This window comes from Microcoleus sp. N9_A1 (assembly GCF_036701795.1).
GTDB lineage: Bacteria > Cyanobacteriota > Cyanobacteriia > Cyanobacteriales > Microcoleaceae > Microcoleus.
Window position 1 is genome coordinate 21,103 of the sequence record NZ_JAUBRI010000021.1, and the last position, 57,671, is coordinate 78,773.

Annotated in this window: 51 protein-coding genes and 1 pseudogene (1 of these 52 running past the window's edge); 15 read left to right on the forward strand and 37 right to left on the reverse strand. The window is 45.0% G+C overall.

What is annotated here, in order from left to right; genetic code table 11:
* Positions 1–3,356: DUF4347 domain-containing protein (locus tag QUA58_RS12405; protein ID WP_333394281.1), on the reverse strand; the 3,356-nt coding region annotated here is incomplete at its 3' end.
* A gap of 331 nt (positions 3,357–3,687) precedes the next feature.
* The gene (locus QUA58_RS12410) at positions 3,688–4,737 is read right to left on the reverse strand and encodes a lysylphosphatidylglycerol synthase domain-containing protein (protein ID WP_333394282.1); all 1,050 of its coding nucleotides are present in this window, start codon (positions 4,735–4,737) and stop codon (positions 3,688–3,690) included.
* Positions 4,738–5,120: 383 nt separating this feature from the next.
* Between QUA58_RS12410 and QUA58_RS12415 the strand changes: the two genes are divergently transcribed.
* On the forward strand, positions 5,121–7,166 hold the full coding sequence (locus tag QUA58_RS12415) for a S8 family serine peptidase (RefSeq protein ID WP_333394284.1): 2,046 nt from the start codon (positions 5,121–5,123) through the stop codon (positions 7,164–7,166).
* A 263-nt stretch (positions 7,167–7,429) separates the two neighbouring features.
* Here QUA58_RS12415 and QUA58_RS12420 read toward each other — a convergent pair whose 3' ends face one another.
* From QUA58_RS12420 to QUA58_RS12435, 4 genes are all read right to left on the reverse strand, one after another.
* A complete protein-coding gene (locus QUA58_RS12420; protein WP_333394285.1) occupies positions 7,430–7,909 on the reverse strand; it encodes a hypothetical protein in 480 nt (159 codons plus the stop codon).
* Positions 7,910–8,085: 176 nt separating this feature from the next.
* Positions 8,086–9,750 (reverse strand): glycosyltransferase family 39 protein, encoded by a 1,665-nt coding sequence (locus QUA58_RS12425; protein WP_333394287.1) that lies wholly within the window; start codon positions 9,748–9,750, stop codon positions 8,086–8,088.
* Positions 9,751–9,882: 132 nt separating this feature from the next.
* A complete protein-coding gene (pruA, locus tag QUA58_RS12430; RefSeq protein WP_333394288.1) occupies positions 9,883–12,858 on the reverse strand; it encodes an L-glutamate gamma-semialdehyde dehydrogenase in 2,976 nt (991 codons plus the stop codon).
* Between the two features lie 74 nt (positions 12,859–12,932).
* A complete protein-coding gene (locus tag QUA58_RS12435; RefSeq protein WP_333394290.1) occupies positions 12,933–13,856 on the reverse strand; it encodes a hypothetical protein in 924 nt (307 codons plus the stop codon).
* Between QUA58_RS12435 and QUA58_RS12440 the strand changes: the two genes are divergently transcribed.
* Positions 13,855–14,061, forward strand: a complete 207-nt coding sequence (locus tag QUA58_RS12440) for a hypothetical protein (protein WP_333394291.1) — start codon at positions 13,855–13,857, stop codon at positions 14,059–14,061. The two genes, QUA58_RS12435 and QUA58_RS12440, sit on opposite strands and share 2 nt — an antisense overlap.
* On the opposite strand, the gene QUA58_RS12445 is transcribed toward QUA58_RS12440, so the two are convergent.
* From QUA58_RS12445 to QUA58_RS12470, 6 genes are all read right to left on the reverse strand, one after another.
* Complete coding sequence (locus tag QUA58_RS12445) at positions 14,051–16,750, reverse strand: protein-arginine deiminase family protein (protein ID WP_333394292.1); 2,700 nt, start codon at positions 16,748–16,750, stop codon at positions 14,051–14,053. The genes QUA58_RS12440 and QUA58_RS12445 overlap by 11 nt on opposite strands.
* A 123-nt stretch (positions 16,751–16,873) precedes the next feature.
* Positions 16,874–17,215 carry a DUF5615 family PIN-like protein gene (locus QUA58_RS12450; RefSeq protein ID WP_333394294.1) on the reverse strand — a complete coding sequence of 114 codons (342 nt, stop codon included), beginning with the start codon at positions 17,213–17,215 and terminating at the stop codon, positions 16,874–16,876.
* 3 nt (positions 17,216–17,218) lie between these two features.
* Positions 17,219–17,545 carry a DUF433 domain-containing protein gene (locus QUA58_RS12455; protein WP_333394297.1) on the reverse strand — a complete coding sequence of 109 codons (327 nt, stop codon included), beginning with the start codon at positions 17,543–17,545 and terminating at the stop codon, positions 17,219–17,221.
* Positions 17,542–17,877 (reverse strand): DUF433 domain-containing protein, encoded by a 336-nt coding sequence (locus tag QUA58_RS12460; RefSeq protein ID WP_333394298.1) that lies wholly within the window; start codon positions 17,875–17,877, stop codon positions 17,542–17,544. The genes QUA58_RS12455 and QUA58_RS12460 overlap by 4 nt, the downstream gene beginning before the upstream one ends.
* Before the next feature lie 88 nt (positions 17,878–17,965).
* A complete protein-coding gene (locus tag QUA58_RS12465) occupies positions 17,966–18,307 on the reverse strand; it encodes a DUF5615 family PIN-like protein (protein ID WP_333394300.1) in 342 nt (113 codons plus the stop codon).
* Positions 18,308–18,310: 3 nt separating this feature from the next.
* Positions 18,311–18,637, reverse strand: a complete 327-nt coding sequence (locus tag QUA58_RS12470) for a DUF433 domain-containing protein (protein ID WP_096829719.1) — start codon at positions 18,635–18,637, stop codon at positions 18,311–18,313.
* A 425-nt stretch (positions 18,638–19,062) separates the two neighbouring features.
* On the opposite strand from QUA58_RS12470, the gene QUA58_RS12475 reads away from it, so the two are divergent.
* Positions 19,063–20,310 (forward strand): GUN4 domain-containing protein, encoded by a 1,248-nt coding sequence (locus QUA58_RS12475; protein ID WP_333394303.1) that lies wholly within the window; start codon positions 19,063–19,065, stop codon positions 20,308–20,310.
* Between the two features lie 285 nt (positions 20,311–20,595).
* Here the strand turns inward: QUA58_RS12475 and QUA58_RS12480 are convergent, their stop codons facing one another.
* The gene (locus QUA58_RS12480; RefSeq protein ID WP_333394305.1) at positions 20,596–21,210 is read right to left on the reverse strand and encodes a COP23 domain-containing protein; all 615 of its coding nucleotides are present in this window, start codon (positions 21,208–21,210) and stop codon (positions 20,596–20,598) included.
* Between the two features lie 126 nt (positions 21,211–21,336).
* On the opposite strand from QUA58_RS12480, the gene QUA58_RS12485 reads away from it, so the two are divergent.
* Both QUA58_RS12485 and QUA58_RS12490 read left to right on the forward strand, forming a co-directional pair.
* Positions 21,337–21,537 carry a type II toxin-antitoxin system HicB family antitoxin gene (locus QUA58_RS12485; RefSeq protein WP_333394306.1) on the forward strand — a complete coding sequence of 67 codons (201 nt, stop codon included), beginning with the start codon at positions 21,337–21,339 and terminating at the stop codon, positions 21,535–21,537.
* A gap of 317 nt (positions 21,538–21,854) precedes the next feature.
* Complete coding sequence (locus tag QUA58_RS12490; protein ID WP_333394307.1) at positions 21,855–22,169, forward strand: hypothetical protein; 315 nt, start codon at positions 21,855–21,857, stop codon at positions 22,167–22,169.
* A 20-nt stretch (positions 22,170–22,189) separates the two neighbouring features.
* On the opposite strand, the gene QUA58_RS12495 is transcribed toward QUA58_RS12490, so the two are convergent.
* The gene (locus QUA58_RS12495) at positions 22,190–22,885 is read right to left on the reverse strand and encodes a hypothetical protein (protein ID WP_333394309.1); all 696 of its coding nucleotides are present in this window, start codon (positions 22,883–22,885) and stop codon (positions 22,190–22,192) included.
* 261 nt (positions 22,886–23,146) lie between these two features.
* Here QUA58_RS12495 and QUA58_RS31505 point away from each other — a divergent pair, with 261 nt between their 5' ends.
* A complete protein-coding gene (locus QUA58_RS31505; protein WP_445301874.1) occupies positions 23,147–23,440 on the forward strand; it encodes a type II toxin-antitoxin system HicB family antitoxin in 294 nt (97 codons plus the stop codon).
* On the opposite strand, the gene QUA58_RS12505 is transcribed toward QUA58_RS31505, so the two are convergent.
* The gene (locus tag QUA58_RS12505) at positions 23,437–23,916 is read right to left on the reverse strand and encodes a helix-turn-helix domain-containing protein (protein WP_333394311.1); all 480 of its coding nucleotides are present in this window, start codon (positions 23,914–23,916) and stop codon (positions 23,437–23,439) included. The two genes, QUA58_RS31505 and QUA58_RS12505, sit on opposite strands and share 4 nt — an antisense overlap.
* A gap of 62 nt (positions 23,917–23,978) precedes the next feature.
* On the opposite strand from QUA58_RS12505, the gene QUA58_RS12510 reads away from it, so the two are divergent.
* Positions 23,979–24,341: a tetratricopeptide repeat protein gene (locus QUA58_RS12510; RefSeq protein WP_333394312.1), complete on the forward strand. Its 363-nt coding sequence runs from the start codon at positions 23,979–23,981 to the stop codon at positions 24,339–24,341.
* Positions 24,342–24,551: 210 nt separating this feature from the next.
* Here QUA58_RS12510 and QUA58_RS12515 read toward each other — a convergent pair whose 3' ends face one another.
* The 3 genes from QUA58_RS12515 to QUA58_RS12525 form a co-directional block, all read right to left on the reverse strand.
* A complete protein-coding gene (locus tag QUA58_RS12515) occupies positions 24,552–25,961 on the reverse strand; it encodes an NAD(P)(+) transhydrogenase (Re/Si-specific) subunit beta (protein ID WP_333394314.1) in 1,410 nt (469 codons plus the stop codon).
* Complete coding sequence (locus QUA58_RS12520; RefSeq protein ID WP_106150865.1) at positions 25,958–26,251, reverse strand: NAD(P) transhydrogenase subunit alpha; 294 nt, start codon at positions 26,249–26,251, stop codon at positions 25,958–25,960. Before QUA58_RS12520 ends, QUA58_RS12515 begins: the two co-directional genes overlap by 4 nt.
* A 246-nt stretch (positions 26,252–26,497) precedes the next feature.
* Positions 26,498–27,646, reverse strand: a complete 1,149-nt coding sequence (locus tag QUA58_RS12525) for a Re/Si-specific NAD(P)(+) transhydrogenase subunit alpha (RefSeq protein WP_333253932.1) — start codon at positions 27,644–27,646, stop codon at positions 26,498–26,500.
* 528 nt (positions 27,647–28,174) lie between these two features.
* Between QUA58_RS12525 and QUA58_RS12530 the strand changes: the two genes are divergently transcribed.
* The 3 genes and pseudogenes from QUA58_RS12530 to QUA58_RS12540 all read left to right on the forward strand — a co-directional run bounded on the left by QUA58_RS12530 (position 28,175) and on the right by QUA58_RS12540 (position 32,097).
* Positions 28,175–28,687, forward strand: a complete 513-nt coding sequence (locus QUA58_RS12530) for a DUF2808 domain-containing protein (RefSeq protein ID WP_333394316.1) — start codon at positions 28,175–28,177, stop codon at positions 28,685–28,687.
* Positions 28,688–29,137: 450 nt separating this feature from the next.
* Positions 29,138–30,406, forward strand: a complete 1,269-nt coding sequence (locus QUA58_RS12535) for an MFS transporter (RefSeq protein WP_333253928.1) — start codon at positions 29,138–29,140, stop codon at positions 30,404–30,406.
* A gap of 201 nt (positions 30,407–30,607) precedes the next feature.
* Positions 30,608–32,097 (forward strand): annotated as a pseudogene (locus QUA58_RS12540) (DHA2 family efflux MFS transporter permease subunit).
* Positions 32,098–32,129: 32 nt separating this feature from the next.
* Here QUA58_RS12540 and QUA58_RS12545 read toward each other — a convergent pair.
* The 9 genes from QUA58_RS12545 to QUA58_RS12585 form a co-directional block, all read right to left on the reverse strand.
* Positions 32,130–32,897, reverse strand: a complete 768-nt coding sequence (locus tag QUA58_RS12545) for an ATP-binding cassette domain-containing protein (RefSeq protein ID WP_333394318.1) — start codon at positions 32,895–32,897, stop codon at positions 32,130–32,132.
* A gap of 198 nt (positions 32,898–33,095) precedes the next feature.
* Positions 33,096–33,974, reverse strand: coding sequence for a glycine--tRNA ligase subunit alpha (gene glyQ / locus QUA58_RS12550; protein WP_333394319.1), 879 nt, complete (start codon positions 33,972–33,974; stop codon positions 33,096–33,098).
* A gap of 126 nt (positions 33,975–34,100) precedes the next feature.
* Positions 34,101–34,388 (reverse strand): NfeD family protein, encoded by a 288-nt coding sequence (locus QUA58_RS12555; protein WP_333253919.1) that lies wholly within the window; start codon positions 34,386–34,388, stop codon positions 34,101–34,103.
* A 94-nt stretch (positions 34,389–34,482) separates the two neighbouring features.
* Entirely contained in the window at positions 34,483–35,052 is a 570-nt protein-coding gene (locus QUA58_RS12560) for an NfeD family protein (protein ID WP_333394321.1), read from the reverse strand.
* A 625-nt stretch (positions 35,053–35,677) separates the two neighbouring features.
* On the reverse strand, positions 35,678–36,148 hold the full coding sequence (locus tag QUA58_RS12565; RefSeq protein ID WP_333253915.1) for a GNAT family N-acetyltransferase: 471 nt from the start codon (positions 36,146–36,148) through the stop codon (positions 35,678–35,680).
* A complete protein-coding gene (locus QUA58_RS12570) occupies positions 36,145–36,777 on the reverse strand; it encodes a type I restriction endonuclease (RefSeq protein WP_333394324.1) in 633 nt (210 codons plus the stop codon). Before QUA58_RS12570 ends, QUA58_RS12565 begins: the two co-directional genes overlap by 4 nt.
* A 43-nt stretch (positions 36,778–36,820) precedes the next feature.
* Positions 36,821–37,870: a DUF1611 domain-containing protein gene (locus tag QUA58_RS12575; RefSeq protein WP_333253910.1), complete on the reverse strand. Its 1,050-nt coding sequence runs from the start codon at positions 37,868–37,870 to the stop codon at positions 36,821–36,823.
* Positions 37,871–37,950: 80 nt separating this feature from the next.
* Complete coding sequence (locus tag QUA58_RS12580) at positions 37,951–38,736, reverse strand: Uma2 family endonuclease (protein ID WP_333253963.1); 786 nt, start codon at positions 38,734–38,736, stop codon at positions 37,951–37,953.
* 47 nt (positions 38,737–38,783) lie between these two features.
* Positions 38,784–39,866, reverse strand: coding sequence for a dipeptide epimerase (locus QUA58_RS12585; protein WP_333394325.1), 1,083 nt, complete (start codon positions 39,864–39,866; stop codon positions 38,784–38,786).
* A gap of 121 nt (positions 39,867–39,987) precedes the next feature.
* On the opposite strand from QUA58_RS12585, the gene QUA58_RS12590 reads away from it, so the two are divergent.
* Positions 39,988–40,701, forward strand: coding sequence for a hypothetical protein (locus tag QUA58_RS12590; RefSeq protein ID WP_333253905.1), 714 nt, complete (start codon positions 39,988–39,990; stop codon positions 40,699–40,701).
* Positions 40,702–40,749: 48 nt separating this feature from the next.
* Positions 40,750–41,196 (forward strand): NADAR family protein, encoded by a 447-nt coding sequence (locus QUA58_RS12595; RefSeq protein WP_333394327.1) that lies wholly within the window; start codon positions 40,750–40,752, stop codon positions 41,194–41,196.
* Positions 41,197–41,650: 454 nt separating this feature from the next.
* Here QUA58_RS12595 and QUA58_RS12600 read toward each other — a convergent pair whose 3' ends face one another.
* Together QUA58_RS12600 and QUA58_RS12605 are read right to left on the reverse strand one after the other, a co-directional pair.
* Positions 41,651–42,355 (reverse strand): hypothetical protein, encoded by a 705-nt coding sequence (locus QUA58_RS12600; RefSeq protein ID WP_333253900.1) that lies wholly within the window; start codon positions 42,353–42,355, stop codon positions 41,651–41,653.
* Between the two features lie 190 nt (positions 42,356–42,545).
* Positions 42,546–42,815: a hypothetical protein gene (locus QUA58_RS12605; RefSeq protein WP_332984812.1), complete on the reverse strand. Its 270-nt coding sequence runs from the start codon at positions 42,813–42,815 to the stop codon at positions 42,546–42,548.
* 375 nt (positions 42,816–43,190) lie between these two features.
* On the opposite strand from QUA58_RS12605, the gene QUA58_RS12610 reads away from it, so the two are divergent.
* From QUA58_RS12610 to QUA58_RS12620, 3 genes are all read left to right on the forward strand, one after another.
* Complete coding sequence (locus tag QUA58_RS12610; RefSeq protein ID WP_333394329.1) at positions 43,191–46,037, forward strand: tetratricopeptide repeat protein; 2,847 nt, start codon at positions 43,191–43,193, stop codon at positions 46,035–46,037.
* Between the two features lie 166 nt (positions 46,038–46,203).
* Positions 46,204–46,878 carry a Uma2 family endonuclease gene (locus tag QUA58_RS12615; RefSeq protein WP_333394332.1) on the forward strand — a complete coding sequence of 225 codons (675 nt, stop codon included), beginning with the start codon at positions 46,204–46,206 and terminating at the stop codon, positions 46,876–46,878.
* A gap of 116 nt (positions 46,879–46,994) precedes the next feature.
* The gene (locus QUA58_RS12620) at positions 46,995–48,344 is read left to right on the forward strand and encodes a 16S rRNA (cytosine(967)-C(5))-methyltransferase (protein WP_333253893.1); all 1,350 of its coding nucleotides are present in this window, start codon (positions 46,995–46,997) and stop codon (positions 48,342–48,344) included.
* Between the two features lie 23 nt (positions 48,345–48,367).
* On the opposite strand, the gene QUA58_RS12625 is transcribed toward QUA58_RS12620, so the two are convergent.
* The 8 genes from QUA58_RS12625 to QUA58_RS12660 all read right to left on the reverse strand — a co-directional run.
* Positions 48,368–50,935, reverse strand: coding sequence for a PBP1A family penicillin-binding protein (locus tag QUA58_RS12625; RefSeq protein ID WP_333394333.1), 2,568 nt, complete (start codon positions 50,933–50,935; stop codon positions 48,368–48,370).
* A gap of 239 nt (positions 50,936–51,174) precedes the next feature.
* Positions 51,175–52,185, reverse strand: a complete 1,011-nt coding sequence (chlG, locus tag QUA58_RS12630; RefSeq protein ID WP_333394334.1) for a chlorophyll synthase ChlG — start codon at positions 52,183–52,185, stop codon at positions 51,175–51,177.
* A 293-nt stretch (positions 52,186–52,478) separates the two neighbouring features.
* A complete protein-coding gene (locus QUA58_RS12635) occupies positions 52,479–52,961 on the reverse strand; it encodes a DUF29 domain-containing protein (protein ID WP_333253888.1) in 483 nt (160 codons plus the stop codon).
* Positions 52,962–52,987: 26 nt separating this feature from the next.
* Positions 52,988–53,725, reverse strand: coding sequence for a helix-hairpin-helix domain-containing protein (locus QUA58_RS12640; RefSeq protein ID WP_333253885.1), 738 nt, complete (start codon positions 53,723–53,725; stop codon positions 52,988–52,990).
* A 202-nt stretch (positions 53,726–53,927) separates the two neighbouring features.
* Positions 53,928–54,275, reverse strand: a complete 348-nt coding sequence (locus QUA58_RS12645) for an NINE protein (protein WP_333045272.1) — start codon at positions 54,273–54,275, stop codon at positions 53,928–53,930.
* Between the two features lie 94 nt (positions 54,276–54,369).
* Positions 54,370–54,582, reverse strand: coding sequence for a hypothetical protein (locus tag QUA58_RS12650; RefSeq protein ID WP_333067199.1), 213 nt, complete (start codon positions 54,580–54,582; stop codon positions 54,370–54,372).
* A gap of 520 nt (positions 54,583–55,102) precedes the next feature.
* Positions 55,103–56,695 carry a type II CAAX endopeptidase family protein gene (locus QUA58_RS12655; protein WP_333394337.1) on the reverse strand — a complete coding sequence of 531 codons (1,593 nt, stop codon included), beginning with the start codon at positions 56,693–56,695 and terminating at the stop codon, positions 55,103–55,105.
* 125 nt (positions 56,696–56,820) lie between these two features.
* Positions 56,821–57,671, reverse strand: the 3' portion of a protein-coding gene (locus QUA58_RS12660; RefSeq protein ID WP_333394338.1) for a transposase. 391 nt of this gene lie beyond the right edge of the window; 851 of the gene's 1,242 nt are visible here — the last part of the coding sequence; its start codon lies off the right edge, out of view; the stop codon is at positions 56,821–56,823.

Genomic DNA, 57,671 nt, shown 5'->3' on the forward strand with positions numbered 1-57,671 from the left:
GGAGTCGGAGTGGTTGGAGTCGGAGTGGTTGGAGTCGGAGTGGTTGGAGTCGGAGTGGTTGGAGTCGGAGTGGTTGGAGTCGGAGTGGTTGGAGTCGGAGTTGTTGGAGTCGGAGTTGTTGGAGTCGGAGTTGTTGGAGTCGGAGTGGTTGGAGTCGGAGTTGTCGGAGTCGGAGTTGTCGGAGTCGGAGTTGTCGGAGTCGGAGTTGTTGGAGTCGGAGTGGTTGGAGTCGGAGTGGTTGGAGTCGGAGTGGTTGGATTGACGGTAATATCCACACGATCGCTATCGGTTTGAGCACCGCCTAATTCTGGAGCTCCGCGATCGTTTGTCGTCAAAGTCAGCGTATCGGTGCCACTAAAGTTCAGATTCGGCGTATAAGTTAAACCATCTAAAGCAGCATTAATATCAGCCTGTTTTCCCGTATAAATCAGGCTGTTGCTGCCATTCCCCGATCCGGTAACTCCCGTCAGCGACTTGAGTGTAAGAGTGCCGCTGGTAACGCTGAGATTAACTTCCACCGACTCGCTATCTAAATCCGATACAGAGATACTATTGCCGTTGCTAGCAGAAAAGATGCGAGGAGTATTTTGAGTCGTCGTTTCTTTGCCGATATCAGTCGAAATGTTTACACTCCAACTGGCAATATTTCCTGGAGTAGTAGCATTGGAAGCTTTACTATTCTCTTGGTTGGCATCAACTGCATACAATTTCCAAGTGCCGTTGGGGTTAGTTTTATTAAAAACAGAAAGAGTCGAACCGTAAGGCCCTTCTGGTGCCCCTGTCGGTGTTGGCGTTGGCGTATCGTTATACAAAAAGGGATAAACATCAAGAAAACCGCTCAGTGAATAGTTGGTCGGTTTGTAAGTTCCTGAAGCGATAGTTGGTACTGTAACAAAAGGAAAACTAGAAAGAAAAGAGGCTGCATTATCATCCAACTTCAGCGTGACGTTGTTGAGTGGTTCAGATGGAACGTGAGACATTAACACCACATTTTGTCCCTCGGGCCCAACTAGCAAGAGGTTGATGTTCTGCGGTCCACCATTGGCAGAGTTAGAAGTTTGAACATTGTTGAGAGTGATGGTAACGCTGTCTACTTTTCCTGTTACACCTGAAACGTCAATAGCAGACGGATAGGGTGTCGCTAAAACGTTATATACGAAGTCTCCGCTGTTGATGGTAATGTTATTCGGGTTAGTTGTAGTGGTTGTGGTTCTTCCCGGTATTGAATTAATAGGAGATTGATTGCGACGAGAAAATTCCGAGGTATCGCCTGTGGTTTTATTAGTAGCAGTAGCAGCTAGAACCTGTTTGCCTGCTACTGGAGTGTAGGCGAAGTTGATATTACCATTGCCAGCGCTATCTGTAGTAACGTCTTGGAAGCCGAGGAAAGTTTGACCTTGACCTGCGCCTGCGGGGTCATAACTGGTATTTGCAAAAAATTCGACGCGGAAATTGGCATTAGGAGTGCTGTTGAGAATGCCGCTAACTGTGTTGCCGCTAACTGAGGTCAGAACCGGGTAATTTTGCAGGTTGTTGCTGCCTGTATCGGCGTCGCCTAAATCGTTGGAAGTGACACCATTATTACCGATTAAGTCAATTCCTAATCGTTTGTTGTTAAAAATGCTATTGCCTTGAATAGTGTTACTGGTGGCATTTTTACTAGCAACCTCCATACCGCTGCGATTATTGTTAGCAATGATATTACCTTCTCCAGGTGCAGTGCCGCCGATAGTATTATTCGAGTTTTTGCCTAAGATAAAAATGCCATCACCCTTGTTACCTAAAGCTATTGTCCCCGTGGCATCAGTCCCGATGTAATTGCCAGTAATTTTGGTGTTGGTGACTCCCCCTGACCCTGGCCCAGCAATAAATATACCTCCAATACCTTCGTTGCCAGAAATGACGTTGCGCGAGATAATATTGCCTGTTAGGGGGGTGACATTAGGAGGATTGTTTTGAGTGTAACTTTGGATTCTGATCCCAGCTAAAGTGTTGGCTACAGCAGTCGTACCGCTAATATCAGTACCAATGTAGTTGTCTTGGATGGTATTGTTGTTAGTCTGTACTCCAATGCCGTGACCTAAGCCGGAATTTCCGCCCTTTCCAAATCCGTTAATAACCAATCCTTGAATGGTACTGCCACTGGAATCTTCGGCGCCACCAAAAGGGCTTTTGCCTAAATCTAAACCATTAATATAAATATAATTGGCAGATGAGGCTGGTTGTTGTACTAAACTGCCATTTAGTTCAATTATCGGTTTTCCAGCATATCCAGGTTGAGATTTGCCATTGATCATAACTGGGCTGGTGATGACAGGTAAGGCTTGACCGAAAAGGTTAATGGTATAAGGGCCAGTACCGGGAATGTTAAAGTTAATTGTGTCTGATCCGGGATTGGAATTGGCTTTGTTGATGGCATCTCTCAGAGAATCTGTACCGCTATCGGAACTATTGGTAACGGTATAAATAGCCAAAACAGACGCATAATTTTCCATTGCGTCTGACTCGAATGCTAGGGGCGATTTAATGTTGCCGATTTGTGTTTCGAGTTCCCAATTCCCCCCTAATTTTGCACTCCCTGTGAGATGCTTGGATGCGGCGATATTTGCACCAGTGAGGGATGCAATGCGGTGGAGGAATTGGACACCATCTAAGGCTGGTTCATCGAGTCCGCCGGGGGTTTCAACCCCCGTCTCATAGCAAAAGTCCTCTTGAAATAACTGTTTAATGAAATTGTTTTTAGTCGGTTTCAACTCACATCTTACACCATTCTCAATAACAGGCAAGATGCCTGTTCCACAAAGAGTGAATTTTCTTGTGGAACAGGCATCTTGCCTGTTCATAAAAGGCTTATTGAGAATGGTGCAACATCTCGGTTTCAACCGACTTTCGCTTTGAGACAGGGAATTTATTCCCTGGCGGACTTTCTGACAAGCGCGGGATGCTGCTGCTACATTGCAGCCGTAAATCAGGATGTCTGCATCAATTGTTAAAGCGCGCCGCCATTGCTGCAATTGCTGGCTATAAGCTTCTAGGTTATCGATAGATAGTCGGGTTTTACCGAGTTGCAAGCTTCCCGGTTCGCCGTGGGAAACTAGATGAATGCTATCAATATTAGTGCGATTCGCTAAAACTTCGCTAATTTGTTCGACTCCATCTCTGTGGGAGTCGAGAATTATTGCTTCTACTCCCGATTTCACTCCATCTAGGAGATTTTGATAGTCTGTTACTGCTGCATCGATAAATACTATTGTACTGGGGTTATTGGTGCGATCGCTCTTTTCCCCAAAACTCCCATTGCCCGCGTTCATTTGATTCGGAAGTTCGATCGCACCTGCTGATAAAACTGGCATCATGGCTGTGTACCCTATCTCCTAAAGTTAACAATTTTTCATAAATCCAGGACTACCACACCCGAACTCAAAAAACCCGTTTCTTTGAGGTACAAATACCTAAAATTGTAATTTTTATGAGAGCAACTAGGTTTGCTTGCCAGTCTTAAATTTATTGATTCCGACTATATTGTTTGTGGCTTTGTCCTTGATGAACTCAAACAGATTATTTGAAAAAATTCAGTCTAAGCTCAACTATACCAGCATACGTACGTAACCCAAAAATCTTAATAAAAATACATATTTTCGACTCGGCTAATCGCGGCAAGTCCGCTGGCATTATATATTTTCCCACTCACTTACGGTGCCGATCGCGCTGGCGATCGAGCTTTGCCAAAGCAGCACCGGAAACATCCGCCAGAATGCTAATTATCCGATACAAAGCCACCGCACTCAAAATTATACCCGTAGAAAAGCGATCGGACAGCAGGGCGATCGCCGTTGCTTCAAATACTCCCATTCCCCCCGGTGCACCGGGTACGACTAAACCGACAACAAACGCAAAACAAAAAGCACCGAACAAGTTGGGAATATTGCTAAAGTTCACCGGAGTTAAAGCCATTACAGTTAGCAAAAAACCGCAGCCCCGCAATCCGATAAAACACATTTGTCCGATTAACGGCACTAAAGGATAGCGTTTAAGTGGCAAATTAATGTGGCGGCGGGACTTGACAGTCGATGTTTTTTTAGCTAGATTGGAGCTAGACTCTAAACGCAAAATTGGTCGATCGCCCGCAGCCTCCTCAACCTTTGAATTTTCCCCATTGTTCTTTGATAACTTCAACCGCTCTACAAAGAGAACGATCGGATTTAAAATTCGGGGATGAATCGCCGTTAAAATAGCAGCACAACCGACAAGCCGCAACAACCAATTGAATTGGTCAAAACAAATCAACCCAATCAAAACGCCCGCAGAAGCCATCAGCAGTGGTTCCAGCAATACGCTGAGAGTAGCGGCTTTGGGGAAAATGCCTGCCTTTTTGGCTTCCAATATTCGACCCCAAAAATGCCAAATATTCCCCGGTAAATACTTGGCAATATTAGTTTTGAGAAAAACTTGAATCGCCCAGGCGGCAGTTACAGGTTGCCGGAATTCTCGCAAAATCAACATCCACACCCAGCCGACAAAAATTAGAGAAAATAAAGTGACGCCAAGGGCGATCGCCAGCAATGGAAAACTTTCGGCTCGAATTTGGATATTCGCCACTTCTCGCCAGTGAGTTAAAAAAGCTTTGGCAATAAATAAAAACGTCCCACCCAAAATCAAATAGCGCAAATAAGGCTTTAAATGCGACTTCGCAATCTTCAAAAAATTCTGAACTCGATGCAAGTGTTGTTTTCCCATTTCCTGACCCCGATTTTGAATTTGGGATTAAGTTATACTGTTTTAGATTTTATATTTTAGAGGGGCTAAGGCGGAATTGTGATTGATTTACACGGCATGATATGATGGAATAAATCTGTTTAACCTGAGATGTTGCACCCTTGTCAAGAACGGGCAAGATGCCCGTTCCACAATAACTCAACATTTTTGTGGAACAGGCAAGATGCCTGTTCCTAAACAAGTAATTGAGAATGGTGGAACATCTCTGTTTAACCTAACCTATGCAGACCTCTACAGATTGTGCGTAATGCCCGCCTTACAGACTATTTAGGGCGTTTTTAACCACAAACTTAAATTTAAAATCTAAAATTTAGATCGATATACCTCGCTAGGAGTACATTTCTATGCCCGGCCCGAGCCCTGACGGTCTTTCCTATCTTTTAGATGATAGCCCCAATAGTTTCGCCTTGACTCCGGGCTTTTTGACTCCTTATCCTAACGGATTTTTTGCCCTCGGCGGCAACGATTTTATTGTTGGTTCGTCGGATGCCGAAATAATCAGCGGTGATAATGGTAACGATCGCATTCTCGGTGGCAGCAATTCCGATACGCTGTTAGGGGGTGCGGACAACGATTTGCTTAACGGCGGTGTCAACAGCGACATCCTGTTTGGCGATGCCGGCAGCGATACCTTGCAGGGAGGTAAGGGAGAGGACGCCCTCAACGGCGGCGACGGCAGCGACGTTTTAGTGGGTGATGGGGGTAAAGATACGCTGACAGGGGGTTTGGGCCCAGATACCTTTGTCCTCCGCAGCAACTCCGCAGTCTCCGATCCGGCTGCAGCAGACGTGATTACTGACTTTAACAGTTTTGTGGATTCGATCGGCCTGACTGACAATCTTACCGAAGCTGACTTGATTCTCGAAGAAATATCGATCGCCCCCGGTATTTCCAATACATTAATTAAAATTCGCCAATCCAATGCTATTTTAGGCTTGGTAGCCAACGCATCTCCACAAGACCTCGCCAATACATTCATCTCTGCAACTACCGTATTGGGCAACCAACTCGATCAAGCTCGCGATTTAGGCGTTTTGGGCGGCACTCAAACGATCGCAGACTCGGTTAGCAATGCTCGGCCAGACGGCCTTTACCGCTTTACTTTGCCTGCAACTAGCGACTTTAAATTAACTGTCAGCGGTTTGACGGCGGATGTTGATGTGGCATTAATTAAAGATCTTAACGGCGACAATTCTATTGACTTCACCGATATTATTGCTTCTTCTCAAGAACCAGATTTATCGCCGGAGTCGATCGACATCAACGGTTTAGCCGCAGGAACTTACTTTGTCCGAATTTATCAATACCAAGGCAGTACAAATTTCTCCCTCAATCTATCTGCAACCCCGGCAACTGTTTTTACTAACAATGCGAGCAACTTGCAGGGTTTTGACTCTCGTTTTGGGTTCGGTTTGGTGAATGCAGCGGCGGCAGTTGCTAAAGCTCAAGGTACTGCAACTTTTCCTGATGTTCCCGATTTGGGCGGCGATGAGTGGGGCAGAGATTTAATTAAAGCTCCAGAGGTTTGGGCCCAGGGATTGACTGGAGACGGCATTGTGGTGGCAGTTATTGACAGCGGAGTTGACTACAATCACCCGGATTTGACGGGGAATATTTGGAGCAATGTGGGGGAAACTGGTGTTGATGCGATCGGTCGCAATAAAGCTAGCAACGGGGTTGATGATGATGGCAATGGCTTTGTTGACGATTTCCGGGGATGGGATTTTGTCAACAACGATAATGACCCGATGGATGATAACAATCACGGCACTCATATATCGGGTTTAGTTGCTGCGAAAAAAGATGGGGTTGGGATTACGGGAACTGCTCCGACTGCGAAGATTATGCCTTTGAAAATACTCGATGAGGCGGGAGTAGGCAAAGTTAGGGATGAAATTAATGCGATTAATTATGCGGTAGCAAATGGAGCAAAAATAATAAATGTGAGTTTGGGCGGCCTCCAGTTGAATGATCAAGAATTGAATGCGATTCGAGTGGCTGAAGCTCAAGGCGCGATCGTAATTTCGGCGGCAGGAAATGATGCTCGCCCACAAGCTGATTATCCGGCTCGGTTTGCCAATGAGGTAGGAATTGCTGTCGGTGCTGTTACCCGAAATGGCTTGTTTGCGGATTATTCTAACCGGGCGGGTGCGGAGACTATTAATTACTTTGTTGCTGCGGGCGGCGACGGTGGGAGGGCGGATTCTGGTGACGTTTATTCAACTGTGTCGCTTTCGGAACCGGGGATTCCCTATCGATATTTTGCGGGTACTTCAATGGCAGTGCCACAGGTATCCGGCGTGATAGCTTTAATGTTACAAGCTAATCCGAGGCTGACTCCTGCTGATATTAAGAGGATTCTTGCGGAAACTGCCAATCGATCGGTTTGAATTAATTGATAATTGGGAATTGGGAATTGGTGATGGGCTTGACATACTGTTACCAGATTTCGTAGGGGCGGGTTTCACCAACAATATCGAATTGCTACTAACAATCTACATAAACCCGCCCCCACACAACTAACAATCTACATCAACATTGATTTGTATTGAATGCGAAAAATGTACAAGGGGTTTACCGTGGGATAGGGCGGGTTTTATAGATTGTCAATCAACCTAAATATTGTTGGTGAAACCAGCCCCTACAAGCCAAATTAAAAATTGGCGGCGTAAGTTAAGTCAAATTGGCGGCACAGGGTGATGCAGCAGTAGGTTGGTCGATCGAATACTAACTCGTAATTCATCTGGCCATCTATTTTGGTGATCGGCTGCTTTAAAGGGATGCCCTGAATATCGTATTGGCGGCGTTCTAAGGCACTCCAGTCGATAATTTTGAAGTCTATTTGGTTCTGCAACTCAGTTGCGATCAGATATAGGTGCATCTTGTCTTGAACTTTTCCAGTCAGGGGAACTTTTATTAACACTGACTGGGTGACGAGGGGTTTTTGGTCGTTGGGATGCTTCTGGGTGTGGCAGCTTTTGAGTTCTATATCATAAGGTTCTACCTTGAATTTCTCTCCACTGGCGATCGCAGATGAGTGCAAATCTTTCAGGCACTTTTCTAGGTGAGGAATCAGCCCTAAGTCTGGATCACATAGCAGTTTACGAATGTTGGAGGTTTCAGTGACTGTCATTTTAGATTTTTGATGTTATTTTTGGATTCTTAACTTCTAGCTTAACGCGAAAAGCAACCCTATTGAACTATACTTGCGACATACTTCCCAAAATGCCTTTATTGCCAGTATGTCGCAGTGAATAAGACATTTATTTTTGGGCAGCAAACCCGTGTTTTTTGCCTTAATGTTTTAGATTATTTTTTGGTAATTTTCCACAGATTAAGCTCAACATTAGTGTCAGCCGGATCTATTTGATAGTTTTGTTGCTGAATTGCCGATCGCAAAGCCTTTGACGGTTTGTATAAAAACAACTCACTGAAACCGCCGGGAATTTGCGGGGGTTGGGGTTTTTTCTTTGCCAATTCTCGATTTTTGTAGCAAGAAGTGTAACAGCGGGGTTCTATTAGCAGTTTGACTTTTGGTTCTAGGTAATAACTTAAAGGCATAATATATGCGATATTGGCATCGCTGATAAATAGGGGGTTGCTGGCTTGATTGACAACCCCAGCTACTTCCAAAGCACCCAACCAACCGCTTCCTTTATTCCACCAAATATCTGCTTGAGAACTAACTCCACCGGATATAATACCTGCGGAAAAAACTGTAACTATAACAATTTTCCACAGTTTTTTCTGTTGGAAGTTCTCCAAATTGTTACTAATTTTCGCAGACAGCAGGTAAGCCACTGCTAGCTGAATTCCCACATAACAAGGAACTAAATATCGCGGATTTGCCGATCGCCTTCCACCCTTGATTATATCAGGCACTGCTAAAAACAAAGCAGTTGTTGCAATCAATAACAATACAATCAACCACACTCGCTTTGGTGTTTGTCGGCATAAATAATAAATGGCATAGCCGACTAAAGCTAGAATCATAATACCAACTGGAATTAGCAAGGCTAGTTCTGTGGGGTTGGCAGTTCCATCAATGCCAATATCAAAAAATGCTATGCTTACGGAACCAACCCACCTGCTGACTAATCTTAAGTAATTTGTTTGTTCTGCCCATGCTGTTGTGCTTCTAACTTGATTGAAGTTTTCTACAGTATTTACCAGGGAAGGCATGAAGCCGATCAAAGCGATTAAAGATGCTACATAATAGGAAATGAATGTTTTCACATCGCGCCAGTTGGCAATAACTGCGACGTAAATTGCGTGGGCGGCAGCGACGCAGACAAATAACAAGTGGGTGTAGAATCCCAGTGTTGCTGTGCCTGCATAAAGCGCCCAGGAAAGAACGAGGGCGACAGCATTTTGGTCAGAGCGCATTGCTCGCAGCAAGGCTGCACTGGATAAAATAGTAGTTAATGTCCACAAACTGTACTGTCTTGCTTCTTGGGCAAATAGGATGTGGTAGGGAGAAATTGCGAAAAGTGCGATCGCCATCCACGCTACTGCTGAAGATTCAAATAACTCCCAAGCCAGCCAATAAATTGCGGGAAATACTAGCAGGCTAATCACGGCGGCCGAACTTCTCATTGCTGCAACGGAACTGCCGAACCATTGCGCCCAATATCGCGCTAGTACGTAATACAGAGGGGGGTGTTGGGGATCTTCTGTTGCTAAAGAATGTAGCGTGTCAGTTAAATTGTGTTCTGAATTTATCTGCTGATATTTTTGTAAATCCGCAGGCGAGGTTATTTTCTGGTACGAAATTTCTTTGATTATTTCGACTTCGGTGTAGCCAGAAACTCTCAAAGAAGTATATGTTTCGTCGATCCAGTAAAATTTGCGATCGAGATTGGCGAAGCGAAATAAAATACCGATGACTAATACCGCGATAATTAAAAATCGCAGCCACTTGTCAAGTGCAGGGTTGTGAGAATTTAGTCGATCGCGATCTTTGGTAGATTCCATTTTATAACTAGCTAATCTCGCACAAATTTTTTCTGTTACCCCCCCCGTAGGGTGCGCCTAGCACACCCTACTAACTTAACAGCTTAACAGCCAGAGAAAGGACTTCAGTCCTTAGTGCGAACAAAGGAATGATTAATCATCCACTCCTTCAATCGGCGCAAAACCCTGCCGCTGAATATTTTCGGTTATGGTGCGGGGTTCGAGGAATTGCAGCAAATAATCCGGGCCACCCGCTTTAGAACCAACTCCCGAAAGTTTGAATCCTCCGAAGGGTTGCCGCGATACCACAGCCCCGGTAATTCCGCGATTGATGTACAGGTTTCCGACTTCAAAATCGGATGCAGCTCGATCGATATGTGAAGGCGTGCGAGAATACAATCCGCCGGTTAAAGCAAAATTCGTGCCGTTAGCAATAACAATCGCTTCGCTGAAATTTTTTGCCCGAATCACCGACAAAACTGGGCCGAAAATTTCTTCTTGGGCGATAGTTGCTGTCGGCGATACTTCGGTAACAATGACTGGGCCGACAAAATAACCGGTTTCTGGTGCCGGCATTTCTAAAGCTATGTTAGCTTCGGCGCGACCTTTTTCGATGTATTCGCGCATGCGCGAATGGGCATTTGCATCGATCACAGGGCCGACTTGAGTGCCGGGATTTTCTGCTGGGCCGACATTGAGCGATCGCGTCGCTTCTACCAATCTTGCCACAAAATTATCGTACACTGATTCGACTACAATTACTCGCGAACAAGCGGAACATTTTTGGCCACTGTAGCCAAATGCCGAATAAACTACGCCTGCAACTGCTTGGTCTAAATCCGCACTTTCATCGACAATAATTGCATTCTTGCCGCCCATTTCCGCAATTACTCGTTTCAGGTGTTTTTGTCCAGGCTGCAAAATCGCAGCATCGGCATAAATCTGACAGCCCACTTCCTGAGAACCGGTGAAAGTAATCATGTGAACATCAGGATGTTTCACCATGTAAGCGCCGACGGTTGAACCTTTGCAAGGCACGTATTGAAATACCCCTTTGGGGATTCCGGCTTCTAGCAAAATCTCTGTGATTTTTGCTGCAATTACTGAGGAAACTTCCGCTGGTTTGAGCAAAGTACAATTACCAGCTACCAGCGATGCAACTGTCATGCCGACGGGAATTGCCAGGGGGAAATTCCAAGGTGAAATGATTAAAGAAATGCCGCGCGGCTGATAGCTGTAGCGGTTAGTTTCTCCGGGAATGTCGTAATTCTTCCCTTGTTCTAACCGTTCCATTTCGTCGGCGTAGTAGCGGCAAAAATCAATAGCTTCGGAGACTTCTGCATCGCATTCTCTGACAGGTTTGCCGACTTCAAACACCATCCAAGCTGATAGTTCGTGCCGCCGCTGTTCCATCAATTCTGCAGCTTTGCGGAGGACGCCGGCGCGCTGGCGGACGGGGGTTTTTCGCCAACTGGTGGAGGCTGCTTTTGCTGCTTCCAGGGCTTGTTTGGCCTGTTCTTCGGAAAGCAATCCGATGTTGCCAACTACTTCTGTAGGATTGGAAGGGTTGAGGGAATTAACTGTTGCTTCAGTATTTTGGTACTCGCCATTGATTAGGGGTAAATAGGTTTTACCTAAGTTAGCCCGCACTGATTTGATGGCTGTTTCTGCTTGTTGCCGCAATTTGGTATTAGCGTAGTCGGTATCGGCAACGTTGGGAAATACTTTGCTGTAAACTAGCTGGTCATTTCCATTAGCAACGGGCGCGGCTAACAATTGTTCGATCGGCATTTCTTCGGAACTTTGCCGGATGAAAGAACTGTTGGCGGTATTTTCCAGCAAACGGCGGATCAAATAAGCCATTCCCGGCAGCAAATCGCCGTAGGGGCAGTAGACTCGGACGCGATAACCCCGATCGACCAAAAGCTTAGCCAATTTGTCGCCCATGCCATACAGCACTTGCATTTCAAAGCGGCGGCGCGGGATGTTGAGAGTTTCGGCAATGGCGATCGCCCTGGCTTGCGATCGTACATTATGACTGCCAATAGCTGCATACAAATATTCGTGATTTTCGAGCAGCAACTGCGTCATCTGCTCGAAATTGGCATCGGTAGCAACTTTGTCATTGTAGACGGGCTGTGGCCAATCTTTCTGCATCGCTTTGATAGTTTCCTGATCCCAGTAAGCGCCTTTTACCAGCCGCACTGTTACCGGATTTCCGCGTTTTTTTGCCCAGGAAATCAGGTTTCGCAAATCTTGAGCACTGTCGCGCAAATATGCTTGCAATGTAATTCCAATATCCGTGCGACTGCGAAACTCTTCCTCTAACAATAAGTCTTTGAGAATGGTCAGAGTTAAACTTTTGTAAGCATACTGTTCCATATCGAAATGAACGGCCGCTCCCAATTCCTGCGCGCGGCGCAGTAAAATGCGAATTCTCTCGCTGACTTTCTCCTCGCTACCTTTAGCATCCAAAGGGTCAAACTGAGAATAAAAAGCCGTTAGCTTTACCGATACTTGCACTCGCGGCAGAGTTTCGCCGTCTGCTTTGTCAATTGCATCTACCTGCGGCCAATTCTTCGCTGCCTTCGCCAGTTCCTCCATCAATTCCAAATAGCGGTTAAGATAAATTTGCGCCTCAGTTTCAGTGATGACAGCTTCCCCCAAAAGGTCAACTGTAAAACCCATTTTATCTTTGCGAAGTCGCTCTAAAGTTTTAACTACCTGCTTGATATTTTCCCCAGAAATATACTTGTGCGCCAAAGTTTCCACCGCCGGGGCAACCGTCGTCGCCGCCAATTGTCCAGGAATCGAATCGGCGTTAGTAAAATTGAGCAATTTTTTCAATGCTTCGGGCAATTCTACCTCTTCAGTGGTCAGGTATTCTTGCAAGTGGCGGGCAATTTCCGGCTTGCTGCGGAGGGCCGGCAAACAGTCGATGAATCGAAACAATTGCACCCGCAGTCCGGGGCTAGCCATCGCCCAATCCATCAGTTTGTCGTCCCAGCGCATTTGGTCTTGCAGTTGACCAAAAAACGATCGCTTTTTGTCTTGAGTTGCCTTCAGGATTTCTTTAGCTATTTCCTGAGTCTTTGCTTCGTAGATGCTTGGAGATACTTGTGCGACCATTGGTAATTAGTAATTGGTAATTGGCGGGGCGGGTTGATATATTTGGCAACTACCGCCCGATACGATTATACTTACTATTTTACTTCTATTTTAACAACGTAGTTTGCTTGGCGATCGCCTGAAATTTCAATAGTATAATCGCCACTACTGGCTAGTTGAGCTTGCCACTGACCTGTGCCATCAGCAGTACCTAAATTTTCGCCGTTAGGAGCAATAATTGCTGCGCTAACTTGACCTTCTTGAACCTTTATTGTCATGCTTTGGCCGCTATTGCACTCCAGTAAGTAGCGCCTGGATATGTTGGCTCGCAAACTATTGCTCAGAGTAGTTCCCGTAGCACCAGCTTGAAAGTAAACTCGCTCGGTTACAGGGGTTTCAACCGCAGTGGGAGAAGCAGAAGGAGAAGGCAACAGCAACGGCGACGGTGACGGCGAAGCAAGTTGGGGAACGCCAGACAGAGAGGGGATTTGAGTGGGACGGGGCGACGGATAGATTGTGGCGGGCAGTCGAGTTCCAGGTGCTGGGGGAAGTCCGGGCAGGCGGTTGGCGGGCGCTGTTGCGACGGTTGGAGGGCTTTGGGGGAGGGGTACGTCAGCGGGCAGTCTGATTTGAAGGTTCGCTCTTTCCTGATACATTTTCCACCCTAGCAAACTGCCGAGACTAAGGACGGCACCGACTAACATTCCGCTGAGAAAAACTGCTAAGATTTGCCACTTTCGGGCTGGTTTTGGTTCGGGGTTGGCAAGTGGAATTGTTGGAGGCGGATAACTTGTAATTTGAGTTGTTTCCGGCGTACTATCGGCGGCAACTGTAATTGTTTCGGCTGCGTCGATTGGCGCTGAAATCTCTTCGGGCGCGGCAATTTCTGCGGGAGTTTCTGCTGATGCGGAAGTTGAATCGGCCCTGGCAATTTCACTGCGATCGAACTCATCGCTGGTAGGAGAAATTGTTTCCGGTTGCTGAGTCAAAATTTGTTTTTTTTCCTGTTCGTCGCTCATGGGGCTAAATTTATTTTACAAAGACCGCTTTTATACATTTTACGTTACTGGTGCGATCGCCTGCACCGATACGGCAAGGCCCTTGACAAAATGCCGTCCATGTCGATCGAGAAATCTGTTGGCAAGGGCGATCGCAATTTACCCATTTTCGGTAAATATTGAGCACAAATTGCGATCGCAACTTACTACCGGACTCAATTATTAGGCAAAGACTGCCAAAAAGGCCGCTCTTCAGGCTTCCTCACAGTATTCGTCGCCGACTGCACGTTTCCTTTCAATTCTTGATAATACCTGTCATCCAGAAAACTAACGCTGACGCCAGCAGGAAGCAGCAGTTGGCGCAATCTTTCCTGAGTGTAATCTACACCCTCAATCATTGGCCCGCGCGGATTTGAAACTAACAACTTGCCGTTAACTGGCACCGAATTGACCATATTTGGCCACCAAGCATAACCGCTGTAGCCAAACATCACCGGAACTTGAATAATTTGGTCGTCTCCGAGTAAAAACTCTCTTTTCAACTTCTCTATAATCGGATTAAGTTTCTGATTTTGCAAATAGAGATTGTGTTGAATTAAAGCACGGTTTTTCAAGGCGGCGCTGACAGTTGTTTGAGTGCTTAAACCACGATTGATCGCCACATCGCCGTAACCTCTTCCCTCCAATTCTTCCAACAGCTTAACTCCGGCTTCGGGACTGGCGATCGCCATTACATATTTTCCGGGAGTTTGAGTGGGAATAAAATTGATAATTTCATCGACTTGGCGAGTCAAAAGCCAAGAAGTATCAATATCCACTGGCGGCCCTTGAATTCGCTGAGCTTGAATAAAATCAAGTACCTCTGGATTAAAACTAGCATTTCCCGAATTCCCGTAATAAACTCGACCCATTGGGTGTCCGGGAATCGGCGGTGTCACCTGCAAATTGCCGTATCCGTCAGACCACTGACTTACAGGGTCTAAAGAACGAGGATTGCCAATTTTAACTACTTTCAAATCCCGGTTTTGAGTTGATTTAACAGGCGGGTTTTTCTCTGGCTCTGTATTGCTTTTTAGGGCTACATTAAACAGGCGTATATCCGATTTTTCGGGCAATTGAACGTAGCCGTTTTTCTGGGTATCTTGCATCCAAGTGCGATCGCCCTGGAGAATTTTCACTTTGGCGCCCGTGGGTTCTACTGCTTGTTTTAGTTGCGAGATAAATTCGCTGTTTACCGAGCCTCTGTCGCTAACCTGAACTTCGGTTACTGGTGCTGTATTGGGCGGTATCATCCAAGGACTAACGCCCATTTGGATTGTTGTGGAGGCGATTTCTTGACCGTTGTTTTGGGCAGTTGCTTTGAGATTAACAGTGCCGTTCCAATTGCGATCGGCAAATTGTTTGGCTTCCACACCTAAAACAATATTCGTGCTGAAAACTAGAGGTTTAGCACCGGATAGATCTACAGGTTGCCAGCCGTCGCCCGTCTTCTGAAAAACGCTGATGTGAGGGCTAGCAATGCTGTCAGCCGTGATAAATAACTGAGAGGTTTTGAAGCTTTCAGATAGTGTTAAGTTAACTTGAGAAAGCATTGCGGCACGGCGGGGAGCGCTAACTTTGGTTTGTTTCCAAGTCGGTATCTTGCCGCGATCGTTATTGCGATCGTTAAATAAAATTAACGCGCCCTTGGACAAAGACCATTGTTCTTTTCCCGCTTCGTCTTGCTCGTTAATTTGGCCATCTCTGTTGGTATCTCCCGCAAAGAAAAAGTTCGGCGTGGACGCAGCAGGCGTAACTGGGGCGGGAGTTGGTGTTGCAGTTGATTCAGGAGTTGGTTGAGAAGTTGCTTGCTGATTTCTCTCTAACTCTTGTCTTTCAAGTTCTTGTCTGGCTAATTCTTGTCTGGCTAACTCTTGCCTTTCAAGTTCTTGTCTGGCTAACTCTTGCCTTTCAAGTTCTTGTCTTTCAACTTCTTTACGAGCTAATTCTTGCCTTTCAAGTTCTTGTCTTTCAACTTCTTTACGAGCTAATTCTTGCCTTTCAAGTTCTTGTCTGGCTAACTCTTGCCTTTGAAATTCTTGCCTTTCAAGTTCTTTACGGGCTAATTCTTGCTTTTCAAACTCTTGCCTTTCAACTTCTTTACGGGCTAATTCTTGCCTTTCAACTTCTTTACGGGCTAATTCTTGCTTTTCAAACTCTTGCCTTTCAAGTTCTTTTCTAGCCCGATCTTTTTTTTCTTGCTCTTTTCTCTCTATTTCTCGACGAGCAAACTCTTTTTTCTCTTGCTCTTTGCGGGCTCGCTCTCTTATCTCTTCTTCCTCGGCTCTAATTTTCTCAACAGAACGTGCGACTTGCATTTCATAGGTAGCGACACTGAGGTTTCCTTGGTATTCGATGGTTTTGTCGATCGCCCCATCGGCCAAAAAAGAATCGTGAGGAATGAGTCGCAGCGTATTGATAGCAATTTGCCACAGGCGTTGCGACTGTTCCCAAGTAGCAGAAGAAGGATTAGAAGTGCGTCCAATTAAGACTGCTTGGGCGGCAAATTTAGCAGCCTCGTCCCAATTATATTTGGCTCTTTCTTCTATTTGAATCTGACTTTGAACGTTTTCGAGTTGCTGCGTCAGAGTTTGGGATTGCTGGCGGTGGATTGCTGATTTCCAAAGTTCAGCAGGAAACGGGGCGCTGTCGGGATTTTTGGCAAGGTTATCTAATTGTACTTTCAGGCGATCGCGCAATTTGTAGAGTTCGGAAAGGGATTGCGGATTTTCGCCGTCTGGCTGTCGCCCAGAGAGTGCGAGTTGGTAGTTTAGGGAAGGTTGAGCCACTGTTGTGGGGACTGCAACCCAAATAATACCGATGACGACACCGAAACCATTGACGATCGCGATCGCAATATATCGAACCCAGCGCATATAGTTTATCCTCAGACACGCCAATAATTTTACCTAATCTTGGGAGCAATGGGGGATTTAATTATAAGATTTGTAGGATGGGTTTCGGCGATGGCGTCCCGCCCCGCAAGCTACGGCTTTTTTTCACTGCGGCGGACGGATTACTCTAATCAATTTACCTGTGAGATTTTCGACTGTAGAAATAGCTTCATTAATTAGTGTAGCTTGTCTCTCTGTATTCAAATCTTCTTTGCAAATAATGATACCCTTATGGTCAGGTTGCAAACGGTGCAGGTGTCTAAAATCATCCCAATTGCGCGTCAAAACGGCTCGATTGTGGCTAATAGCAAAAGCTAACACATCTTCATCAGGAATCCCCAGTCCACCATTTCCAGCTTCTTGCACTGTCAAAACATCGTGACCAAAATTTCGCAGTAACTCCACGATTACCAGTGGAAAATTTTCATCTGCATAAAGACGCACCATTTGTTAATCTTCCTCATTTCTAGCGATTGCTGCTTCAATTTCCTCTGGGTGTGCCTCAGCATAAGCCCAAGCATTCGCCAAATCCGCTGCACTCAAATGGGGAAAATCTTGCAAAATTCGCACATCATTTGCACCCAGAAGGCGATAATTTACCATCGACCAAATAGGTATGCGAGTCTTGGCAATTCTAGCATCGCCGCCACACACGCCGGGAGTTTTGTCGATTCCTTGCCAAGTATTGCTTAAACTTTGGACTAATAGCTGTATTGCCTGAGTTTTTTCACTGGGAGTTAAGGCAAGGAGTTGTTTTTCTAATTCTTTCAGTGTCATTTTTTGCTATCTCCATCATTTTCTCTAATTGCTTGTTCAATTTCCTCTGGGTAGGCATCGGCATAAGCCCACGCATTTACCAGGTCAGCGGCGGTTAGATCGGGAAATGATTCTAGGATGATACCATCGGAAGCACCTAAAAGTCGATCGCACACCAGCGACCAAACTGGTATGCGAGTATTGCCGATACAAGCATCGCCTCCGCACACACCAGGAGTTTTTTTAATGCCTAGAGAACCGTTGGTTAAAGTTTGAGTTAGGATGCTGATTAGTTTAGCTTTATCAGCGAGATTTAAGGTTAAGACTTGACTTTCTAATTCTTGTATAGTCATAAGTGCGATCGCCGGAATATATTATCTAGATTATAGCACCGTTCCCATCGAACTATTGCTTTGGATTTAACAATGGCGATCGGCTTTTTTATGTCGAAGGACGGTTAACTCGAATCAATTTACCGTTCAAATTATCAAATCCAGAAATAGCCTCATTAATTCTAGTCGCCTGTCTTTCCCAGTTGCTATCTTGAGTACAAATGATAATACCAGCATGGTCGGGTTGTGAGCGATGCAGTCGAATAAAATCACCTCGATTGAGAGTCAAAACTGCTCGCTCATTACTCACTGCCAAAGCCAATACATCCTCATCAGGAATTCCTAATCCTGCGTTTCCGGCTTCTTGAACTGTTAAAACATCGTGACCTAAAGGTCGAAGAAACTCAACTACTGGCAACGGATACTGTTCGTCTGCATAAAGTCGCGCCATGTTTTAGGCTTCCTCATTTTCTTTGATTGCTTGTTCAATTTCTTCTGGGTAAGCATCAGCATAAGCCCAAGCATTTACCAAATCAGCCGCAGTCAAATGAGGATAGCACTTAAAAAGTTCAGCATCGCTGCATCCGAGACGGCGATAACCAACAAGTACCCAAACTTGTATGCGAGTATTGCCAACGCAGGCATCGCCGCCACACACGCCTGGAGTTTTTTTAATGCCTATAGCACCAGTGCTTAAGGTTTGAAGTAAAATTTCTATAGCCGCTGCTTTGTCGGCTGAATTTAATGATGCTAGATCGATTTTTAATTCGGTGAGTGTCATAATTTACTATCCCATTTTTACAGATAGAATATCCTAGCTAAATTATAACGGAATAGGGCTTAGCATGGGCCCAGAAACCGGGTTTTTTACGAAAAGACGCGTTGCTGTCGATAGATTAGCTATAAGTGAGTCCACAAAATCTCGATCCCCCCTAGCCCCCCTTAAGAAGGGGGGGGACAAGAGTGCAGTCAAAGTCCCCCTTCTTAAGGGGGATTTAGGGGGATCTAGACTTGGCTACCAGCGAGATATCGAGAGGCTTTTAATCTTAACTTGTCACCTCCGATCGCTCCAATCTCCTTACCCGTAGCTACGACTTCAAAAAAATGGTATACTTTCATATTAATCTCCTACCTGGAAAACAACACATCACTGTTGTAGAAATTATTCATTTACTCCCTTATTCCCTAAAACTATCAGCAAAATCTATGAAATCCCGCTCTTGCTGGCTAATTTTTACCCTCATCGGACTCTCCTTAACAAGCTGCGGACAGCAGAAGTCATCTCAAGAAATTGCCGAAACAGTTAAAAATAGTATTGTCTTGATTTCCTACCAGAATGAAAGCGGACACGGTACGGGCTTTATTGTGCCGGGGCCAACCGGAGTTTGCACGGTTCTCACGGCACGTCATGTGGTTGAAGGGCGTAGTTTGAACCTGCAAACTAACGACCAAAAACTTCATAAAACTAACAGCATCCAAGCAAGTCCCAATCTGGATTTAGCAGTGGTAACGTTTCAGTCAGCCGGGGAGAAATGTCCTTATCCAAGTCTCACTTTGGGCGATTCTGATAGCGTCAAAGTAGAAGATAAAATCTCCATTAGGGGGTTTCCAGATCGGGGTGGTGACAAATTAGTGCAGTTTAGAGCGGGTGGTGATGTAGCGGCGTTGGATGTGATGCCAGAGGGGTATGGAATTTCCTATGAAGCTCCTAATGTTTATGGCGGTTTTAGTGGCGGGCCTGTTTTGGATACTAGCGGTAAAGTGGTTGCAGTTCACGGGCAGACGGATACTCAACTTGTTGCGATTTTGGATAGTCAACAAGCAAGTTTGTCTTCGCAGCAGCAAACTGTGCTAAAACAAGCAGCGGCAAGAGTTGCTGGAGGGGTACAAATTAATACTTATAAGTGGGGAATTCCCATTAAAACTTATCAGGCAAATCAGTCTTGGGAAAATCAACCCCTTGCTAAGGCAGATTATACTAAACTGCAACAGTTATTGGCGGCTGGGCAGTGGAAGGAAGCAGATAGGGAAACTGGTAACAAAATGTTAGAAGTGGCGGGGAGACAAAAAGAAGGTTGGCTAGACGTTAAAAATGTCGAAAATTTTTCCTGTCCAGATTTGCGGGCGATGGATCGACTTTGGGTAAAATATAGTGATGGACGCTTCGGCTTTTCCGTGCAGAAGCAGATTTATCAAAGTCTTGGTGGCACGGAGAAGTATGATGATAAAGTATGGTTTGCTTATGCCGAGGTGATCGGCTGGAAACAGAAAGGAGAGAAAGGAGAATGGTTAGACTACTCTCAACTAACATTCAATACCAATGCACCATCAGCACACCTCCCGTGGCATCTTGAGGTCTTGTTTGGTGTGGTGGGAGTGAATCTGGCGGTGGATTTGGGGGGCTTGAGAGTGGTAGGGCTCTTCTTCTCTCGTGCAGAGACTTGTAAGTTGTAACCTATAAAGGCTTCAAATTTTTATTAAGAACTGTGATAAAGTCAAAATCCACGAAGTCATGCGGTGTCAGGGTTTCCGATACCTGGCACTGCCACTTTCCAGCCTGGATGTTGCCAGCCACTTGAGGATTATAACAATTAGGCAAAACGAACTTTTCAATGAATCAGGACTTACGCACTCCGACCAAAGAAACCGGGGTTTTTTCCTAATATATGAGATGTAACGAAGTATTTTTGTAAAAAACCCGGTTTCTGAACCCCATGCGTAATTCCTATAAATTTAATATCACTTAGCAGAATTAGATCCAGCAATCCGATCCTCTTCAGCCAAAAAAGGAGTTAAATCAATCTCTGGCGAAGACGGAGAAAACTTAGGAACTACCTGCTTACCCCCGCCACCTTGATAAACCCCAGTACCATTCAGCAAATTTTCAGTCATATCTCGCATTGCGTTATAAGCCTCTGTTTCGCTACCGGGCTTCAACGTCACCAACAGCGGACAACCCTCGCCACTCAACTTAGTTTTAGCGCAAATCACGTATTGATTCGGAGTCTTAGGATCGTCTCTATAAGCTAGCCGAATTAAACCATCTTTGCGATAACCGTTCAATCGTTCAGAAATTTCTTCGCAGCGTTTTAGAGGCTTATAATTATCGCCTAAAGTTGTAACGATTTTCAACCAAGGTTTTTGACCTTGATCGTGACGGTACATGACAGTCCAAACGTCACCTCCCCGCTGAGTATCTGGCTGATTTTGGCAGGAAAAACGAGCGTTTTGTCCAAATAACAGCGGCTGCCAACCTTGAGCATAAGCAATTCCCGCACCGACAACAGCCGCTAACAAACTTAGTACACCGACAGTCAGGTTTGCGGCGTTAAAAAACTTTCCACCATTATTCACGGTACAGAATCCTCGATAAAGTTTTGATAGACGACAAGAGCGATAATTAAGTTGAAAAGTTCTACATCAGCCAAGTAACGCATTCCCGAAAACTTGCCTGATGTCGAATAATGCTATTATAGTATTATGAATTCAACACAACAGTTGACAGCCATTATCGAACGAAAAGGCGGCGGATATATATCCCTTTGCCCAGAACTTGATATTGCCAGCCAAGGTGACAATATAGAAGAAGCGCGACGGAATCTGATCGAAGCGTTGGAACTATTTTTTGAGACAGCCGATCCTTCAGAATTCCATAATCGGCTGCATAGCGATCGCCCTTAACTACAACTTACGAAAATCATACACCGCTATTGTAGAAATTATTCGCAGGATTTACGAACTCAAACCAAAGAAACAGATTTTTTAAGATAATCTGTAGCTGTGTACGAAGTATTTCGCAAAAAACCCGGTTTCTGACCGCGCACTCAGACCAAAGAAACCGGGTTTTTCAGGGAATTTGTGGCTGTATACGAAGTATTTTCGCAAAAAACCCGGTTTCTGCCTTCCCACGAGTCAGTCTTATATTCATTTAGTCGCTTTCTCCATAAATGGAAGTAAAAATCGTGAAATCGCCCTGTTATTTCCTAATTTTTATCCTTATGGGATTATCCTTAACAAGCTGCGAACAGGCGAAGTCATTTCAAGAAATAGATCGAAAATTTAAAAATAGTAATGCTATTGAACAACACAATTTTAACTTGCAAGCGGGCGATCGAACTGTCGATCGAACTAACAACATCCAAGCAAGTCCGAAGAGTGGGAAGTTCGATCGAACTACCAACTCACCGGAAGAAAGTGCGATCGTGTTAGGAATTTTTGGGTTTTGTTTGATGTGTTATTTATTAGTTTGGAAGTTTCGCGGGATCGGAGAAGCTAACAAGATGCTGAGAAGAATCCGAAGAAGAGTGAAGTGAGGATAGATACTTGCTAAACCTCATTTTTTCTTAGTGCGGTTGCGTTTTCTCGATTCAGCCGCCGTATTTTTTGCTTTTTTTTGCTTTTCTTTACTTGCTTTAGATTCATTCACAGCACTACCACTTATCGGTTGGCTGGAAAATCCCGATGTATCGGAGTTTTTAGCTGCCATTATAGGAGCAATGCTAGCATTATATATCTCCTGAAATTGTGTTAGACCTTCCCCCGTACTCATATCAAACCCTGCTTGCTGACCGAGCGTTACAAAGGATTTGGCAAATCCAAATTTAGAGGAATCTTCCATAATCTCCTTAAATTCCGGCTCGATATCCCGCAGGTATTTGATAATTGAAGTGGCATTTCGCAGTTTAAATTCTCGCTTCAAAAATTGCCAGAACGCCAATAATTCCGGGATAGCATTTTCACCTTCTTCCGGCGAAAGCAAACTCACTTTCCTGGGAAACAACTCTTCGACTACAGTTGCCACATCTTCCACTTTCATGCGAGGCAGCGTAAAACCTTCATAGCCAAAACCGTAATAAATGAACTGCGAGATCCAAAATCCAACGTCTGGATAAGTTTTACAGTATTCTTCTCCTTCGGTAGAATTGACAAATAGCTCGATTAGCGTTTCCTGATAATCTTCCAGGAGTGGTTCTGCTTTGTCATAATCTAGGTCATTGAGTTGGCGGATATTAAAAGGTTGATCTGACATAGTTGAAACTTTTTTAATTTAATTGACTTTAGCTCTAAGGTTAGTACAATTTTTGCAGTTCTCTTAATTCTTTAGGATTTCATTATATTTAAAAAATCTCCGATCGCAGATATATTTGACTAGCACCGATCGCCCGTGACTATTTAAACCAAGCTAGCATTGTATAGGGCGATCGCCCGTCTCCACCGAACAGCGAAAGATGTGAGATAATCTCAAGTAAAACTATAATTGTTTGAGCTTGGCAGTCCGCCACTTCAAATTATGAAGTCAACACAACAGTTGACAGCAATTATTGAACGAGAAGGCGACGGATATGTATCCCTTTGCCCGGAACTCGATATTGCCAGCCAAGGTGACAATATAGAAGAAGCGCGACGAAATCTGATCGAAGCGTTGGAACTATTTTTTGAGACAGCAGATCCTTCTGAATTCAAAAACTTGCTGCATAGCGATCGCACGTCTGCACACAAGAACGATCGCCCTTCACTACAACCTACGAAATATTCTGATAATAACGTTGAATCTTATCTGCAAAAATCGGAATCAACCTGCTAGCTGTATACTCTGGCTTCATGCAATTCCTCTTCTTGGCTAAACTGAGCTAATTCCTTGAGAATTTCACGGCGCTTAACAGTACGCTGCTGTTTATAGGCGATCGCACTTGCCAAACTTATCCGCCGCTGGTTTCCTACTTTTCCATAGGCAATTTCCCCATCATCGAGCAATTTGACTACAAATTGTGGCGACACATTGAGCAAAGTCGCAGCTTCTTCAACAGTCATATCTTGCTCAATTGGCACTAAAGACACTGCTTTACCAGCCGCCATTAAATGTGCAGATTGACACAACAATTGATAGAGAGATTCAGGAAGTGAGATCGCTTCCCCGCCCACTTCCACCAATTTTACTTTGGATGTCTCAGAATCACCATTTTCTGTCTTGAAACATAGCATTTTATCCAACAATTTGATAGCTTTTGTTTCTGCTTCTGTCGGTAAAACCGGATCTAGGAGGATTTTTTGTCTGTTCATGGTAATGTTTCCTGAATTCGTTTAATGCTATTATAGTATATTGAATTTATTAATGACCGTTAATGCCTGAATTAGAAAAAGGTCTAGCCGCTTTTAATACCCAAGATTATACCCAAGCATTTACCTTGTTAAAACCACTAGCAGAACAAGGGAATGCTGAATCCCAGTGCATAATTGCCAGTATGTACCATTTAGGATTAGGTGGAGAAAGGATGATATTAGAAGCAATTAAATGGTACATCAAATCCGCTGAGCAAGGCTATGGTGTTGCCTCAAACAACTTAGCAGGAATTTATCTGTGCGGTGCTGATGGTGTAGCAGCCGATCGCACTGAAGCAGAAAAATGGTTTCAAAAAGCCAGAGAACAAGGATTTTCACATACACCTATTTCCAGTGGATATTTAAACCAAGCTAGCATTGCATAATATCAAGTCCGGTGGCATCCTTCTAGCATGGAGGGGGCGGGTTTACGAGATTATTAATTTTAGTCAATTATTGTTTGTAAAACCCGCCCCTACAACATTGCAAATCAACCAGACACAATCTAAAACAAACCCAAAACAAAAACCCGGTTTCTTGTAGAAACCGGGTTTAATCATCCGCGTTAATCAGCGTTCATCTACGGTTAAAAAATCCTACAACTGCTTCACCTCAGAAACCAATTTGGCAACCACATCCTTAGCGCTACCAAACAACATCATCGTCTTATCCTTGTAGAACAACTCATTGTCTACACCGGAAAAACCAGCACTCATCCCACGCTTAATCACGATCGTATGCTTAGCCTTATCAACCTCCAAAATCGGCATCCCATAAATCGGGCTCGCCGTATCGTGACGCGCCGCCGGATTCACTACATCGTTAGCCCCGATTACCAAAGCAACATCAGTTTCGTCAAACTGCGGATTGATATCGTCCATATCGTACAACTGCGGATAAGGCACGTTTGCTTCCGCCAACAGCACATTCATGTGCCCCGGCATCCGCCCAGCCACCGGGTGAATCGCGTATTTCACGTCAACACCCATTTTTTCCAAACCGTCGGCTAACTCCCGCACGGCGTGCTGTGCTTGCGCTACAGCCATCCCGTAACCGGGAATAATTACAACCGATCGCGCATAGCCTAACATCATCGCACTTTCTTCGAGATTGATGCTGCGAACAGTTTTGTCGATCGCCCCACCAGCAACAGCCCCAGCAGTCGCACCACCGCCACCGCTACCAAACGCCCCAAACAATACGCTAGAGATCGATCGATTCATCGCCTTACACATGATCTGCGTCAAAATGATTCCCGACGCGCCCACAAGTGCCCCAGCAATAATCAGCATATTGTTCATCAAAATGAACCCAGCCACACTCGCCGCAATCCCCGAATAGGAGTTAAGCAGCGACACCACCACGGGCATATCACCACCCCCAATCGGCAGCACAAACATGATACCCAGGATATTAGAAATAGCCACCAAAGCCAGGAATACCGGTACATCTTCCGGGTGAAACACCATATAACCGCTGCCGGCTAAAAGCGCGATCGCCAGTAAAGCATTAAACGGCTGTTGTAGCGGAAACGAAATCGGCGCACCAGGTAGCAATTCTTGCAGTTTTGCAAACGCTACAAGGCTACCAGTAAAAGTAATTCCGCCGATTAATACGCCCAAAAGGATCGTGATTGTCGCATCGGGAGTTGGCGATTCCGGGATGCTGAGATAGCGCCAGAATTCCCCCACAGCAACGAGTGCAGAAGCCGCGCCCCCGAAACCGTTAAGCAAACCCACCATCTGCGGCATATCCGTCATCGCGACGGTTTTCGCCATAATTGTTCCCACAATGGAACCGATGATGATGCCGATAGCAATCAATTCGTAGCTGATAACTTGCTTTTCGAGTAAAGTACCGACGATCGCAATTAACATCCCGATCGCAGCTAACACATTTCCTTGACGCGCGGTTGCAGGGGAACCCAACTGTTTCAAACCGATAATAAACAAAGATGCGGCAACTAAATAACCTAGTTGAATGCCACTGGGCAGAAAATCACTCACGCTTTAACCTCTTTTTTCTTGAACATTTGCAGCATTCGATCGGTTACTAAGAAACCTGCGACAACGTTAATGGTGGCAAGGGCGATCGCGATCGTCCCCAAAATCGAAGTAACAGTCACATTTCCCTGGCCCGAAATCAGAATTGCGCCTAAAACTGCAATTCCCGAAATCGCATTCGATCCCGACATCAAAGGTGTGTGCAGCGTCGGCGGGACTTTATTAATTACTTCAAATCCCACAAACGACGCTAGAGTAAACACCACTAAACCTGCAATCAATCCTTCTGCCATAACAATTGGTAATTGGTAATTGGAAATAACTCGTTTCCGGTTGTGTCCGCCAGTCATCCCTTTATGATTCGGCGGTTGAAACCGCTACTACACAAACGAAGTCTGCGGAGGCAGACTAAGAAATAACAAGAGAATCTGATTAGTCCGCGGAGGCGGACATTGTTTGTGTAGCCGCGATTTCAATCGCCGAGATATTTTTGTTTGTGTAGCCGCGATTTCAATCGCCGGGATATTTTCATGAACCATCTAATTGACTACGGATGCTTGAGCAGCCAAAGCATCCCGAACTCGCTGGTTGCTAATTTCGCCATCGCGGGCGACACAAGAACCAGCAATGATATCATCTTCAAAATTCAAATTGAGTTCCTGATCTTTCAGCATCAACTGAACTAAAGCCGAGATATTCTTCGAGTAAGTTTCGCTAGCGTGTACCGGCATCGACGAGGGCACATTAATCGGGCCGATGACATTAACGCCGTTCCATTCAACATCTTTCCCCGCTTCAGAACATTCGCAATTGCCGCCTTGTTCGGCCGCGAGGTCAACAATTACCGATCCGGGCTTCATTTGAGAAACCATTTCTCTAGTAACTAAAATAGGTGCTTTTCTGCCAGGAACTTGAGCAGTTGTAATCACTACATCGGAAGCGCTGACGTGTTGAGTCAGGACTTGGCGGGTGTATTCTTTGGCGGCTTCTGATAACTCTTTTGCGTAACCACCGGCGGCGACTGTTTCTTCCTTGAGTTCGACATCAACGAATTTAGCGCCCAAGCTTTGTACTTGTTCTTTGGTTTCTGGGCGGATGTCAAAGGCTTCGACGACTGCGCCCAAACGTCGCGCTGTCGCGATCGCCTGTAAGCCCGCAACGCCTACTCCCATTACCAATATTTTCGCGGGGCGGATTGTACCCGCCGCAGTTGTCAGCATTGGGAAATATTTCGGCAATGCACAAGCTGCAATCAGTACGGCTTTGTAACCGGCGACGTTGGCCTGGGATGACAGTGCATCCATGCTTTGAGCGCGGCTGGTGCGCGGGATCATTTCCATGCTGAATGCCGTTACTTGGCGATCTGCCAACCGCTGCACTAAAGCCGGATTTCCCAAAGGATTCAAAAATCCGATGAAAACTCCTCCTTCGCGAAGTTGATGAACTTCTGATTCTTGCAATTCCCCGATTTTGACGACGACATCGGCTTCGCCCCACAGCGTAGCGGTATCACCGATAACACGAGCTCCGGCTTCTTCGTAAGCAAGATCCGAGAAAAAGGATTTTGCGCCGGCACCGGCCTCTACCCAAACTTCGACGCCTTGTTTGACTAATCGGGCTACAGCGTCGGGTACTAAGGCTACCCGGCGTTCCTCTGCTTGGACTTCTTTGGCGATCGCTAATTTCATTAACTCTCCTTTACTCTAGACATAGACAGGGCGGTTGAAACCGCACGCATACATGGCGGTTGAAACCGCGCCTGGACGAGACAGGGCGGTTGAAACCGCCAGAAAGTCAGACAAAACCTGCCGACGCAGGTTGAAATTCAAATTTCCCAGTCCGCGGAGGCGGACATCGTTTGTGTAGGCGCGATTTCAATCGCTGGCTGTTTTTCCCAGTCCGCGGTTGAAATCGCTTCTGGCTTCTCACGTTGATACTAAAGCCGATCGCCAAAAATACACTCGCTTCTTTAACTTGTCTTATAGATTCAAATTCGCTAAATTGTTAAATTTGCAGCCGAGCATGATAAAATAAAACGCTGCCTAATTCTGTAGTTTGAATGTCAGTTGTCAGTATTACACAAAAAAAAATTGATTGAACTCGGGCGATCGCACTCATCAAATTGCCAAAACAATCGCTATATTAAAGGCATTCATTGCAAATTGCCCGCAGTAAATATTTAAGGTTCCATTCTAATTTTGGTCAGAGGAGCGATTATGAGACGATTATTTTCAGCACTAGCAGTTACAGGTTGTTTGCTGACAGGCTTACCCGCCATCAGTTTAGCCCAAGGAATGCCGGGATTCACAATTTTCGGCGGCCCCGATCGCGCCAACCAATTAAACTATCGCTTGGATTACGGCAAAGCCGGGATGAGCGGCGACAGATACCGGCTACGAATTCCTTCCAAAAAAGTAAGTCTGGCGATCGCCCAACTGAACATATCCTATCCAGACTACTACAAAGGCGAATTCGACCAAAAAGATATTAAAGTGCGCGTCAAAGACAAAACAATACAATTACAAGAAGTAATCTGGGACAAAGAAAATCGATTCATAGAAATTTATCCCGCAGAACCAATTCCAGCAGGTAGCAACGTTGAAGTTGTGCTCTCCAACGTCAGAAACCCCAGTCCCGGCGGAATGTACCATTTCAACGTCCGCATCCGCACTCCAGGGGATGTTCCATTGATGCGTTACCTGGGGACTTGGCTGTTAAGCATTGAGTGAGGGAAGGGCACAAACCGAGTTTTTTGTCCAAAAATACGCGGTAACAGCCCGCAAATTCCCCAAAAAACCCGGTTTCTGAGCAACCCGCGATCGGCCAGAAACCGGGCTTTTTGTCGAAAAATACGCGGTAACAGCGGCCAAATTCCATAAAAAACCCGGTTTCTGTGATGGGAGTTCATAAATTCTGAATACTCAAATCTCCACAAATACTTCAAAAGTATTATTTTTGGGCGATCGGACTCCAAAATCAACGAGCATCCTCTATACCTTAAGAAGGAGCAAACAACCCAGTTAAATTCCCCATTCGATTGGGGGATGCAAGGCGGAGGGAGACTCCGCTATAAACAATAAGTACAAAGGTTTTTAGGCGATTGTGAAAATCAATAGCCCAGAGGCGCTACCTACAAAATGTTTACCAATCAAATAGGATTGCTCGATCCGTACTGATACATGAATCTACAAGCAAAAATCAAATCCATAAAACTTCCTCCGGCCCTCAAATCTCGAAATTATCGCCTATTTTTTGCAGGACAAGGCATCTCACTCATTGGCAATTGGATGACCCAAGTCGCTACTATTTGGCTTGTCTACCATTTAAGCGATTCACCTTTGATGCTGGGCGTAGTCGGATTTACCAGTCAAATCCCCACATTAATTTTACTGCCTTTTGCAGGAGTTTTAATCGATCGCTGGAACCGGCACAGAGTCATAATTGCCACTCAAGTATTAGCAATGGTTCAATCCTTAGCCCTAGCATTTTTAGCGCTAACAGGAGTCGTGAACATCTGGCAAATCCTGGTATTGAGTTTCTTTCAAGGGGCAATTAATGCGTTTGACGCACCAGCACGACAAGCTTTCGTGCCCGAAATCGTAGACAAAAAAGAAGACTTAGCAAATGCGATCGCCCTCAACGCTTCCATGTTCAACGGAGCCAGATTGATCGGGCCGGCAATTGCAGGTTTGCTGATAGCTACAATCGGCTCTAGTTATTGTTTCCTGATTGACGGAATCAGCTACATCGCCGTAATTGCAGGCTTATTAGCGATGAAAATCAAGCCGCGCCAAATTCCCGAAACTAATACAAAACCCTTACAAAGATTAAAAGAAGGATTCGTTTACGCCTTCGGCTTTCCGCCGATTAGAGCAATTCTCCTCTTATTATCATTAGTCAGCTTCGCCGGAATGTCACACACAGTATTAGTCCCAATTTTTGCCACAAAAATACTCCACGGCGACGCACAAACCCTCGGCTTTTTGATGGCAGCTTCTGGAGTCGGAGCATTTTCAGGCGCGATTTATTTAATTGGACGAAAAAGTGTCGTCGGTATCGGCAAATTAATTGCTATTTCCCCCGCCGTCATGGGATTCGGACTGATCGGTTTTGGTTTATCCCGAGTCTTGTGGCTGTCATTAATCATGATGTTATTCGTGGGGTGGGGTTTCATCATCCAATTTGCAGCAGGAAACACATTCTTGCAAACAATTGTAGAAGACGACAAACGCGGCAGAGTAATGAGCATCTACACAATGGCATTTTTTGGAGTCACACCATTTGGCAATTTAGTAGCCGGCGGATTGGCCAATTATATCGGCTCTCCCAACACAGTCATACTTGGCGGTATAATTTGTATTTTAGCAGCGGTAGTTTTTAGCAAACAGTTGCCCGCTTTAAAACACTTAGTCAGACCAATTTATCAAAAAATGGGTTTAATTTCCTAAAAAATTGATAAACTTCTCTCCTTCTTGACTCCCCTCTCTTTCTCTGCGCCCTCTGCGCCCTCTGCGGTTAAAACATCCAAATTAATTACACAAGATGCAAAACCAATGGCAAATACCAGTGCAATTCCCCAACAGCAAAGCGACGATCGCGTTCCCTTAAAAACCTGGATCGGCGTCATGGCAACAATGATCGGCGCTTTCATGGCGGTTTTGGACATCCAAATCACCAACGCTTCTATCAAAGATATTCAAGCAGCTTTAGGCGCAACTTTAGAAGAAGGTTCTTGGATTTCCACCTCTTATCTAGTCGCAGAAATTGTCGTAATTCCGCTGACGTGTTGGCTATCGCAGGTGTTCTCTGTTCGCCGCTACATCTTGGTAAATGCCGCTTTCTTTGTATTCTTTTCCATGTGCTGCGCTTGGGCGTGGGATTTGAGTTCAATGATTGTGTTTCGGGGGTTGCAGGGATTGACTGGTGGGATTTTAATTCCGATGGCTTTTACGTTTTTGCTAACAAATTTGCGCCCAAAAAGCAACCAGTCGGCATGGCGATGTTTGCCCTGACAGCTACTTTTGCACCATCCATCGGGCCGACATTGGGAGGTTTGCTGACGGAGAATTACGGCTGGCAATATGTCTTTTATTTAAATTTGGTTCCGGGGCTGCTGCTGCTAGCAGGTGTGTGGTATGCCGTCGCCCCGACGCCGATGCGGCTCGAACTGCTAAAAGGGGGCGACTGGTGGGGAATTGCCTCAATGGCGATCGGCCTGGGTTCCCTGCAAGTTGTGTTAGAAGAAGGCAGCCGCAAAGACTGGTTGAGTTCTGATTTGGTTTTGCGTTTAAGCATAGTTTCTGCCATATTTATCAGCGCTTTTTTCTGGATTGAACTAACTAGAAAAAAACCGTTTATTAACCTACGATTATTGAGTCGCCGCAATTTCGCTTTAGCAACTGTTGTGAATGTTTCTTTGGGGGTGGGATTGTACGGTTCGGTATTCATTTTGCCCCTGTATTTAGGTCAGATTCAGCAGTATAATGCCATGCAAATTGGCGAGGTGATTATGTGGGGCGGCGTGCCGCAGTTATTCCTCGTGCCGATGGTGCCGAAATTGATGCAGCGAATCGATCTGCGGCTGATGATTGGCATCGGTGTGAGTTTGTTTGCGGTGAGTTGTTTTATGAATGCCAGCATGACTCACGAGACGGGCATCGATCAGTTGCGTTGGTCGCAATTAGTGCGAGCATTGGGACAGCCTTTAATTATGGTACCGCTGTCAACTATTGCCACGGCTGGTATGGAGAAACACGAGGCTGGTTCGGCTTCTGGTTTGTTTAATATGATGCGAAATATGGGAGGTTCGATGGGGATTCCGGCCCTAGGAACTTTGGTGACGATGCGCGAGCAATTTCACTCGAATCGATTAGGGGAATCTGTTTCTTTGTACAATCAGGCAACGCAGGAAAGAATAAATCAAATGACTCAGTATTTTGTGAGTCGCGGTGCTGATTTGAGCGTGGCGCAAAATCAGGCAATTCAGGGAATTGATAATATTGTGCGTCGGGAAGCTTATGTGATGGCTTTTAATGATTGTTTTTATTTTGTGGGAATTGCATTGCTGGTAAGCGGGATTGCTATTTTGGGTTTTAAAAAGGTGAAACCGGGTGCGGGTGGTGGAGGGGGCGCTCATTGATTCTGTAGCGCCTCGGCGCACCCTACAAATGTTCACCATTCTTGTTCTGCTTCTGCTTCTGCTTGGATTAAATTTTGCCGCAGTTGCAGCCAATTTATTTGATGAGATGGGGAATATTCGAGGAGTTTTCCGCGCTGTAAATGCAGGACTCGCGTGCTAAACTGTTCGGCTAATTCTAATTGGTGATTGACCATTAAAATTGTGGTTTGATTGTTAGTTAGTTGTGTTAATACTTCCAAAAGGTGGGCGGCTTTTCCGGCATCTAGGGCGGATGTTGGTTCGTCTAAAAGCAATATTTTCGGTTCCAGGATGATGCCGCGGGCGATCGCCACTAACTGTTTTTGGCCAGTGGAAAGCTGCAATTCGGTGCGATCGAGCCATTCTTGGGGTATGTGTAATTGTGCGATCGCCCCGCTAATTCTCTCAGCAATGTTTGATGGAGTCACACCCCGCAACTTCAAAGGATAAGCCAACGCCTCCCGCACCGACATCCCCAACAGCTTAGATTCTTGCATGATCAGGGTGATTTGTCGCCGAAGTTCGATCGCAGGTATTTGTCGGTAATCCCGATTTTCCAGATAAATCGAGCCGCTGGTGGGGCTGCTGAGTCGGTTTAACAACCGCAACAGCGTAGTTTTCCCAGCCCCCGAAGGCCCGACAATTGCCACGCGATCGCCCTTGTGCACATCAAACGAGATATTGTCTAATAAGTAGCTAGAGGCGATCGGTGTTTTCAAACTTACACCCTCAACTCGCAATTGAGGAATTGTTTCTGTATTATTTTGTGAATAATTAGGCATTGAATTAATTTAAAATATGGTATGACTATTGGTCTGTTGTAGGGGCGGGTTTAGCTCATAATTTATGAAACAATCGACTTTATCAAGGCAAAACCCGCCCCCGCCCAACGCTTGTAGGGGCTCATAATTTATGAAACAATCCACTGTATCAAGGCAAAACCCGCCCTCTATTAAAGAATCCGTTACCGAACTGCTTTGTCAAACCTTCACAGCTTTATCCAAAGGAAAACCCAAATGTTCGCGCTGTTCCAAATAAAGCTGAGCAACCTGGCGCGCCAAATTCCGAATCTTGGTAATATAGCGAGTTCTTTCCGTCACCGAAATCACACCTCTAGCATCAAGCAAATTGAAAGTGTGAGAACATTTGAGTACATAATCAAGACTAGGTAAAACCAAGCCTTTTTGTGTTAATTGTTCAGCTTCTTGCTCGTACAATCCAAACAAAGTAAACAACAATTCAGGATTAGAAGCTTCAAAATTATAAGTACATTGTTCTATTTCCCCTTGCAGGAAAACATCACCGTAAGTTATACCATCTTTCCACTGAATTTTGGTCATCGCATCAACTTCTTGGAGATACATTGCGAGGCGTTCTAGCCCGTAGGTAATCTCAATCGAAACGGGGCGACAATCTATGCTACCGCACTGTTGAAAATAGGTAAATTGAGTAATTTCCATCCCGTCAAGCCAGACTTCCCAGCCCACACCCCAAGCTCCGAGGGTGGGCGACTCCCAGTTGTCTTCAACGAAACGAATGTCGTGGTCTTCTGGGCGAATTCCTAATGCTCTGAGTGAGTCTAAATAAACTTCTTGAATGTTGGGAGGAGAGGGTTTAATCAGAACTTGATATTGATAGTAATGTTGGAAGCGGTTAGGATTTTCGCCGTAGCGTCCGTCGGTGGGGCGGCGACAGGGTTCGACGTAGGCTACAGACCAAGGTTCGGGGCCAATTGCTCTAAGAAAGGTGTGGGGATTCATGGTTCCTGCACCTTTTTCTGTGTCGTAGGATTGGGCGATCAGGCAGCCTCGATCGCTCCAGAATTGATTCAGTGTTGCAATGACTGATTGAAAGTTCACTGGTTTAAATATGGCTAGGATGTGTCTCAACTTATTTAAGCATAAAAAAGGCAGGGTTTATTTGCATAAACCCTGCCGAAATCATGTGTGGTGTGAAAAATTAGGCAGTTTGGATCGAGTTCTCGTTTAGTCGGCGGGAGTGAGGGAAACTAACAGAGTGATGCTGTCAACGCCGATCACATAAACAGTATCTCCGGGTGTGAGGGTGATTTGGCGATCGCACCGTGCGGGCCACCAGCTACCTTGGAAGCGGACGCGACCTGTTTGATTTGGGTAAATCGATTCATCGACGACTGCTTCTTCGTTGAAATAGACAAAATTGGTGTTGATGTAGTTGTCGATTAACATATTGTTTTCTGTGCTGTAAGTGTGAATAGAAAAAATAGAACCGAAAGCTTTTGCTAAGTTGAACATTTCCCTGACTCCTGTTGTGTTAATATATATGGAAGTTTAATCGCCTATTTATGCTATTTAAAAGGTCGCATTTCCTGGTTGTTGATGCTCTGATTTAGTCTGCGGGAGCGAGGGAAACTAACAGAGTGATGCTGTCAACGCCGATGACATAAACGGTGTCTCCGGGTGTGAGGGTGATTTGGCGATCGCACCGTGCGGGCCACCAGCTACCTTGGAAGCGGACGCGACCTGTTTGATTCGGGTAAATCGATTCATCGACGACTGCTTCTTCGTTGAAATAGTTAAAGTTGGTGTTGACGTAATTTTTGATTAACATATTGTTGGCGGTGCTGTATCCTTGAGTGGAGAAGATAGAGCCGAAAGCTTTTAGTACGTTGAACATGATATTTACTCCTGTTGTGTTAAAATATAGGGATGTGTAATTGTCTGTTTGTGCTATTTGAGAGGCTGCATTTTCTCGGTTGAGATTGATTGATTGCCCTGATATTTCATTGTTCTTGTCTTGTCTGCCTCTACCCGGATTAAAGGTAAAGAATTTTTGAAATATTGAAGGGATTTGAGCAGCGGTTGCGGGCGGTCTAAATTCGGTAATTCCGAGGTATTGAATTAAGGATTTAGTGGTTGAGCCGTTGGTGGGTTTTGCCTCAAGGGTAGATGTTGTCAACTACATTAGAGATTGATTGATTCCGCATTACTGCTACTGTGAAAATGTTTTATTTTTGGGGTTACTTTTTTTGACTGGGTTGTGACTCGTTTGCTCTACACTTACTAATTTGCCAGGAATCGAATGTCTGTGGGGCGATCGCCCTGACACTTTCTCTCTATGGTATTGGCACAGGACAATTTCACAACCGCAATCAACGATTTATCAATTGTTTCAGCCTACGAATCTGGCTGATAGTTGTGCCAATTCAGCCAAGTGGACTACCGCAGGCTGTGAACTCTGAACTTACGCAATCTCTGTAGCCCCATCAGGAAGATCCATATATATCTAGTCCATGACTGACACCATCTCCGGTAAAATACCCGTTATGAGTTTGTAGTGACGAATGCAAGTGCGATCGAGTCTGATGAGGTAGAAGTTTTTGATGAATGCACGTCGATCGCACCCTGCAATCGAGTCTGAGACGCATAATCTCTATATGTAGGGCGATGCACACTGCACCGCGAATCCTATAAGTAGCGTACAAAACCACTTTTTAGCTTTAGCCCTGTAATCGCAATTATGGAACAAGTCGAAATTAAAATCAATTCATAAATTCAGAATCTTAAATTCATAAAAGTCATACTTATAAAAAACTTTCTCGATACTGCATAATTGTTACAGGAATTCTGAATAAAATTTTAGCTAACTGAGACAAACCGAACTTAAATTTAAGCGACTGCGGCAAATCTTGCACAGAAACTTCTACGAAGCCAAAGCGAGTATAAAATGATGCGAGTCGCTTTCCCAAACATTCTAAGTATAGCGGTTCTGTAGCTTGTTGAATTAAATATTTTGTGAGATAAATGCCCAAACCGCGATCGCGCCAATCCTTCGCCACCACCAAACTACCCAACTCTTGCGCGCCGGAAAAGTTGCGCAACTGTCCGCAAGCCGCCAATTTTCCCTCACATTCAATAACCCAGAATTGCTCCCAGCGCAACTGAGTTGGATCGAGTTTGGCACTCCAGACTAACTTTCTAATTGATTTGATATCTTGCTCCGACGCTGGGCGTAGAACGCATTCTGGGGGTAAGGAAACAGAACTTGCAATCATGAGTTATAGTTGGAAACTACAGCAGCGATTCGTTTGAAAATGCGAAAAACTTCGTAAAAGTCCTGGGCGCGATCGATTACAAACTCATAAGATAAAGCGTACTGCGGAGTGTCTTGTTTAACCAATTTAATGAATCTGAAGTTGCTGCCATTTGTCAGAAGTCCAAAAGTTGGTCTGTCAGGATTGGGGTTACTCAGCATATAAAAGAGTAGCTGTGGAAGTCCTGCATCAAGGGAATATTGAGCTCGCTTGGCTTCGATCGCCACAACCCAAAAAGATTCAATTAAAAGCAGAATATCAATACTTCCTCTGACAAGTATACCTTCATCCACCGTAAGAAGTTCCACCGATTTTTCGGACTCTATGTGAAACGGAGTTAGGAAAAAATCTGCTAAAAATAGCAAGGGAGCCAATACCACCATTTTCACGGTATCTTCGATCATGGGGTACTGGGCACTGTTAATATAGCCAACCTTTATTTTGTCTAGATAGCGCTTTTCTTCATCAGTAATTTCTGGTAAATCGTCAATCCACTCCCGGAAAAATTGCTCGTCTTCTGCAAGTTGGAAGTTAAATTTTGTTTTGACATCGCGCAGTGTCAGTGTTTTTGCTTGAATGCTTTGTGTCATAATTTTCAGTAGCTCTTAGCTAGTTGTAACTTATTGTAGCATATCAATTGGCGATCGCCCCCAGCAACACCTCCGCGCCAAACCGCACCGGATCGGTACAAGCCAATCCCGTTTCTGCTTGAATTTCAGCTATTGCTAACAGCGCATCTGCCTCATTTAAGTGATGAGTGTTAAGGGCGATCGCGCTCACTTTTGCCCCGACAAAAGCACCCGCCGCCGCAGCTACCATTTCGTACAATTCAACCACTTTCGATAACCTGGGAATTGCTACGTGCGGGTGATGGCGAAGGTGAATTTGTCCGGCTCGGTGCGCTAAAATTAAGTGAGTTGGCTGCGTACCCCGCAACAGCGGCAGAGTCGCCGTCGAACCCGGATGCAGTAGCGAACCTTGCCCTTCTACGTGCAGAATATCGCATTCAGAACCCAATTTTATCACCGCTTGTTCCACTGCACCGGCGGCAAAATCAACTCGCACTGCATCCAAAGCAATGCCTTCATTTCCAATCATTAAACCCGTTTGTCCGGTTGCTAAAAATTTGGAACGCCAACCCCGCTGCAAACAAGTGCGATTGAGTTCCAAACTGGTTGACATTTTGCCAACGCTCATATCTGTACCGACGGTTAACACGCGGCGACAGCTTAATTTAGCAGCGGCGGCAGAGGCGATCGCCCCAACAGACTTCGGTTCCTGACGCACGTCCCAAATCCATTGATTTTCGGTTAACGGAACCGTTATCAAAGGTGCAAGTTTCGCGTGCAAACCGTTGACAACCGACAAACCTGCTGCTACCGCTTGATTAATTTCTGGCAACCATTCCGGCGGCAAAACACCGCCAGATGGAGCGATACCAATTAGCAAAATATCCGGCACAAATTGCAGTGCTTCTGCAACGGAAGCAACAATCGGTACTTGCTGAGGAATACCAGTTAATTCAGACAAAGATTTTCCTGTACATTGGCGGTCAATTACTGCTACAATTTGTGCTTCGCTGTAGCGTAAAAAGGCTAAGCCTGTTTTGCCGGAATGGCCGAGAATTCCCTCGTGCAGCAAGATAGCAACTTTGCCATTTTTGATAGGATAGTTTTGAGTCATTGGTTCACTTTTAAGATCGGGGATTGTAGATTGTAGATTTAATCTACAATCTACAATTGATTATTCGCTATGATTTGCGATTACTGATTTAAAGCATTCGGATCTTCTCCCAATTCTCGCAATCTGGCCTCTAGTCGCGAGGCTCGTTGGCGTTCCTGTTCGGCTTGCTGTTGAGCAGCTTCGGCTTGCTGTTGAGCAGTTTCTACTTGCTGTTGAGCAGCTTCCTCAGGTAACAGAATTAGATTGCCAGACTCGTCGTAGAAACGCGCCCAGACTGCTGTTTCTCGATCGACAATTCCTTCCCAAGCCCCCAACCAAAAGCCTAAAGTTTGACTCCACAGCCAACCCCGCTCGTTGGGTACTAACGGTTGATAGCGTTGATTATTATCTAAATGCCATCCCCGCAAAGAATTCGGATCGAAAGGATCGAAAACAAAATAATCAGGCGTTCTAAAAACCTGCTCGTAAATATCCTTTTTTTTGCCTGTATCCTGATTTGCCGTTGACGGCGACAGCAGTTCCACAATGACATCCGGGTAACGTCCGTTTTCTTCCCAAACTACCCAGCCTTGTCGGGAAGTATTGCTGTCAACACCCAACACAGCGAAAAAATCCGGGCCTCGGAAATCCTGATTGCGAATCTGTTTAGCACTGTAATAAATAAACATATTGCCACCGACAAAAAAATCGTTCCGGCTAGCTAAACCTTGTTCTACGGAACGGATTAAAACGTTCATGGCTATACGGTGGCGGTTGCTTTCCATTTCTGCACCATCATCAAAAATTAAATCAGTCGGCGGCTTGTGTCCTTCAAAGAAAAGCTCTGCTTCTCTATCAGTTTCCTCTGCAATTGATTCCACTGGCATCATGGCATTTCCAGATTAGTTTTGAGCGATACCTTTATTCTACAATGTCAATCTTCTACAATGTCAATTCGCTGCACTCCCAATCCCGATCGCCCATTTGGCAACAAACACCCATTTTCAACGACTGCACCGGTGAAAGGATCGTCGATTAAATTTAAGTGACTGTCCAAATCCAAGTAATCAGCGAGGGGGGAAAGTTGTGCGGCGGCGGTATTGGCGATCGCACTATCGGAATAGCAGCCGAACATCACTTCCAAATTGCAGGCTTTGGCGATGTGAATCATCCGCATAGCTTCGCTCAATCCGCCGGATTTCATCATTTTGATATTGATGCCGTGGACGCAGTGTGCTAACTTGGGTATATCCGAACTGTCAAAGCAACTTTCATCAGCAAAAATTGGCAGCGGTGATTGACGGTAAAGTTCTGCGAATTCAGCCAAATCTGCTACTGGTGACAGCGGCTGTTCGACATACTTGATGTTATATTTTTCCAGCCAGCGACACATTTCTACAGCATCTTTTAAACTCCAACCGCCGTTAGCATCTACACTGATTTGAAGGTTAGCTGGTGCTTCGTCTAATACTGCGATTAACATAGCTTTGTCGGCTTCGATTCCTTCGGGGTTTCCTAATTTTACCTTGACGGCACGGTATTTGATGCTTGCGGGATCTGTCGCATCTTTGCCAAACCAATCGCGCACTCTGTCTCTGGCACCAGACGGCGAATTTATGCCGATGGTGACGGATGTGGGGACGATGCGTGATCGATCTAATCCCCACATTTTCCACAGCGACAAGCCTGCTTTGTGGCCCAGCCAGTCGTGCATTGCCATGTCGATGCCGGCGCGGGCGGCGGAGGGTAACTCGACTTCGATGAAGATTTGTTCGACTTTTTGGCGATCGAACGGAGTAAACTTTTCTAGTAGCGGTGCAACTTCCTGCAATGCTGCTAGCAGACTTTCGGTAGTTTGGGGCTTAGAACCTCTGGAAAAGGGGGATGCTTCTCCCCAACCTTCGATACCTTCGTGTGTTAATTTTACCCATAAATTCGTACTTTGGGCTGTTGTACCGCGGCTGATGGTAAGGGCAAACCGCTTGCGGACAGTGAATGTTTCAATTTGAACGTGCATTGTCAGTGATTGGTGATTTTTTGTAAATAAAAATCTGAGGGGGCGGATTGCGCCACTCTTGCGATTTTTGACTTTTTACTTTATAGTTTGATTTTGCTTGTTCTAGTTTATCAAAAACTTGATGAAATTCCTAATTTCAGTTTCGCCGAAGAGAGTTGCTTTCTCTCTCAGCATTTGGGTGCTCTTTTTTGCTGTTGCTGGTTGCATTGTACAAGTTCTGCGCTACGGTTTCAACTATCAAGAACGCTGGATTAGTTTATTTAATTTAGACAGGGAAATAAATTATCCTTCGTGGTACTCGTCATTTACTTTGCTGTTTTGCGCGATTTTGCTAGGTATTATTGCTACTGCTAAGAAGAAGCAGGGCGATCGGTATTTTGGACACTGGAAAGCGCTGGCATTCATGTTTGTATTTTTTTCTTTAGATGAAATATTGAGTCTGCACGAAATATTAATTATTAACGACTTGCGAAAAGCACTAGATTTAGGGGGAATTTTTTACTTCATTTGGGTAATTCCGGGGGCAATTTTTGTTGCGGTTACTGCGCTGGCTTATCTCAAGTTTCTCCGGCACCTACCCCGGAAAACAAGGCATTTCTTTTTACTGGCAGGCAGTATATATGTCGGTGGAGCACTTGGCATGGAAATGGTTTGTGGCTATTATGCAGATGCGGTTGGCCAGCGAAACTTGATCTACGGTTTGTTGGCTTCTGTTGAGGAAATTTTGGAAATGGTAGGGGTGATAGTATTTATCTATGCCCTGCTGTCTTACATCGCTTCCTATCTTGAAACTATTGATTTGCGGTTGAAGATAGTGGATAATACCGAGAGGTAAAACTGACCATCAATCAAGATTATTAACGCAATTGAAATCGCAGACTTTATGGCTATCTATTTCTACACCACTGGCAGCGAATACGGCTGTTTTTCTAATTTTTCCAGTCATGGATTCGAGTTAGACGGAGAATATTGGCCAACTACTGAGCATTATTTTCAAGCACAAAAGTTTCCCGCAACGGTTCACTGCGACCAAATTCGCCAAGCAAAAACACCGAAAGATGCAGCAAAAATGGGACGCGATCGATCTCGTCCCCTCCGCAAAGATTGGGAAGACGTAAAAGATGATATGATGCGAAAAGCCGTACTCCGAAAATTTGAAACTCATGCCGAAATTAGAGAAATTTTACTCGCTACTGCGGATGAGGAAATAGTCGAAAATTCCCCTGTTGATTACTATTGGGGTTGCGGTAAAGAGGGCAGCGGCAAAAATATGTTGGGCCAGATTTTAATGGAAGTAAGGGAAATATTGCGAGAACGCACGCCAGAGTAAAACATAATTTAAATTTCCCATCATAAAGCAGGACTTGTTTTAATCGTAAGTCCTGCAAGGCTCTAGGCGAGCATTTTCCCAATTTTATTAAACACGCTGACTCAAAAATCCGCCTGACCAACTGTCGAATTTTGTGCCAATCTCCTCAGGCTGTTCTGGTAGAGGGTTTAGCCTCTCCGAGAAGACTGCAAAGCAGGGGAAACGGTAAAAACCCTGCACCACATTTTGATTTCAACAACTACTGTCAACCCGAATTAACTTTTATCGTCGCAAGTACAGCATTTGTTCGCCAGTCGCCTCCCGGACACGGTTCTCCTTAGGGTGGCGATTCACAGGTCAAACAGCAAAACTCCTGTTCTGGTTAAAGTTTGTTTTTTATTGATGCTGTATCTTTCTATTGTGTTGGATTTGTGTCAAGTCTTAGCTGTTGTACAGAATTCTTTACATTTGTGATTTATTTGGATATAATTGCGCCACTCTGTCGCAGTTGCTGTTGAATTCGGTTAAATTCTTTGTGTTCTGCACTTAGCAAAGTATTGTCGATCGGCGATCGCATATCCCACTGCAATTCGGACAATAACAACAAACAGCCGGCCATAATTATGCCAGTGGTTAGATATTGCCAAGGTGCAACAAAAGTTAATAGAGGGATGCTAAATAAATGAGTTAGTCCGATCGCGATAAAAGTGCGCGATCGCAAACCGAGTCCAGTACAAAAATAGCCGATCGCGCTCAACCCCAACCATAAATCGCAAAGGTGCAGCAACAAACCTCCCCAACCGGCAAAAATACTGCAATCGGTCAGAACCAAACCAGTTATCATCAAAATCGCCCAAGAGTAAAGAATCCAGCTAACTCGCTCGACTCTTACCCAAAACAAAGTCAAAACAGCCATTGCCGCAGTGCCAACTAAAGTCAAACTTGACCACAGAATCGCCTGAAAGCTCCAACTGATAGGGACAAACTGAGCCGTAAAAAAAATCCCCCCTGTCACCAAACCCCAAAGCAGAAAAGTTTGGTCGATGCGGGTATAAAGTCCTGAGAAAAGAGTAATATTTCCAATTTGCCAGCGGAGTTGCAACAGGCCTTCGCGGTCTTGTACGTCGAGATGTTCCTGTTTGCAGCGGATTAGGGGTTCGGAGGCGTTGAAAAAGGTCATCCAGTGTTGGGGAAAGTATGAAGTTTTGTGTATTGTAACAAGTCTTAAGGAATATTTTTCAGATTTTTTCTTGTTCCCTGGCTCTGCCTGGGGACGCAGATTTGGAAGCTCTGCTTGCTGTTTTCCTCAGCAACCGAAGAGGCAGAAGGCTGCGTTAAGCTTTGGACTAACGCAGCCTTGAGATTTGAGCTCAAGCAAGTCTCCAATTCTTATCTTTTGGAGAATAAATGAAGGCAACATTCACAAGAATTGAGCCATCTTTTTTGCCTGTAGAGTAAATTTGCCACGTACCTGTGGGAACCTGTCGCAGATAGGGTTTATTTTTTCTTAGCCGATCGTAGATTGAGCTTTTTGAGCATTTGGTATATTCGGCGGCACGTTCAACATTGCAGCCCATTTCCACCAAAACTGCGATCGGCTGGGTGAACAGATTGAGCTGTTCGCTGTTATAATTGGTCATGAGAAATCCTCGGTCTATATAGACCATAAACAACATGAGGGTCCTACTGGTTGCACCCAGTGGCTCCCGAAAACTGATAAGCGATCGAAAGCGTCTCTAGTAACAGCTAGTGGCGCTTGTTTGCTTGTTAAAGGCAGTCTAACACTGCTTTTAAAAATATACAACAAAAATAACGTATATTTTTAGAAGCTATGGTAAATTAGACGTATAAACTGTAAAAGCCTCGTCTAACAAGCATTTTCTCCTTCCCGGCTCTGCCTGGGGAAGCTGATCCGGAGGCTCTGCCTCCTGTTTTCTTCCGCAACCCACGAGGCAGAGCCTCTAGATATCGGTTCCCAGGCAGAGCCGAGGAACCAGTTAAACCCAATAGATATTATGAAAAATACATTTATCTCTCGATTTACTCCTAGCTTGATGTCACCAGAAACCCTGGAAGCTATCTTAGTACAGCGTCACGCACTGGCAGAACGTTTAGTAGAGCTAATTCGGGTGAGCGCCCTAACAGATAACAAGCATTTTCAACTACTAATTGGGCCGCGCGGCATTGGCAAAACGCACTTGGTTTCCCTGATTTATCATCGCGTAGTTAAGATGGAAGATTTGCGGGATAAATTGCTAATTGCGTGGCTGCAAGAAGAGGAATGGGGGATTGCGTCTTTTTTGGATTTATTGCGGGGAATATTCCGGGCAATTGCTAAAGAATATAAGCCAGAATATGAAGCTCAGTTACAGGATGATGTTGAAAAGCTTTATGATTTGTCGCCGGAGCAAGCTGAATTCAAGGCCGCAGAATTGCTGAGAGACTTTGTTGGCAAGCGGGTGCTGTTGTTGATTGTCGAAAATTTAGAGGACGTGTTTAGTGGCTTGGGGGATTTCGGGCAGAAGCAGTTGAGGGCGTATATTCAAAATAATTCTTTTTTGACAATTTTGGCAACATCACAAAGTTTGTTTGATGGAGTCAAGCTCTCTAATCATCCTTTTTATAATTTTTTTGATTTACATGAATTAGATGAGTTTAAGCTCGATGATGCTGTAGCTTTATTAAATCATATTGCGAATTTAGAAGGGAATAGTGATTTAGCATCTTTTATTCAAAGTCCCACAGGGCGCGATCGCATTAAAGTTGTGCATTACCTTTCTGGTGGCAGTCCTCGCGTCTACATTGTTTTTTCGGCTTTTCTGATGACTCCTGAATCGCTCGATAAATTGGTAGCACCGTTCATGGAAATGCTGGACAGCCTCACGCCCTACTATCAGGATCGGATGAAATATCTTTCAAATCAGCAGCGAAAGATTGTTGATTTTTTGTGCGATCGAGGTGGTGCTGCACCAGTTAAAGAAATTGCTAAGCGCTGTTTTATTGAGCAGCGAACTGTATCTAGCCAACTTAAAGATTTGCGAGATAAGGGTTATGTCAAAACTGAGGAGATAGGACGGGAATCGTGGTATGAATTGCGGGAACCATTGATGCGTTTTTGTCTGGAGGTAAAGAAGCAGCGAAATCAACCGATTCGATTAATTGTGGATTTTATTCGGGTTTGGTATACGCGGAAAGAATTGCAGCAGCGATTGGGATTGAGGATGGCGGATGTTGATTTGGCGGACAAAGAATGTCATTTTATGTATCGGCAAGGTTTGAAACCGATTCCACCTGATGCTGTGATGGAACGAGAATATTATACGCGGGCGCTTGAGGCTATTGAGAGAAATGAGGAAGACCCGCGTCTGAAGGCTTATTTTGATGAAATTGAAAATTGTATTGAACAGAAAGACTATGTTTCGGCTTTAGAATATGCGGAAAAATTGGTAGCAAGTCGGGGGGAGGCCAAGGATTGGTCGGTAAAGGGATACTGTTTAAGTAGGCTAGAACGCTATTATGAAGCTTTGGAATGTTTAGACAAAGCTATTGAAGGTGACTTCCATTATGCGAGGGCTTGGCGTATCCGAGGTGATGTACTCGACGACCTCGAACGCTATGAAGAAGCTTTAGTATCTTACGATAGGGCGATCGAATTTGATGACAATAGTCAGTATATTTGTTTTTTACGAGGCAATGTACTCAACCAGCTCAAACGCTATGAAGAAGCTTTAGGAGCTTACGATCGAGTGATCGAACACGATCGTAATATTCAGTATATTTGGTTTTTACGAGGCAATGTACTCAACCAGCTCAAACGCTATGAAGAAGCTTTAGTATCATTTGATCGGGCGATCGAACTAGATCCCAACGATCTGGATATTTGGACTTTACGAGGCAATGTACTTTATAATCTAAAACGCTATGATCAAGCATTAGAATCTTACGAGCGAGCGACTAAACTTGATGTCAATTATCAGCCAGCTTGGGCTAACCGAGGCTATGTACTTAATAACCTAAAACGTTATGAAGAAGCTTTAGCAGCTTACGATCTGGCGCTCAAAAGTGATACTAATGATGCTTGGGCTTGGGCTCACCGAGGCAATGTACTTTATAATCTAAAACGCTATAATGAAGCATTAACATCTTATGATCGAGCGATTGAACTTGAGTGCGACGATCGGCTTGTTTGGTTTATACGAGGCTATCTACTCAACAGCTTAAAACGCTACGATGAAGCTTTAGCATCCTTAGATAGAGCGATCGAGCTTGAGTACGACAATCTCTTCGTTTGGGCTCTACGAGGCGATCTACTCAACAGAATTAAACGCTACGATGAAGCTTTAGCATCTTTAAATAGAGTGCTCGAACTTGGCAATCCATCTTCATCTGTCTTCTTCAACGTCGTTATTGCTATTCTTGGATTGAATCATTGGGATGAAGGCATCGCTGCCTTAGATGACGCATTCCAATGTATTGAATCAGACGATGATGCCAGCAGCGAACATACTGAGGTAATTATCAACAACCTCTTCGCCAACAAGAATGTAGCCGTCTGGAAACCTCGCATCACCAGCCTAATTGCAGTTTACGAAAAACATAAATATCTCTCAATCTTAGGACAGGGAATCGTGCGAAACATCCCCGCGCTAATGTCAGAAATGGTAAGCGACAAAGCCGCACGCACTTGGTTAGAATTGTGGCAAGAACTAACCAGCAAGTACGACGAATTTCAAATTCCCATCCGCCTGCTGAAAGCGGCTGTCCGCTATAAGGAAACAAAGGGCGACAGACGAGTTTTGCTAGAACTTGCGATCGAAGAACGCAATTTATTAGAACCATTGGTGTCAACAAAACCCGAATAAGTAAAACAGGACTTACGCACTCCCACAAAGAAACCGGGTTTTTTACCTAATCTGCCGATTGCAACGAAGTCTTTTCGTGAAAAACCCGGTTTCTGGGCCCCCTGCGTAAGTCCTATAAAATAGGTATAAAATAGAAATTGATGCTACTAGCAAGGGAGTCATCCCCATGACAACAACAATTCCGACTCAAAGTTTGCCAGAAATCATCTACCCAGACAGCGACGGAAAACCCATGTCTGACAATACCAAACAGTTCCAATTAATCGTAAAAATTCAAGGCGGAATAGATGCCTTATTCAAAGACAACGAAAATGTCTTTGTAGCAGGTGATTTGCTGTGGTATCCCGTCGAAGGAGATAACAAAACTCGCCAAGCACCTGATACTATGGTAGTCTTTGGCAGACCCAAAGGTGACAGAGGTTCCTACAAACAGTGGCTTGAAGATAATATTGCGCCGCAAGTTGTCTTTGAAATCATCTCCCCCGGCAACCGACTGGGAGAAATGTTTAAGCTGTTTAAGTTCTATGAAAATTATGGAGTCGAAGAATATTATGTCTACGATCCAGAGGATAATGAGTTAATAGGTTGGCTGCGAAGTGACGGAGAACTCAACTATATTGAATCAATGGAGGGTTGGGTAAGTCCGCGTTTGCAGACACGTTTTGAAACTGCATCGGGAGACTTGGAAATTTATCGTCCTGACGGACTGAAGTTTTTGTCTTATGTGGAGTTGTCAAGACAAATGGAACAAGAACGACAGGAGAAAGAGTTAGTACAGCAAAAAGCCGATCGCCTTTCAGAAAAACTCCGAGAAATGGGCATAAATCCAGAGGAAATTTGAAACTTTTATAGTCCTGGAATCACGGGTCGTCAGAAACCGGGTTTTTCACCGAATCTGCAGGCTGTAACGAAGTATTATCGTAAAAAACCCGGTTTCTAGGTCTCCATATCTTAACTATGCAAAATCCCCGCCAAATAGCTTTTCTCGCACTCCGCGAAGTCCACCGCCGAGGTGCATTCGCAGATGCCGCACTCGATCGCACTTTCCGCAACTCCCAACTCAGCGACCTTGATCGCCGTTTAGTCACAGAATTAGTGTACGGTAGCGTTAGGAGAATGCGATCTATCGACTTCATCATCGACAAACTAGCCACAAAAAAATCCTCCCAACAACCGCCAGACCTCCGCACCCTCCTGCATTTAGGCCTCTATCAACTCCAATATCTCAACAATATTCCCCCCTCCGCCGCCGTCAACACCACCGTTCAACTAGCAAAAGAAAATGGCTTTGCAGGACTCAGCAGTTTTGTCAACGGTTTGCTGCGACAATACATCCGTTTAACAGAAACCGACTTAAACCCATTAACAATTACTAAGTATAAATCATCAGTCGAACGCCTCGGAATTATCCACAGTTTCCCCGACTGGCTAGTAGAATTGTGGATCGAACAAATAGGCGAAACTGAAACGGAACAACTCTGTGAATGGTTCAATCAATCCCCCACAATTCACCTCAGAATCAATCCCTTAAAAACCTCGATCGCCCAAATCGAAACTGCCTTCCAAGCCCAGAACATCTCCACTAGCAGAATCGCCCATTTACCCCAAGCATTAAGACTAAATGGTAGCACCGGCGCAATTCAAAACCTTCCCGGATATAGCGAAGGTTGGTGGACAATCCAAGACAGCAGCGCTCAATTAGTCACCCATTTACTCGATCCACAGCCAGGGGAAATCATCATCGATGCCTGCGCTGCGCCCGGAGGGAAAACCACCCACAGCGCTGAACTAATGCAGGATGAAGGCACTATTTATGCCTGCGACAAAACCGCCAGCAGACTCAAAAAACTTAAAGAAAATGCAGACAGACTCCAGATGAAATCCATTAAAATTCATACCGGAGACAGCCGCGAATTCCCAGAATTTATCAACCTAGCAGACAGAGTATTATTAGACGCACCTTGTTCCGGCCTCGGAACCCTCCACCGCCGCGCCGACGCCCGCTGGCGGCACACGCCGGAAAACATTCAACAACAATCCCAACTGCAATCGGAACTATTAGCAAATGCCGCGACATTTGTCAAGTCCGGCGGCGTATTAGTTTACGCAACTTGCACGATTCATCCCTTGGAAAATGAACAAGTTGTGCGATCGTTCTTAGACAGCAATCCTCACTGGCAAATCGAACTGCCAACAATTGATTTACCCGTACAGCCATCACCCGAAGGATGGGTGAAAGTGTGGCCGCACAGACACCAGATGGACGGCTTTTTTATGGTGAGGCTAAAGCAATTGAAAAAAAACTAAAACCCTTACTCCAAACCGAGAGTTTAATATCCCGGTTCTTGATAAGCAGGTTCTTGATAAGCAGGTTCTTGATAAGCTGGCTCTTCATAAGCAGGTTCTTGATAAGCTGGCTCTTGCGGTGGGTAATACTTCGGCTGAGGATTGGGATTGTAAGGCACGATCGCACCATCCTCATTCACAATCATCCCCCGAATAATCCTCTTAGGCTGCACTGGTTTAGCTTTAATACTGCCCTTGCGGCCCTCCAACTCCGGCAACTTCGGAAACTTCTCAACCGGCATTCCCTTAACAGCTTGATTCATAAAATCGCGCCAATTGTAAGCCGCCGTACCGCTAGTTCCCCAGGTGGGATAATTGTCATCATTCCCTAGCCAAACGCCAGTCACCACCTGTGGAATATAACCGATAAACCACAAATCCCTGACATTTTCCGAAGTACCAGTTTTGCCAGCCACAGCGCGATCGTTTAAAGCAGCAGGCCCCCCCGTACCGTCTTGCACAACACCCTCCAACATCCAAGTAGTAATCGCAGCACTATCCTTATCCAAAACCCGCTTCGGTTTAAAATTAGCCTGATAAATCACATCTCCCCGCTGATTAATCACCCGCTTAATTCCGTGGGCTTCAATAAAATTCCCTTGCGAGGCTAAAGTACCGTAAGCATTGGTTAACTCCAACAAATTCACCTCCGAAGAACCCAAAGCTAGGGAATAAATCGGACTCAATTTCGATTTAATTCCCATATCGTTGGCTAATTTGATCGTCGGTTCAAAGCCCACATCCATCAACACCTTCACAGCTACGACATTCACCGAACGCGTCAAAGCATCAGACATCGATCGCCAACCGCTAAATTTTTTGCCATAATTATTCGGTTGATAGCCGTCGATAATAATTGGTTCGTCTTCGTAACCGTCATAGGGAGAAAAACCAGCAGCCATCGCCGCGGCATAAACCAACCCTTTAAACGTCGATCCGGGCTGCCGCAAAGCCTGCGTAGCGCGATTAAACTCACTTTCCTTAAAATTTCCGCCGCCCACCAGCGCCTTAACTTCCCCAGTCTTAGTGTCCATAGAAACTAAAGCGGCCTGTTCAAAACCCTGACGGCGGCCATCAACTTCGATCGCATCTTTAACCACCTTTTCCGCTATTTTCTGCCACTTCAAATCCACCGTCGTCTCAACAGTCAAACCACCAGCTTCCAAAGCATCCTGAGAAACATAGCGCGGCAATTCCTTCCGAATGTAACTAGCAAAATAAGGTGCGACTACTTTAAATCGCTTCGGCGGACTTGGTTTAACTGCGATAGGTTCCGCCATCGCCTCCTTCGCCTCAGCGTCTGTAATTACCTTCGCTTCCTGCATTTGTTTCAGCACAAGATTGCGGCGTTGCTTAGCAATATCCGGGTTAACCAAAGGCGAATATTCGCTCGGTGCCGGCGGCAAACCCGCCAAAGTTGCCATCTCTGCCAAAGTTAATTTATCGACTGTTTTGCTAAAGAAAACCAAAGCCGCATCTGCCACTCCGTAGGCATCCGAACCCAAATAAACCAGATTTAAATATCTTTCTAAAACTTGGTCTTTACTCAACTCCCGCTCTATTTTCTGAGCTAAAAGAGCTTCCCGAACCTTCCGCCTAATACTTCTTTCCTGATTGAGAAAAACAACGCGAGCCAATTGTTGCGTAATTGTGCTGCCGCCCTGGACTAAATCTCTCGCTATCAAATTAGAAACAATCGATCGCACAATACCTTGATAATCCACCCCGCGATGTTGGTAAAAACGGCGGTCTTCTATGGAAATAAAAGCTTTAACCAACAGTTCGGGAATTTCTTTAAGTTGCAGTTTATCTCTAGTTGCAGGCCCCGACTGCAACAAAATCGTATTATCTGCCGCCTTAATTGTCAGCGTTCCGTCGCGGTTAAACGCTGACAAATCGTTAACATCGGGCAAACCTTTGTCTAAGGTGTACAAAATCCATAAACCGTAGATTAAAGCGCCCCCGCCTATACTAGCCACACCTAAACTTATCCAAAATTTAGGACGGCGGGGGATACGTTTTTTAGTATTTTCCTGCGGTGCGCTATTTTCCTCTAGTGCCGTATTTATCTGCAGTTGGGTGTTCGGCGATGCGCTCTTTTCCGGCAATTCGCTACTATCCGATTTTTGGGGGGATTTAGTTCCCAGCAAACTTAATCCCGGCCGCAACAATTCTTTTCCCTTGGTTTGCAAGCTGGTAACTTGAGGTTCAATTTCCAACCACGCAATTAAGCGCTTCAACCCTTGCCAATTGCGATTGACTATTGGATATCGAGCGTATTCTGGCTCTAAATATTCTGACTCTAAATATTCTGACTCTAAATATTCTGACTCTTCTAGAGGCGCAGCATCTTCTGATACCACATACTCGGATCGCTCATCCCTTGTCCGTGGAGAAAATTCCGCCTCCGATTCCGGCGAGTTGAGCTTATTGCCCTTCGCATCCTTCGGCGGTTCTCGATCGGAATTACCGCTTATTGCGTTAGTGACTTTGCTCAATGTATCTTTGATATTTGAGAAAAATTCTGCCACGTTCAGACCTTCAAACCTCATCAAGTCCGATTAAAAATTAAAAATTAAAAAAGCTAGCTTTCTTAAATTCTTAATTTTTAATTCGACATTTTTTCTTGAATAACACGCTGCCTTGAATTAGGTTTTTTGAATTAAAAACTTTTTAATTCACCACTCAAAATTCAAAACTTTTCTTAACGCTGCAGAGCTTGGTATTTTTTTGAGAAGTGAATTAGATTTTTTGAATTCAAAATTTTTTAACTCAAACCTCAAAACTCTGCTTAACTCGCATGACCCAGTGCCAAGGCTGCTACCAGCATACCCAAAACCAGGAAAGGCTGAGCACTTGCCTGATATTTAACATCATTTTCCAGGGGATTACGCAAAAAGTACATATCCTGAAAAGTAATTTGGGGAATTATCAGCAGCAGCAGAATGACAGCGTAAAGGTTTTGGTGGATGCTGATCAGGTAGCCTGCAATCCCAGCTTGAAAGATGTCGATCATCAAAACGCAAATCCAAGCTGCGGTGCTGATGCCAAACATCACTGGTAAAGATTTTAACCCTAATTGCCGATCGCCCTCAACACTTTTGAAATCATTGACGATCGCAATCCCCAGCCCTGCCAAACTATAAAACAGGGTCAAGATCATAATGGTGGGATCTAGTGTACCAAACAAAGCTTGACCCGCCCACCAAGGCAGGGCAATGTAGCTAGCACCCAGGGCATAATTTCCCAACCAGCCATTCTGCTTGAGTTTCAGCGGGGGCGCCGAGTAGATATAAGCTAGAAACGCGCCGCCGAGAGTCAAAACAGTCATTATCGGGAATTCATGACCCGCCCACAAGTCTAGAGCATAAGCCACCCCAATGCCAGCCGCTAATAATACTAAAATTTGTGTTACTACTTGGGGAATCGAGATGATACCGGAGGGAATTGGACGGTAGGGCTCGTTAATGGCGTCGATTTCGCGATCGTAAAAATCGTTCAAAGTTTGAGTGTAACCGGTCAGCAACGGCCCTGACATCAACATACAAGCTGCTGCGATCAAGAAATTCTCTAGGTTCCAAACATAGTTTCCAGAAGACGCCGCCCCGCACACCACGCCCCAAATTAAGGGAATCCAGGTAATCGGTTTCATCAATTGCAAGCGAATCTTCCAGATGGAAGTTTCCCCGCTAGCGGCCCCTTTCATGCCCAACAGTTGCCGAGTTTTGGCACCGCGGTTTTCGGTAGCAGCACTTTCCGGTGCAGCTTCTGGGGAGATTTGGGATGGAGGAGAGTCAGACATAATTTGATGTTAGCGGTACTGCTACTATTGTGTCGTTTTGCATTTCAATAATAATTCAGATAGCTTACCACTGATATTTAAGGCAGATTCTGGAAAACTTACCCTGGTTTGGAGTTTATGCTAGGGAAAAGTACGAGTTTCACAATATATTGAAATATCATTATTTTGTGTAAATGTCAAGATTATAAATACTTTTTTTATAATTTCGCGCTTGCCCGCCTGCTGGCGGAGATTTTTGCCCGCAGGTGCATTTAATGTCAATTACCAGGAGGCGATCGAGCTTTTTTGCCATACTACCCTTGAATCATCTCCTCTGGCCGAAAATCTGGCAAAAATTCAGAATCTAGAACCTCGACAGCACTGTAGATACATAATTTCGGAAACGTCTCTACAAGCAATCCAGTTTCAGCACTTGCTTGTTCTGCTGCATCCGCATAGCATTCAGCCAGTACCTCTTCAAGATATGGTTTGAGACTGGGGGAATCTTTCAGAGCTTTGCGAATGCGTCTGCGATGTTCGACAATGCTGCCTTTCCAACTACCGCTTCTTTGATCCGGTTGAAATTGCCACTTGAGCAAGTGCAGGAGAATTACCACCAGATTACTCTCTAAACTCCGGCGTTCACTTCGCCCCATGTCTTCTATTTCTGCAATCAGATTTTCCCAGTCGATGTTTGAATAGTCGCGAACCCGCAACTTTTCCACAGTGGTTTCAATCCATTTCAGGTAATCTGTATCATACAATTTTTGTCTGTCAACTTCTAATTTTGTTGTCATAAGCTGTTCGTGCTAACAACTGTAAATTAACAAATATGGCGGTAGGAATCAAAAGGCAGTCCCGTCCGCCGCTTGACTTCGACAACTGATTTGTAAGCGCCTTTTCTCTGCCTTTCTCTAACTATTTTTTCCGCAACATATCGATCTAAACCGCTGGCGATTAACTCTTCCGGCGAAAGAATATTTAACCGTTTCCAAGTAAACTGCAATTCTTTTTGATAATTATAGCTGAAGCAAATCATCGGGGCGATGCGTCTGACGTGACTTTCGGGAACTCCGGCTATTTCTGATAACTCTTCGGCGTGGGTAAAAATGTAGCCTTCGTTTTGCAAAGATTCAATATCGTTGGCGTAGACTATGGGCAAACCCAAGATTCTGACCATATCGTCTTTGGTACACTCATTAATATCTATTTTGCCGCGCACGTTTGCCAGTTCTTCGGCATTTGTCGCAGTTGCAGGAACCAGTAAACCTCTAGGTGCGGTTTTGATCAGATAGCGCTTTTTCAAACTAAAAGCAGTGACAATTTGAGCAATCCACACGATCGTACCCAAATTAGTTGAAGAAGATACCGCTAGTGCTGCTAAAGTAATGGCAACACCCCATCCCATCCAACTGCGAATATTTGACTTTTGGCCTGCATAGGCGATCGCCAATCCGCCGAAGTAGGGAATAAAAGCATACCACACCCAATTTGGAGTTTGACGCAGCCAGTATAAATCTTGAGACACTTTAATTTTATCCTTAAATAGTTGTGTTCTCACACTTATTTCAATTCCACTTTTTTAATAGTGGGCTTCCTTCTTCTTTCTTCTTACCAGAAAGAATTGGTTTAAAGCCCCAAGCCTGATCGGGAGAAATTAAAAGAAGACTATTCATTACTCCAATCCTCTTCCTTCCAGGTAGAGGTCGCTATCAACTGTCAACTGTCAACTGTCAACTGTCAACTGAATTATTCCTTCTTAATTACAATTCTCGCAGCAGTTTTTGGCGTTTTTCTTCATATTCTTCGGCCGTAATAGCGCCCATATCGTAAAGTTTTTTCAATTCGCCGATCGCCCCGGTTACATCTTTTGCGGCTCTGAGGGCATACCCCGACGGCAACGTGCCGCCATTGTACTGTACCTGAAAAGCTTGTTCCGACATCAGCAGCAGCCCGATAAAATCGAAAAATGCGATCAGTGACGGAATTAATGTCCAAGAAAATAGCAAGTATAATACCCCTGCTAAGTTATTGCCCAAATAAAATTTGTGAACTCCGAAACCTCCTACAAAGAAAGCTAACACAACTGCTACGGTTTTATCTTTTACCATTTTTACTTTCCCCAGTTTTTTATTTTAACTTCCGCGATCGACCTTTAACTCTCGACATTTAACGAGCTAGCTAAGTAATCTTACTAATTTTTACTCATTTATTTGGGTTTTTGCGAAACTTAGACATCGCAAAATACAGCAGAACTATACCGGCTTGAGCTTGTAGAATGACCAAGTAGCCTCTCAAGAAATAATTTAGTTCGCTGCCTGAATTGAGAGAAAATATTAAAATTCCCAAGGCTGCGTAGGGTGCGAAACGCATCCAACTCGGCGTTCCCTCTAAGTTGCGGCTGTTCAAATTGCTCATTCGGTTTAAGCCTCATCCTAAATTAAAATTTAGCTATAAATTAGCCGGATTGTCAACTTCCGTTTGGTACGATCGCCCGCGTGAGTCTCTCAATCATCAGCCGACAAGATATTACTTCCATGTTAAACCCTGTTTTTCCGCTAAAGTAAGGAACCGGGGCGGGCAGATCTGGATCTGTTGCTGATATTACAGATTAGGGTGAACCCGCCCCTATAGGAATTCGGGTTATTTTACCAGAAAGAATTGGTTTAAAGCCCAAAGCCTGCTCGGGAGAAATTAAAAGAAGACTATTCATTACTTCAATCCTCTTCCTTCCAGGTAGAGGTCGCTACCCGTGCGGTCAACTGTCAACCCTTCGACTTCGCTCAGGGCAAGCTGTCAACTGTCAACTGTCAACTGAACGGACTAGATATCAGGGGCGCACCGAGCACCCTACTGCTGTTTTTGGCAAGAGTCGATCGCCCTGACGATCGCTCTCCAAAAAACTCGATTAATTCACAATTATTAACAACCGCCCCAATTAACTCGCGCCGCCGCCCAAAAGAAACAGACTCAGGAGAGTCCCGCTGTTCCAAAGACTGTGGAGAAGCATAGGAGCAAGTAGATTGCGTGATCGCGTATACACAAACCCCAAAACCGCACCCAAAGTCGCCAAAGGCAGAATCTCAGAGACACTCAAGTGAGCCACCGCAAACAAGAAAGCAGAAGCTGCGATCGCCCCCCAAACAGGCAAATAGCGAGTCAGAGAAGGCAGCAGAAAGCCTCGAAACACAATTTCCTCAAAAACCGGAGCGGCGATCGCAGCAGTGCCGAAAAACACCACCAAAGCCACGTTGTCTCTACCTTCGAGGACGATCGGCAAAATCGGATTACTGCCACCTTGTCCCTGCCAGAATTGCTGATTGATCAGCGACACCAAAACCACCAAAGGCAAAGCCACAAAATAGCCGCCAAAACCCCACAAAAACCAATTTCCCCGCCAATTAATCCGAAACCAACCTTCCGGCAAAGGCAAAAAAGACTTGACCGAAAAATACAGTACCGAAAGCCCCCCAGCCGACAGCAACAAATAAGTAGCAAAGATATAAAAAGCCTTGTCGCGCGGGTCAAAAGTAGCAGGATTGAGTTTTAAAACAGCCAGAGAAACAGGCAGCAATAAATAGGGAATCAAGATTTGCCCGACAAAGAAAAAGCCGACCACAAGTACCTGCCAAACAATTTCACCATCCCAAGGCACATCCCAAGTCAAGCTCGCATTTCGCGCCAACAGCGGGCCGGAACCTGCTGTATCTAACCGCTTCCGCTGGAACAGCCACTGCACAGTCAAACCAACCAGCAAAACCGTGCCAATACAAAGTGATATCGCCGGAACGCCAACAATAATTGCCAACTTTTCAACAGCTTGTTCAGCCGTTGCTTGCTCTGCTACTTGCAGCGCCACCAGATCCTTAGAACGTTCTTGCAGCTTGTAAAGTTGAGCGAGAGCGCGATAGCGAAACCAGCCGTCCAAAGACTTTTGAATGCGTGGCTCGGCATCCGGCAGCAGTTGAGCCGGATTGCTCCAAATTCCCGTTAAAACTTGAGCAGTTGCCGCCGAAGGAGCGTCGTCAATTTGAGTTTTGTAACGATCGACTAAATTGTTCCAAGTTTGGAGCGCCGCTTCAGTTTTGCCGCTGCTTACCTGCAAAATTCCTAGGCGCAAGTCAAGTTCGTTTTGCAAAGTTGACTGTTGATTTACCGACTCTGACAAAGCATTTTGTTGAGCAAGTTTCAGATTACCATCTTCAGAGTTGGAGGCGATAGTAGGCTGAATTGCTTTAAATTGTGCTTGAGTTTTTTCCAGAGTTTTCCAAGTCGAGTCTCGCGCTGCTTGATATTGCGTCAAAGCCGTATTTAAAGGATCTGCACCGACAATATTGTTGCGCGCCGAACTTAAATTAGCACTCTGATTATTTTCTCCTTGCCACTCGGAGGCGTGAAGCAGCAAATTTGTCTGGTAGAGTTCCAGCCGACTTTGAATTTGTGGCTGGTTCCAACTAGCAACTAAAGATAAACCGACCAGGGCGATCGCGATCGCCGTTAAAATACCTAAAATAACCCGCTTCAGTGTCATTCCTGCTTTTCCGTCCCGCGCGAATCCGTGGCTAAATCTTTTCCGTCTTTAATCTTGACGTACTTCTCGGCATGAATGCACGAGGATTCTCAAAGGTTGCATTCCGCGAGGCTCAAGCCACACATTCATGCTTTCTTCTTCCTGTCTCTTTGGCTCTTAACTAGACTGTTTCCAGTCCCCGTCAGACCGCCTCCACAGGCAATTTCTTTTATATCTACCGAGCGTCCCTCGGCGGATAATCCGCGATTACGGATAACTTGAGCCGCTGCTACATCTCGATGTGTTGTATACCCGCACGCTTGACAATGATGAACTCGGTTATTAAGCTCTTTCTTGCCAGTATGGGCATCACAATTAGGGCAAACTTGAGAAGTGTAATCTTTATTTACCTTCTCAAAATACACGCCTTGTTTCCAGCATACCCACGACAGAATCGAAATAAATTGTCCAAAACCAGCATCCAAGGTGTGTTTGCCAAACATTCCTTTAGCCCAGACTCGAAAATCGATATCTTCAACAAATATCATTCCCGCATCTTTTACTATTTCATGAGCTAATTTGAACTGCCAATCTTTTCTGGTATCGGTTACACGCTGATGCCGCCTAGCAATTTTTTGATTCAACTTATGACGGTTGTTAGATCCTTTCTTCTTGTTCTTGAGCCGACGTTGCAGCAATTTAAGCTTGCGGTGTTCGACTGCTAAGAACTTAGGACGTTTAACTAATTTGCCTTCAGAAGTTGCTAAAAATTGGTCTAAACCGATATCGATGCCAACGGGGAATCCATGTGCAACAGGCTCAGGCACATTAACACCACACTCTAATGAAAGTATGACGAAATATCCACTAGCCTTCCGCACAATTCGAGCTTGCTTGACTGCAAACCCATTAGGAATCTCTCTTGATTTAATGAACTCAACAATACCCAACTGTGGGAGTTTAATACTATTTCCTTGGATGCAATTTTTTAGCATTT

Bases quoted from the DNA above. Each gene is read 5' to 3' on its own strand.
- QUA58_RS12410 (WP_333394282.1), bottom strand. From the start codon at position 4,737: ATGGGAAAACAACACTTGCATCGAGTTCAGAATTTTTTGAAGATTGCG.
- QUA58_RS12415 (WP_333394284.1), top strand. From the start codon at position 5,121: ATGCCCGGCCCGAGCCCTGACGGTCTTTCCTATCTTTTAGATGATAGC.
- QUA58_RS12420 (WP_333394285.1), bottom strand. From the start codon at position 7,909: ATGACAGTCACTGAAACCTCCAACATTCGTAAACTGCTATGTGATCCA.
- QUA58_RS12425 (WP_333394287.1), bottom strand. From the start codon at position 9,750: ATGGAATCTACCAAAGATCGCGATCGACTAAATTCTCACAACCCTGCA.
- pruA (WP_333394288.1), bottom strand. From the start codon at position 12,858: ATGGTCGCACAAGTATCTCCAAGCATCTACGAAGCAAAGACTCAGGAA.
- QUA58_RS12440 (WP_333394291.1), top strand. From the start codon at position 13,855: ATGGGGCTAAATTTATTTTACAAAGACCGCTTTTATACATTTTACGTT.
- QUA58_RS12435 (WP_333394290.1), bottom strand. From the start codon at position 13,856: ATGAGCGACGAACAGGAAAAAAAACAAATTTTGACTCAGCAACCGGAA.
- QUA58_RS12445 (WP_333394292.1), bottom strand. From the start codon at position 16,750: ATGCGCTGGGTTCGATATATTGCGATCGCGATCGTCAATGGTTTCGGT.
- QUA58_RS12450 (WP_333394294.1), bottom strand. From the start codon at position 17,215: ATGGTGCGTCTTTATGCAGATGAAAATTTTCCACTGGTAATCGTGGAG.
- QUA58_RS12455 (WP_333394297.1), bottom strand. From the start codon at position 17,545: ATGACACTGAAAGAATTAGAAAAACAACTCCTTGCCTTAACTCCCAGT.
- QUA58_RS12460 (WP_333394298.1), bottom strand. From the start codon at position 17,877: ATGACTATACAAGAATTAGAAAGTCAAGTCTTAACCTTAAATCTCGCT.
- QUA58_RS12465 (WP_333394300.1), bottom strand. From the start codon at position 18,307: ATGGCGCGACTTTATGCAGACGAACAGTATCCGTTGCCAGTAGTTGAG.
- QUA58_RS12470 (WP_096829719.1), bottom strand. From the start codon at position 18,637: ATGACACTCACCGAATTAAAAATCGATCTAGCATCATTAAATTCAGCC.
- QUA58_RS12475 (WP_333394303.1), top strand. From the start codon at position 19,063: ATGAAATCCCGCTCTTGCTGGCTAATTTTTACCCTCATCGGACTCTCC.
- QUA58_RS12485 (WP_333394306.1), top strand. From the start codon at position 21,337: ATGAATTCAACACAACAGTTGACAGCCATTATCGAACGAAAAGGCGGC.
- QUA58_RS12490 (WP_333394307.1), top strand. From the start codon at position 21,855: ATGGGATTATCCTTAACAAGCTGCGAACAGGCGAAGTCATTTCAAGAA.
- QUA58_RS12495 (WP_333394309.1), bottom strand. From the start codon at position 22,885: ATGTCAGATCAACCTTTTAATATCCGCCAACTCAATGACCTAGATTAT.
- QUA58_RS31505 (WP_445301874.1), top strand. From the start codon at position 23,147: ATGAAGTCAACACAACAGTTGACAGCAATTATTGAACGAGAAGGCGAC.
- QUA58_RS12505 (WP_333394311.1), bottom strand. From the start codon at position 23,916: ATGAACAGACAAAAAATCCTCCTAGATCCGGTTTTACCGACAGAAGCA.
- QUA58_RS12510 (WP_333394312.1), top strand. From the start codon at position 23,979: ATGCCTGAATTAGAAAAAGGTCTAGCCGCTTTTAATACCCAAGATTAT.
- QUA58_RS12520 (WP_106150865.1), bottom strand. From the start codon at position 26,251: ATGGCAGAAGGATTGATTGCAGGTTTAGTGGTGTTTACTCTAGCGTCG.
- QUA58_RS12525 (WP_333253932.1), bottom strand. From the start codon at position 27,646: ATGAAATTAGCGATCGCCAAAGAAGTCCAAGCAGAGGAACGCCGGGTA.
- QUA58_RS12530 (WP_333394316.1), top strand. From the start codon at position 28,175: ATGAGACGATTATTTTCAGCACTAGCAGTTACAGGTTGTTTGCTGACA.
- QUA58_RS12535 (WP_333253928.1), top strand. From the start codon at position 29,138: ATGAATCTACAAGCAAAAATCAAATCCATAAAACTTCCTCCGGCCCTC.
- QUA58_RS12545 (WP_333394318.1), bottom strand. From the start codon at position 32,897: ATGCCTAATTATTCACAAAATAATACAGAAACAATTCCTCAATTGCGA.
- QUA58_RS12555 (WP_333253919.1), bottom strand. From the start codon at position 34,388: ATGTTCAACTTAGCAAAAGCTTTCGGTTCTATTTTTTCTATTCACACT.
- QUA58_RS12565 (WP_333253915.1), bottom strand. From the start codon at position 36,148: ATGATTGCAAGTTCTGTTTCCTTACCCCCAGAATGCGTTCTACGCCCA.
- QUA58_RS12570 (WP_333394324.1), bottom strand. From the start codon at position 36,777: ATGACACAAAGCATTCAAGCAAAAACACTGACACTGCGCGATGTCAAA.
- QUA58_RS12575 (WP_333253910.1), bottom strand. From the start codon at position 37,870: ATGACTCAAAACTATCCTATCAAAAATGGCAAAGTTGCTATCTTGCTG.
- QUA58_RS12580 (WP_333253963.1), bottom strand. From the start codon at position 38,736: ATGCCAGTGGAATCAATTGCAGAGGAAACTGATAGAGAAGCAGAGCTT.
- QUA58_RS12585 (WP_333394325.1), bottom strand. From the start codon at position 39,866: ATGCACGTTCAAATTGAAACATTCACTGTCCGCAAGCGGTTTGCCCTT.
- QUA58_RS12590 (WP_333253905.1), top strand. From the start codon at position 39,988: ATGAAATTCCTAATTTCAGTTTCGCCGAAGAGAGTTGCTTTCTCTCTC.
- QUA58_RS12595 (WP_333394327.1), top strand. From the start codon at position 40,750: ATGGCTATCTATTTCTACACCACTGGCAGCGAATACGGCTGTTTTTCT.
- QUA58_RS12600 (WP_333253900.1), bottom strand. From the start codon at position 42,355: ATGACCTTTTTCAACGCCTCCGAACCCCTAATCCGCTGCAAACAGGAA.
- QUA58_RS12605 (WP_332984812.1), bottom strand. From the start codon at position 42,815: ATGACCAATTATAACAGCGAACAGCTCAATCTGTTCACCCAGCCGATC.
- QUA58_RS12610 (WP_333394329.1), top strand. From the start codon at position 43,191: ATGAAAAATACATTTATCTCTCGATTTACTCCTAGCTTGATGTCACCA.
- QUA58_RS12615 (WP_333394332.1), top strand. From the start codon at position 46,204: ATGACAACAACAATTCCGACTCAAAGTTTGCCAGAAATCATCTACCCA.
- QUA58_RS12620 (WP_333253893.1), top strand. From the start codon at position 46,995: ATGCAAAATCCCCGCCAAATAGCTTTTCTCGCACTCCGCGAAGTCCAC.
- QUA58_RS12625 (WP_333394333.1), bottom strand. From the start codon at position 50,935: ATGAGGTTTGAAGGTCTGAACGTGGCAGAATTTTTCTCAAATATCAAA.
- chlG (WP_333394334.1), bottom strand. From the start codon at position 52,185: ATGTCTGACTCTCCTCCATCCCAAATCTCCCCAGAAGCTGCACCGGAA.
- QUA58_RS12635 (WP_333253888.1), bottom strand. From the start codon at position 52,961: ATGACAACAAAATTAGAAGTTGACAGACAAAAATTGTATGATACAGAT.
- QUA58_RS12645 (WP_333045272.1), bottom strand. From the start codon at position 54,275: ATGGTAAAAGATAAAACCGTAGCAGTTGTGTTAGCTTTCTTTGTAGGA.
- QUA58_RS12650 (WP_333067199.1), bottom strand. From the start codon at position 54,582: ATGAGCAATTTGAACAGCCGCAACTTAGAGGGAACGCCGAGTTGGATG.
- QUA58_RS12655 (WP_333394337.1), bottom strand. From the start codon at position 56,695: ATGACACTGAAGCGGGTTATTTTAGGTATTTTAACGGCGATCGCGATC.